This window comes from Salidesulfovibrio brasiliensis JCM 12178 (assembly GCF_001311825.1).
GTDB classification, from domain to species: domain Bacteria; phylum Desulfobacterota; class Desulfovibrionia; order Desulfovibrionales; family Desulfovibrionaceae; genus Pseudodesulfovibrio; species Pseudodesulfovibrio brasiliensis.
Genome location: NZ_BBCB01000020.1, coordinates 1 through 41,536 on the forward strand (window position 1 = coordinate 1; position 41,536 = coordinate 41,536).

Annotated in this window: 42 protein-coding genes, 1 other RNA gene and 3 pseudogenes; 30 read left to right on the forward strand and 16 right to left on the reverse strand. The window is 60.8% G+C overall.

The features are described from left to right. Positions 1-304: 304 nt before the first annotated feature. Positions 305-1,222 (reverse strand): GTPase Era, encoded by a 918-nt coding sequence (gene era, locus JCM12178_RS07195; RefSeq protein ID WP_054650054.1) that lies wholly within the window; start codon positions 1,220-1,222, stop codon positions 305-307. 118 nt (positions 1,223-1,340) lie between these two features. On the opposite strand from era, the gene JCM12178_RS07200 reads away from it, so the two are divergent. Together JCM12178_RS07200 and JCM12178_RS07205 are read left to right on the forward strand one after the other, a co-directional pair. Beyond that, positions 1,341-2,282: a phosphotransferase enzyme family protein gene (locus JCM12178_RS07200; RefSeq protein WP_054650055.1), complete on the forward strand. Its 942-nt coding sequence runs from the start codon at positions 1,341-1,343 to the stop codon at positions 2,280-2,282. A 106-nt stretch (positions 2,283-2,388) separates the two neighbouring features. After that, positions 2,389-3,243 (forward strand): SRPBCC family protein, encoded by an 855-nt coding sequence (locus tag JCM12178_RS07205; RefSeq protein WP_054650057.1) that lies wholly within the window; start codon positions 2,389-2,391, stop codon positions 3,241-3,243. 83 nt (positions 3,244-3,326) lie between these two features. Here the strand turns inward: JCM12178_RS07205 and JCM12178_RS18650 are convergent, their stop codons facing one another. Together JCM12178_RS18650 and JCM12178_RS07210 are read right to left on the reverse strand one after the other, a co-directional pair. Next, entirely contained in the window at positions 3,327-3,488 is a 162-nt protein-coding gene (locus JCM12178_RS18650; protein WP_172677086.1) for a hypothetical protein, read from the reverse strand. A 68-nt stretch (positions 3,489-3,556) separates the two neighbouring features. After that, complete coding sequence (locus tag JCM12178_RS07210; RefSeq protein WP_054650059.1) at positions 3,557-4,390, reverse strand: substrate-binding periplasmic protein; 834 nt, start codon at positions 4,388-4,390, stop codon at positions 3,557-3,559. Between JCM12178_RS07210 and JCM12178_RS07215 the strand changes: the two genes are divergently transcribed. Continuing rightward, positions 4,389-5,024 (forward strand): aminodeoxychorismate/anthranilate synthase component II, encoded by a 636-nt coding sequence (locus JCM12178_RS07215; RefSeq protein WP_369404470.1) that lies wholly within the window; start codon positions 4,389-4,391, stop codon positions 5,022-5,024. The two genes, JCM12178_RS07210 and JCM12178_RS07215, sit on opposite strands and share 2 nt — an antisense overlap. After that, on the forward strand, positions 4,996-6,279 hold the full coding sequence (locus tag JCM12178_RS07220; RefSeq protein ID WP_054650061.1) for an anthranilate synthase component I family protein: 1,284 nt from the start codon (positions 4,996-4,998) through the stop codon (positions 6,277-6,279). The genes JCM12178_RS07215 and JCM12178_RS07220 overlap by 29 nt, the downstream gene beginning before the upstream one ends. Here the strand turns inward: JCM12178_RS07220 and JCM12178_RS07225 are convergent. From JCM12178_RS07225 to mnmL, 4 genes are all read right to left on the reverse strand, one after another. Next, the gene (locus JCM12178_RS07225) at positions 6,260-7,666 is read right to left on the reverse strand and encodes a glycosyltransferase family 9 protein (protein ID WP_054650063.1); all 1,407 of its coding nucleotides are present in this window, start codon (positions 7,664-7,666) and stop codon (positions 6,260-6,262) included. The genes JCM12178_RS07220 and JCM12178_RS07225 overlap by 20 nt on opposite strands. Positions 7,667-7,680: 14 nt before the next feature. Beyond that, entirely contained in the window at positions 7,681-8,895 is a 1,215-nt protein-coding gene (locus JCM12178_RS07230; RefSeq protein ID WP_054650065.1) for a CgeB family protein, read from the reverse strand. A gap of 89 nt (positions 8,896-8,984) precedes the next feature. Then, positions 8,985-9,470: a methylated-DNA--[protein]-cysteine S-methyltransferase gene (locus tag JCM12178_RS07235; protein WP_054650067.1), complete on the reverse strand. Its 486-nt coding sequence runs from the start codon at positions 9,468-9,470 to the stop codon at positions 8,985-8,987. A 1-nt stretch (position 9,471) separates the two neighbouring features. Next, positions 9,472-10,359: a tRNA modification radical SAM protein MnmL/YtqA gene (mnmL, locus tag JCM12178_RS07240; protein WP_369404474.1), complete on the reverse strand. Its 888-nt coding sequence runs from the start codon at positions 10,357-10,359 to the stop codon at positions 9,472-9,474. A 253-nt stretch (positions 10,360-10,612) separates the two neighbouring features. On the opposite strand from mnmL, the pseudogene JCM12178_RS07245 reads away from it, so the two are divergent. The 25 genes and pseudogenes from JCM12178_RS07245 to JCM12178_RS07355 all read left to right on the forward strand — a co-directional run bounded on the left by JCM12178_RS07245 (position 10,613) and on the right by JCM12178_RS07355 (position 32,289). Further along, positions 10,613-11,655 (forward strand): annotated as a pseudogene (locus tag JCM12178_RS07245) (rod shape-determining protein). A gap of 1 nt (position 11,656) precedes the next feature. Continuing rightward, positions 11,657-12,505, forward strand: coding sequence for a rod shape-determining protein MreC (gene mreC / locus JCM12178_RS07250; RefSeq protein WP_054650069.1), 849 nt, complete (start codon positions 11,657-11,659; stop codon positions 12,503-12,505). Next, entirely contained in the window at positions 12,489-12,977 is a 489-nt protein-coding gene (locus JCM12178_RS07255) for a hypothetical protein (protein ID WP_054650071.1), read from the forward strand. Before mreC ends, JCM12178_RS07255 begins: the two co-directional genes overlap by 17 nt. Then, the gene (gene mrdA / locus JCM12178_RS07260; RefSeq protein ID WP_083465797.1) at positions 12,961-14,832 is read left to right on the forward strand and encodes a penicillin-binding protein 2; all 1,872 of its coding nucleotides are present in this window, start codon (positions 12,961-12,963) and stop codon (positions 14,830-14,832) included. The genes JCM12178_RS07255 and mrdA overlap by 17 nt, the downstream gene beginning before the upstream one ends. A gap of 4 nt (positions 14,833-14,836) precedes the next feature. Then, positions 14,837-15,943 (forward strand): rod shape-determining protein RodA, encoded by a 1,107-nt coding sequence (rodA, locus tag JCM12178_RS07265; protein ID WP_054650073.1) that lies wholly within the window; start codon positions 14,837-14,839, stop codon positions 15,941-15,943. A 30-nt stretch (positions 15,944-15,973) separates the two neighbouring features. Further along, positions 15,974-16,336 carry a bactofilin family protein gene (locus JCM12178_RS07270; protein WP_054650075.1) on the forward strand — a complete coding sequence of 121 codons (363 nt, stop codon included), beginning with the start codon at positions 15,974-15,976 and terminating at the stop codon, positions 16,334-16,336. 134 nt (positions 16,337-16,470) lie between these two features. Further along, entirely contained in the window at positions 16,471-16,896 is a 426-nt protein-coding gene (locus JCM12178_RS07275; RefSeq protein WP_054650077.1) for a F0F1 ATP synthase subunit B, read from the forward strand. 25 nt (positions 16,897-16,921) lie between these two features. After that, entirely contained in the window at positions 16,922-17,620 is a 699-nt protein-coding gene (gene atpF / locus JCM12178_RS07280) for a F0F1 ATP synthase subunit B (RefSeq protein ID WP_245628663.1), read from the forward strand. Continuing rightward, positions 17,617-18,168: an ATP synthase F1 subunit delta gene (gene atpH, locus JCM12178_RS07285; RefSeq protein WP_054650079.1), complete on the forward strand. Its 552-nt coding sequence runs from the start codon at positions 17,617-17,619 to the stop codon at positions 18,166-18,168. The genes atpF and atpH overlap by 4 nt, the downstream gene beginning before the upstream one ends. Positions 18,169-18,172: 4 nt before the next feature. After that, on the forward strand, positions 18,173-19,681 hold the full coding sequence (gene atpA, locus JCM12178_RS07290; RefSeq protein ID WP_054650081.1) for a F0F1 ATP synthase subunit alpha: 1,509 nt from the start codon (positions 18,173-18,175) through the stop codon (positions 19,679-19,681). 17 nt (positions 19,682-19,698) lie between these two features. Beyond that, positions 19,699-20,573 (forward strand): annotated as a pseudogene (locus JCM12178_RS07295) (F0F1 ATP synthase subunit gamma). An 18-nt stretch (positions 20,574-20,591) separates the two neighbouring features. Then, positions 20,592-21,989 carry a F0F1 ATP synthase subunit beta gene (gene atpD, locus JCM12178_RS07300; protein WP_054650083.1) on the forward strand — a complete coding sequence of 466 codons (1,398 nt, stop codon included), beginning with the start codon at positions 20,592-20,594 and terminating at the stop codon, positions 21,987-21,989. Between the two features lie 11 nt (positions 21,990-22,000). Beyond that, positions 22,001-22,423, forward strand: a complete 423-nt coding sequence (locus JCM12178_RS07305; protein WP_054650086.1) for a F0F1 ATP synthase subunit epsilon — start codon at positions 22,001-22,003, stop codon at positions 22,421-22,423. A gap of 131 nt (positions 22,424-22,554) precedes the next feature. Further along, a pseudogene (gene glmU, locus JCM12178_RS07310) lies at positions 22,555-23,930 on the forward strand (bifunctional UDP-N-acetylglucosamine diphosphorylase/glucosamine-1-phosphate N-acetyltransferase GlmU). 31 nt (positions 23,931-23,961) lie between these two features. Continuing rightward, on the forward strand, positions 23,962-24,138 hold the full coding sequence (locus JCM12178_RS18655; RefSeq protein WP_172677087.1) for a hypothetical protein: 177 nt from the start codon (positions 23,962-23,964) through the stop codon (positions 24,136-24,138). Between the two features lie 13 nt (positions 24,139-24,151). Next, positions 24,152-24,424 (forward strand): cell division protein ZapA, encoded by a 273-nt coding sequence (locus JCM12178_RS07315; protein WP_054650088.1) that lies wholly within the window; start codon positions 24,152-24,154, stop codon positions 24,422-24,424. Positions 24,425-24,450: 26 nt separating this feature from the next. Beyond that, a non-coding RNA gene (gene ssrS / locus JCM12178_RS17705) (6S RNA) lies at positions 24,451-24,632 on the forward strand. A gap of 194 nt (positions 24,633-24,826) precedes the next feature. Beyond that, on the forward strand, positions 24,827-26,383 hold the full coding sequence (gene rny / locus JCM12178_RS07320; protein WP_054650090.1) for a ribonuclease Y: 1,557 nt from the start codon (positions 24,827-24,829) through the stop codon (positions 26,381-26,383). A 148-nt stretch (positions 26,384-26,531) separates the two neighbouring features. Next, positions 26,532-27,395, forward strand: coding sequence for a CheR family methyltransferase (locus JCM12178_RS07325; protein WP_369404471.1), 864 nt, complete (start codon positions 26,532-26,534; stop codon positions 27,393-27,395). 105 nt (positions 27,396-27,500) lie between these two features. Beyond that, on the forward strand, positions 27,501-28,283 hold the full coding sequence (locus tag JCM12178_RS07330) for a TIGR00282 family metallophosphoesterase (RefSeq protein ID WP_054650092.1): 783 nt from the start codon (positions 27,501-27,503) through the stop codon (positions 28,281-28,283). 10 nt (positions 28,284-28,293) lie between these two features. Beyond that, positions 28,294-29,574: a tyrosine--tRNA ligase gene (tyrS, locus tag JCM12178_RS07335; RefSeq protein ID WP_054650094.1), complete on the forward strand. Its 1,281-nt coding sequence runs from the start codon at positions 28,294-28,296 to the stop codon at positions 29,572-29,574. A 387-nt stretch (positions 29,575-29,961) separates the two neighbouring features. Continuing rightward, on the forward strand, positions 29,962-30,735 hold the full coding sequence (locus JCM12178_RS07340) for a DUF1538 domain-containing protein (protein WP_083465799.1): 774 nt from the start codon (positions 29,962-29,964) through the stop codon (positions 30,733-30,735). Between the two features lie 9 nt (positions 30,736-30,744). Continuing rightward, positions 30,745-31,521, forward strand: a complete 777-nt coding sequence (locus tag JCM12178_RS07345; protein WP_054650096.1) for a DUF1538 domain-containing protein — start codon at positions 30,745-30,747, stop codon at positions 31,519-31,521. A 3-nt stretch (positions 31,522-31,524) separates the two neighbouring features. Continuing rightward, complete coding sequence (locus JCM12178_RS07350; protein WP_054650097.1) at positions 31,525-31,872, forward strand: P-II family nitrogen regulator; 348 nt, start codon at positions 31,525-31,527, stop codon at positions 31,870-31,872. A 21-nt stretch (positions 31,873-31,893) separates the two neighbouring features. Next, entirely contained in the window at positions 31,894-32,289 is a 396-nt protein-coding gene (locus JCM12178_RS07355) for a CBS domain-containing protein (RefSeq protein ID WP_054650099.1), read from the forward strand. 155 nt (positions 32,290-32,444) lie between these two features. Here JCM12178_RS07355 and JCM12178_RS07360 read toward each other — a convergent pair whose 3' ends face one another. From JCM12178_RS07360 to JCM12178_RS07370, 3 genes are all read right to left on the reverse strand, one after another. Continuing rightward, positions 32,445-34,403: an OPT family oligopeptide transporter gene (locus JCM12178_RS07360; protein ID WP_054650101.1), complete on the reverse strand. Its 1,959-nt coding sequence runs from the start codon at positions 34,401-34,403 to the stop codon at positions 32,445-32,447. A 139-nt stretch (positions 34,404-34,542) separates the two neighbouring features. Continuing rightward, on the reverse strand, positions 34,543-34,794 hold the full coding sequence (locus JCM12178_RS07365; RefSeq protein ID WP_054650103.1) for an EF-hand domain-containing protein: 252 nt from the start codon (positions 34,792-34,794) through the stop codon (positions 34,543-34,545). 9 nt (positions 34,795-34,803) lie between these two features. After that, complete coding sequence (locus JCM12178_RS07370; protein ID WP_054650105.1) at positions 34,804-35,118, reverse strand: metal-sensitive transcriptional regulator; 315 nt, start codon at positions 35,116-35,118, stop codon at positions 34,804-34,806. Between the two features lie 257 nt (positions 35,119-35,375). On the opposite strand from JCM12178_RS07370, the gene JCM12178_RS07380 reads away from it, so the two are divergent. Continuing rightward, a complete protein-coding gene (locus tag JCM12178_RS07380) occupies positions 35,376-35,816 on the forward strand; it encodes a TorD/DmsD family molecular chaperone (RefSeq protein WP_054650109.1) in 441 nt (146 codons plus the stop codon). On the opposite strand, the gene JCM12178_RS07385 is transcribed toward JCM12178_RS07380, so the two are convergent. From JCM12178_RS07385 to JCM12178_RS07405, 6 genes are all read right to left on the reverse strand, one after another. After that, positions 35,813-36,778, reverse strand: a complete 966-nt coding sequence (locus JCM12178_RS07385) for a rhodanese-like domain-containing protein (RefSeq protein ID WP_054650111.1) — start codon at positions 36,776-36,778, stop codon at positions 35,813-35,815. The two genes, JCM12178_RS07380 and JCM12178_RS07385, sit on opposite strands and share 4 nt — an antisense overlap. Positions 36,779-36,831: 53 nt before the next feature. Continuing rightward, positions 36,832-37,932, reverse strand: coding sequence for a rhodanese-like domain-containing protein (locus tag JCM12178_RS07390; RefSeq protein WP_054650113.1), 1,101 nt, complete (start codon positions 37,930-37,932; stop codon positions 36,832-36,834). 72 nt (positions 37,933-38,004) lie between these two features. Continuing rightward, positions 38,005-38,730, reverse strand: coding sequence for a formate dehydrogenase subunit gamma (locus tag JCM12178_RS07395; RefSeq protein WP_054650115.1), 726 nt, complete (start codon positions 38,728-38,730; stop codon positions 38,005-38,007). Then, positions 38,723-38,959: a hypothetical protein gene (locus JCM12178_RS20750; protein ID WP_369404472.1), complete on the reverse strand. Its 237-nt coding sequence runs from the start codon at positions 38,957-38,959 to the stop codon at positions 38,723-38,725. Before JCM12178_RS20750 ends, JCM12178_RS07395 begins: the two co-directional genes overlap by 8 nt. After that, entirely contained in the window at positions 38,953-39,465 is a 513-nt protein-coding gene (locus JCM12178_RS07400) for a 4Fe-4S dicluster domain-containing protein (RefSeq protein ID WP_369404473.1), read from the reverse strand. The genes JCM12178_RS20750 and JCM12178_RS07400 overlap by 7 nt, the downstream gene beginning before the upstream one ends. Beyond that, positions 39,465-41,536, reverse strand: a 2,072-nt coding sequence (locus tag JCM12178_RS07405; RefSeq protein ID WP_054650117.1) for a molybdopterin-containing oxidoreductase family protein, incomplete at its 5' end; no start/stop codon positions are given. The genes JCM12178_RS07405 and JCM12178_RS07400, both read right to left, overlap by 1 nt.

Below are 41,536 nucleotides of genomic sequence, written 5' to 3' on the forward strand. Positions count from 1 at the left end.
GAACTCCAAAGCTTTTTGGCTTGCCTTCGGCGAAGCTGTCCGTGCGCGTATGGATTTCTCTTGCTGCAACCGCAGGCTGTCCTTGTATGTAGTGGGCAGGGCTATATCTTCTCCAACAACCTCCGCCGCTCGCCTGTATTGCTGTCCCTTGACAGGATCGAACTACCCTGCCGAAGGCAAGCTATAAGATTTTGGAGATTCTTAAGAACCTTTTGCCAAAAAGGTCCTTAAGCCGCCGGAGGCAACAAAAAACCCCGCCGACTGTCTGTCGGCGGGGTTTATGCCCGTCACTATGCGAGGCTGGCTATTCGCCGAGGCCGAGGCCTCGGAGGAAGCCGCTGTCTTCGGTCCAGTTGTCGCGGACCTTGACCCAGAGTTCGAGGTGAACCTTCATGCCCAGCATCTCTTCGATTTCCTTGCGGGCGCGGGAGCCGATGTCTTTGAGGGTCGCGCCCTGTTTGCCGATGATCATGCCTTTGTGGTTCTTCTTGGCGGTGTAGATGACGGCGTGGATGGTGACCATGCCGCGCTCGGTGTCTTCTTCCCATTGTTCTATTTCGACGGCCGTGCCGTAGGGCAGTTCCTGTCGCAGGGTGAGGAAGAGTTTTTCCCGGATGGTCTCGGCGGCCATGAAGCGCAGGGGCACGGTGGAAACCTGGTCTTCGGGGAACATGGGCGGGCCTTCGGGCAGGTGGTCCATGGTCTTGGCCAGCAGTTCGTCCGTGCCTTGGCCTTTGAGAGCGGAGATCGGGAAGACTTCGGCGGTGGGGAAGAGTTCGGCGATCTTCTGCATGACCGGGAGCAGGGCGGCTTTTTCCTTGACCTTGTCGGCCTTGTTCACGGCGATGAGCACCGGGCGCATGGAGTCCGTGACCGGCTTGACGATGGGCTCGATTTCTTTCTCGATGAGGTGCGGCTTGTTGGCGTAGAGCGCGGCGTCGAGCATGACCACGACGCAGTCGCAGGAGGCCAGCGCGGACCATGCCGAGTCGAGCAGGAAGCGGTTCATGCGGCCGCGCAGGCGGTGGATGCCGGGCGTGTCGAGAAAGACGACCTGCGAGTCGTCCTCGGTCAGGATGCCGCTGATGCGGTTGCGGGTGGTCTGGGGCCGGGGTGAGACAATGGCCACCTTCTGCCCGAGGTACTGGTTCATGAGGGTGCTCTTGCCCGCGTTGGGCGGGCCGATGAGCGCCACCATGCCGAATTTGTGCGTATCGTTCATGCTTCCTCCGAAGCGTTTGGTCGCTGTTTGGGGTCGTACCTATATCCGTATGCGCCGCAGGCATCAACCGCAAGTATATCCCTTTTCCCGGCCGCGCTTTCCTGATACCTGATCCACCATGCACGAACAACTCTCCCTTTGGGACCCGCGCGGCGGTGTTGCCCGGCCGGATTTGCATCTTCCCGGAAGCCCGGAGCGGTGCGTCAAGCGCGCTGCGGTGGAAGACGCGGACGGTGCGGTCTGGATGATCGAGCGACTTTTTCCGAAGCAGCCTGCGCGGCGCGAGCGCATCGGCGGTCTGCTTTGTCATCTTGCGGACGCGGGGCTGCCGGTTCCTGCCTACCGGCGGGTGCCGGAGTCGGGATTTACGGCCAAAAGCGGCGGCTACCACTGGCAGCTGTCGCCGTTTGTGCCCGGTGATCCGCTCCCGCAGCCGGACTATGTGGACGACTCGGAGCGCGGCGTGGAACTCGGGACGTTTCTTGCCGACCTTTCGGATGCGGTTGCCGACTATCCGCCGTTCAGGCCCGACCCGGATTTTTCCCTCGGCGGCTACACCAGCGACCTGCTCGACGCCCTGCGGCCTCGCAATCCGGTGCTTCATGAAGCCTTGCGCGAGCTGCGCAAGGGGATAAAACCGCTTCTTGAGGCGTGGGAAGAGCTGCCCGCCGAGCTGTGTCACGGCGATTTTCATCCTTTGAACGTCATCTGGCAGGGCACGGGCGTGGCCGCTGTGGTGGACTGGGAGTTCTGCGGCCTGCGGCCCAAGCTCTATGACCTCGCCAACTGCCTCGGCTGTGTGGGGATTGAGGACCCGGACGCCCTCGGCAACGGCCTTGCTCCGGCGCTTCTTCGCAGATTGCGTGACCGGGACCGACTGCCGCAGGAGAATCTTGACATGCTGCCCGAGCTGATTCTGGGCCTGCGCTTTGCGTGGATGTCGGAGTGGTTGCGCCGGGCCGACACCGAGATGCAGCAACTTGAGCTTCGCTACATGCGCCTTCTGGCGGAACATCGCGGCGGACTGGCCGCGCTGTTCGGTCGTACCCTGAACAAATAGGCCGTTCGAGCTTTTTTTTCGTCTCGGAAGCGTCATGCGTTTTGTTTTGCAGTGTGCTATACGGCTTTGACGTATAGTATACACGTTGCATTTCGTAGGGGGGATCATGAGAAAGCTCGGCAGGATTATTGTGGTCGCGGCGCTGGTTGTCGGCGTGACGGCGGCCTGCTATCGGCTGTTCATATACGGGGATATGATGCGTTGGGGTGCAAGCGATGGCGAGGTCGTTGCCGCCATGCTCGGGGACGACGCAGCCCCGTTTATCAGTTCCACGCGTGCCGTGAGTATCGACGCCCCGCGCGAGACGGTCTGGAAGTGGCTGGTCCAGCTTGGCGCCGACAGAGGAGGGTTCTACAGTTACACCTTTCTCGAACGGCTGCTCGGCTATGAAAACGGCAATGTCGCGGAGATCGTTCCCGAGTTTCAGAGGATGCGGGTGGGGCGGCTGGTGCCCTCCACTCCCGGAGCAGCGCCGGATGGTAACAAGCCCCGCTGGCCGGTCCTTGCAGTCGATCCGGGGCGGTGCTTCGTGTTCGGGGGCTGGGGAGCCTTTTCCCTGAACGACGACGGGCCGGGCAGGACACGGCTCATCGTGCGCACTCACGGCTGGCCGCTGGACACCGTCGCGACCAAGGCGGGGTATGCCGGGGTCATGCCGCTTCATTTCATCATGGAGCGCCGGATGCTACTGGGCATCAAGGCGCGCGCCGAGGCCGGGCCGGATGTCCGCCTATCTCCCTTGCCGGATTATCTCTGGCTGGCGGGCCTCGCCGTTTCCCTTCTGGGCATCCTGTTCATGATCGTTGCCGGGCGCGGCGTTTCCGGCGTGATTCTGCCAATGCTGTGCGGTCTTGCGTGGCTGTGGGTTTGCCTCGCCTTTGAGCCTGTCCCGATCTATGCGCTGTCTTTGACCGTCGTGGTCGCGGCCTGCTCCGTTTTCGCACGGAAGGGGCGCTACTGAAGCGGCAAGCCTCATCCTTGAAAAGCAAAACCCCGCCTCCGCGCTGCAGCGGATGCGGGGGTGTCCGTTCCCATTGATCCCGGCTAGTCGCCGAGCAGTTCCTTGGCCTTGTTCTTGGCGTCGTCCATGGCCTTGTCGATCTTGCGTCCGGCCTCTTCGGCGGGGCCTTCCTTTTCACAGGCCATCAAGGGCAGGGCCAGAGAGAGTATCATCAGGGCGATGACCAGTCGTTTTGCCAGTTTCATGCGGTTCCTCCGGGTGTGGTTTCAGGCTGCATAGCACGTTCTTGCGAACACGCTCAAGCCATCCACGATTACTGGAGTCCGGGTGTCTCCTGCCCGTGTGAAAGCTCAATGGGCCCGCCGCCTCCAAGATGATGGCTGACGATCTCGTCATACTCGCTGGTGCCGTCGTCGTCGGGTTTTCTTATGGCATCCAGTTCTTCTTGAAAGGCCTCGATGGCTTCCGGCGGTGTTTTGGGGCTGAAGGCCAGATAGAGGTCGAGATTTCTGAGCACGTAGACCATTTCGTAGTCCGAAGGCTCCATGCCCATGGAGCGCATGATTCGGGGCGCGGCGGACGATGACTGGGTGATGAGGTCAACGCGCCCGGCTTCGAGCATCCGGAACTGGAGTTCATTGGAAAGCAGCGGCTTGATGGCGGTGGTGTCGGGGCCGAGCACCTCCTTGAGCAGCGAGACCGGGGCGCTGTTGCGGATGACCCCGATGCGATAGCTGTTGAGGTCCTGTGATGCGTGGACGGCGATTCCGCGGCCTTTGTGCGCCACAAGGCCCAGCCGTAACGTGCCGATGGGGCCGACCCATGCGTAGTGTGGCTCGCGCTCCTCCGTGCGCACCAGCGAGAAAACCACCATACCCGGCGCGCCCGACTGAACGTCCTCCACGGCGCGGGCCCATGCGATGGCCGTGATTGTGTCGAGGGGGTGCCCAGTGCGTTTTGCCAGCAGCTCGAGGATGTCCACGGCGATTCCCTTGTACTTGCCGTCTTCCTTGTAGTTGAACGGATAGAGGTCGCCAGCATAGCCGGAGATGGCAAAGCCTTGGTCGGCGCTGCTTGTCGGGACAAAGACAAGGAAGCCGAAAAAGATACAGGTCAGGGTTGCAGCAAGGGACTTCAGGCGAATCATGCCGAAAGGGTATACCCGCGTTTTCCGCTTTGGCAACCCCTTGAGCCTGATTCGGTTCGCGGTACTTTACCCCGCTTCGCGCCTCGGCTATGTCATGGGGGTGCGCATACTGCTGATGGACAATAACGATTCTTTTACCCGCAATCTGGAACACCTGCTGGCGGCGACCCTGCCGCAGGCCGAGATTGTGGTGGTGCCGCATTCGCGTCTGCATGAGGCGGAGCGCGCGGACCTTCACGTAATCTCCCCGGGGCCCGGAAGGCCGGAGGATTATCCGGGATACGGCGGGATGATCGAGTCGGGCACGCCGCTACTGGGCGTCTGCCTCGGCATGCAGATCATAAACGTCCACTTCGGCGGGCGTGTCGAGCAGCTTGACGGGTGCGTGCACGGCAGAACCGGTGTCATGCAGTGGCGCGGCGCGGAATGGACCGTGGCCCGCTATCACTCTCTCTACTGCGCCGAGGTTGCGCCCCCGCTGGAGGTGGAGGCCGCGCTTTCCTGCGGCGCGCCCATGGTGGTTTCGCACCCGGGCCTGCCGATCATCGGTTTGCAGTTCCATCCGGAATCGTTTCTTACGCTTCAAGGCAAGGAGATACTCGGTCATGCCCTCGATTCGCTCGCAGTCGCTTGATCCGGTTCGGTTCGACGCCTTTGCGCGGCGGCTGGCGCGGGACCTTGAGGCGGATATGCTGATTTCGCCAAGGGGGTGGCCCGGTGAGTCGCGCTCCATTATCGGGGTGGACCCCGCCGATGAACTGGTCATGACTGCCGAAACCCCGGTGGAGGAGGTCAAGCGCTTCGCCTTTGCCGAAGCCGGGCCGGTGCTTGGGTACATCGGGTACGATTACGGCCTTTCATTGCGTGGCAAGTGCCTCCCCAAAGAGCGTTCGGCTCTTCCCGCCGGACACCTCAAACGCTACCGGATGACCGTCGTCTATGACCATGCCTGCGGCACCCTTGTCGTTACCGCCCCCACCGGGGTGGACGCGGAGCGTCTGCTGGCCCTCGCCGAATCGGACATTGACTCGGCCGTGACCGCGCCGGACCTGAACGGCCCGGTTCGGGCCAGCGTGGACCGGGCGGGATATGAAGAGGGAGTTCGCGAGACCCTTGCGCGCATCCGCGAGGGCTGGACCTACCAGTTGAATCTTTCCATCCGCTTTGAGCGCGACTGCCCGGACCTCGATCCGTTGGGCCTGTTTCTTTACATGCAGCAGCGCTACCCCGCCCCGTTTTACGGCTGGTTCCGTTCCGGTCCGTACCGGGTCCTCTCGGCCTCGCCGGAGCGGTTTCTCAAGGTGGATGGGGGGCAGGTGCTCTCCCAGCCCATCAAGGGCACGATGGAGGCGGAGGGACACGACCCCCTTCTGGTCCGCAGGCTGGTGACATCGGCCAAGGAAGACGCAGAGCTCTCCATGATCGTGGATCTTATCCGCAACGACATTTCTGCGGACTGTGAATTCGGCTCTGTGGAGGTGCCGAGGCACAAGTCCGTCTTTCACGTGGACCGGCTGCTGCAGATGTATTCGGACGTGACCGGGACCCTGCGCGGGGACCGCGACTGCCTCGACCTCTTCTTCAACGCATTCCCCGGCGGTTCCATCACCGGATGTCCCAAGCAAAGCTCCATGCGCATCATCGACGAACTGGAGCCGCACTCCCGCGAAGTCTACTGCGGCAGCCTCGTGTGCATCCACGGCCCGCGTGACATGGATTCGTCCATAGCCATCCGCACCGCGCTTTTTGACACGGATACGGGCAGGCTGGACACTTGGGCCGGCAGCGGGATCGTGGTGGATTCCAACCCTGCGTCGGAGTATCTGGAGACCATGGCCAAGGCCGAGAAGTTTTTGAAGGGTGCCGCGGTCAGCGGCAAATATCTATGAGCCGCTCCAGCATGGCCAGCGCCTGACGCCATGCCTGCGGGCGGAAATCCCCGTTTTCAAGCATCATGTGCGAGAGCCCGGTGAAGGGACGGATTTCACGCGGGCTGGTTTCCCAGAAGGAGCACGTCAGCAGCTCGCCCTTTGCCACGCCGTGGCGGAACTGTCTGCCCGTTTCCGGCAAGTGGCCGAGCAGCGATTCCGCCGCTTCCGGGCAGGTCTCCCGAACCGTCTGCCAGTCGCTTCGCGCGCGCTCGTCGCTCCACAGCCCGTGATGGTTGCCGAAAAACGACTGCCAGAACGCGGAGAGCACCCGCTCCTCGTCGGGCGGCGTGTCGTCCAGCCGTTCCAGATGGTACAGCCCGTCCGGGGTGTTGCCGGTGCGATAGAGCGCGAGGTCCGGCAAACGCATCCGGGCCAGCCCTTCGTGACCGGTCCCGGCAGCCATGCGCGAGGCCAGTGCGGCCACCCGCTTGGGGTCGAAGGGGCCGTGGCACTCCAGCCGGTCCCTGTCGCAGTGCCAGCACCCCTTGGCGCAGTCCATGTCGGCACGCAGCACGTAGTGACCCGGCGTGTACGGACCGGTTTCCCACGGGTTGACGTTGCCCATGCTCAGATTGAGGCATTTGAGGCCGGTCCAGGCGGCGAGATGCATCGGCCCGGTGTCCGGGGTTATGAACAGCGCAAGCGTCTGGCCCACGGCGCTCAGTTCGTCGAGGCCGAGTTTGCCACACAGGTTCAGGGCCGGAGCATTGGAGAGCCGTGTGACCTCTTCGCCCAGTTCCACCTCTGCCGGGCCGCCGAAAAGCATGGGACGAAGCCCTCTGCCGAGCAGGTCGCGCACGAGATCTGCCCAGAATTGCGGGGTGGGGCGTTTGGCTGCCTCGCTGGCTCCGAGAAACAGGCCGACCTTGTTCACATTTTTCGGAAGCGTGCGCGGTATGTCGAACCGGGTGTCCGCGATGCGCTTTTGCGGGACGGCGTCCAGTGCGTTGAGGTCCGCCCAGTGAAAGCGGTTGTAGCGGTTGTTTTTTACCAGCGAGGAGCGGTAGAGCTGCCACGTTCCATGCACGAAGCGCGCCCCGTGCTCGTCCATGGACGGGCCGAGCTTGCGTTCTGCGTTGAGATCATGGCAGAGCCGGGCCGCTTTTTCCTGAATGCTCAGGTTGACGATCAGGTGGTAATCACGCTTTTTCAGGACATTGACGCCGTGCCACGGAATGTACGTCACCTTTGGCGACAGCGGCATGAGCGGCTTGTAGAACCCCTCTTCGGCCGCTACCAGGATTTCCCTGTTCGGATAAAGCCGACCCAGCCACAGAAACAACGGGAACGACAGAATCAGGTCGCCCATGCGCTGCATCTGGAGAACAAGGATCGGTTTTTCCATCGATGTGGCCGCCGTTATCCGAAGGTTTTGCGCATGTGCTCCATGAGCGTGACCATGCGGTGTTCGTAGGTGTGCTCGGCCAGAATGCGCTTGCGAGCCGCATTTGCCACGGCCTCGCGTCCTTTCGGGTCGTCGAGGTAACGGGTGATGAGCCCTTCGATCTGGTCCTTATCGTCGTAGCAGATGACCTCGGTTTCCGGTTCGAAAAGGTCCTCGATGCCCTCGCGCCGGTCCGTGACAAGGAACGCGCCGCAGCACGGCACGTCAAAGACCCGCTGGTTCACTGCGCCGCGCATCTGGCGACTGGTACAGTTGAAGTTGACCTCGCTGGCAGGGTAGAAAATCGGAAGGTCGTTGTAATAACTCAGTTCCTTGTGATACCGCCAGCCCGGGAAATTCTTGTAGAGCTCGGTCCAGCCGTTGTCACCCACGATGAGCGGCTCGAACGGCATGGTCCGGACGATGCACTCGCGCCGGTACAGGCAGGTGGCCAACCACGTGATATAGGTCTCGTATGCCAGCCGCTGCGGGGCCGGTACGTCTGCCAGCCGCTCGGCGAGATCCGGGCGCACTCTGGCTATGTATTGGCGTGCCGTGTCATCGTCCGCTTCGGCAAAGCCTTCCGCGAGGTCGAATCCGGCTTCCACCAGCGCAAAGGACGCCTGTGCGGCCACGAAGCGGCGTTCGACCTTGGTTTTCATGGAGTTGCCCACAAAAGATACTCTGGCCCGCCACTCCTCGGGTGCGTCCGTTCGGCCCGGCACGAACCGGGTCGGGTCGCAGCCCAGCGGCAGGTGGGCCACCGTGTCGAACCCCATGGTCGAAAGCAGTTTCACCGTGCTGCTGTCCCAGGTGAATACCGCGGTGCGGCATCCCGTCAGGTTTTGGTAGGTGTCCAGCAGCAGGAACGGGCTGTCCACGAACCACGAGGCCAGCGGCACGTCCGCTTCGTTGAGGATTTGCGCCAGCACGCCCTCATGATCCACTCCGAGGTGGTTGACCGTCAGCACGAAGTCCGGTCTGAAGCCGTTCAGCGCGGCGCGAACCGTGTTCACGAACGTGTCGAGGTCCATTTCCTTGGTGTTGAAGTCCAGCAGTTCGCACGGCACGTTCAGGCGGTCCAGCGCGGCGCGGATTTCTCCGAGCAGGAAGTACTGACTGGTCATCAGCAGGATTCTGGGGAGTTTCTCCGGCAACTTCGGCGGGTTGTATCCTTCAAGATGTGTCATGTCTCGACATGTACCGCTCGGCGGCGGTTATGTCCATATCCTTATGAGATATACGCGGGGGTGTTGCGCGTTTGTCGGTGGCGGGGCCGCTACTTCCGGCAGTGCTGTTTTTCGTGCTGCTGCAACCATCCCTTCATGCCGAGATCGCCGTCAGCGCCGCCGAAGCCGATGAGCTTGCCGTCGGAGCCGTTGATGCGGTGGCAGGGGTAGACCAGCGGCCATGGGTTGTTACGCATGGCCTGACCGGCGGCCCGGAAGGCCTTGGGGCTTCCGGCCATTTCCGCGAGTTGCTTGTAGGTTTTCACGTCGCCGCTGGGGACGTTGTCGCGCAGGGCCTTGAGGGCGGCGCGGTGGAAGGGTGGCAGGGCGTCGATGTCGAGCGGCAGGTCGGGCCAGTCCGGGTTTTGTCCCGCCACGTAGCGTTCAAGGGCGGCGAGCAGTTTCCGGGCCGTGGCCGAAGGGTCCGGGGATGCGGTGGCGTCCTTTGCCCACTTGAGGTGCAGGGCCTTGATGGTTTCGCCGTTCCATTCCAGTTCAAGGGCGAGGGGAGCGGCGACGATGGTTTCCGAGCGCATGTCAAGCCTCCTTGGCGTTGGGGTCCCAAGTGGATGGCGGGCCGGACTGTGCGCCGTTGCGCTTGGCCTGCCAGATTTCGTGGGTTTCCAGATGTGCGCGCACGGCGTTCAGGGTGGCGTTGCGGTCGCCAGCCCAGTCCGGGGCGAGCAGTTCGTCGTGCGCGGGGTCGCCGTGCAGGCGGTGGACCACCATGTCGGGCCGCAAAATCTCCAGCGAACGGCCGAGGCCGTCGAGGTACTCGTCGCGCGACATGGGCTCGTATGTCCCGTCGCGCCACCAGCGGGCCACGGTGGTCCCTTTGCAGACGTAGAGATTGTGAAATTTGATGCCGTGGACGGGCAGGGAGGCCGTGAAGCGGGTCGTGGCCACGAGGTCGTCGGCGGTTTCCCTGCCTTCTGGTGCGGGCAGTCCGCCAACCGCGTGGGCCACCACGTTTAGCCCGGCGTCGGCGGCCATGCGCGCGGCCGTTTCGAAATCCGCAGCGGTGTGGCCCCGGTTGATGTGCCGGAGGGTGTCGTCGCGGCTGGATTGCAGGCCGAGCTCAAGGGTGACGAGGCCGACGCCGTGGCGTTCCCTGAGGTCGGCGAGCAGGTCGATTTTCTGCTGATCGAGGCAGTCGGGCCGGGTGCCGATGCTGATGGCGCAGAGACTCGGCAGGCCGTGGAGTTCGTCAAGGACGGTGCGGATGCGCTCAAGCGGCCCGTACGTGTTGGAGTAGGATTGCAGGTAGGCCATGAACAACCGCACTTTGTAGCGTTTTGCGAGACGTTCGCGCCAGTGGTCCCACTGTTCGGCGAGGGTCATGCTGCCGGAAAGACCGGAGCCGGAGCCGGAGGGATTGCAGAACGCGCAACCGCTTCCCGACAGGTGCCGTCGCGGTTGGGACAGGAGAACCCGGCGTCGAGGGGCACTTTTTGCACCCGTTCACCAAAGGTGCGGCGCAGAAAAACGTTGAGCGAATAATAGCGATGCATCGTGAAGTTGCCGGAAAGCCCGTTTTTTTTGACCCGCGTGGGCTGCGGGCTGTTGCGGGACGTGATTACATCTGGTACCAAACCTTGATTGAACGTGTACGCTAGCGCATTTCCCCGCCCGGGGAAAGATCGCGCAAGACGATAAATCCGACTTAACCGGGGGATAAATGGGTAGTCTGCTCAACAAGATACTCGGCTCCTTTTCCAGTGACCTCGCCATCGACCTTGGCACCGCCAACACGCTTGTCTACGTAAAAGGCCGTGGCGTCATGCTCTCCGAGCCGTCCGTGGTGGCGGTGAAAAAGGACTCGCGCGGCGGCAAGACAGTGCTCGCCGTGGGTGCGGAGGCCAAGAAGATGCTCGGCCGCACGCCGGGCAACATCGTGGCCATCAGGCCCATGAAGGACGGGGTCATTGCCGATTTCGAAGTGACCGAGGCCATGCTTCGCCACTTCATCACCAAAGTGCACAACAGCCGCCGTCTGGTGCGGCCCCGCATCATGATCTGCGTGCCCACGGGCATCACGCAGGTGGAAAAGCGCGCGGTCAAGGAATCGGCGCAGTCCGCCGGTGCGCGCGAGGTGTACCTCATCGAGGAGCCCATGGCCGCGGCCATCGGCGCGAACCTCCCCATCACCGAGCCGACCTCCAACATGGTGGTCGACATCGGCGGCGGCACCACCGAGATCGCCGTCATCTCTCTTTCCGGCATTGTCTACGCCCGCTCGGTCCGCATCGGCGGCGACAAGATGGACGAGGCGATCATGCAGCACGTCAAGCGCAAGTACAACATGCTCATCGGTGAATCCACGGCGGAAATGATCAAGATCACCGTCGGCTCGGCCTATCCCATCGGGACGAAGAGCCCGAGATGGAAGTCAAGGGCCGCGACCTCGTGACGGGCATCCCGCAGAACCGGACCATCACCACAGAGGAGATTCGCGAATCCATCTCCGAACAGGTGGACGGCATCGTGCAGGGCGTGCGCATCGCGCTGGAGCAGACCCCGCCGGAACTCGCGGCGGACATCGTGGACCGGGGCATCGTCCTCACCGGCGGCGGCGCGCTGCTCAAGGGGCTCGACCAGCTCCTGCAGCACGAGACGCAGCTGCCCATCACCGTGGTGGACGACCCGTTGACCGCAGTGGTGCTCGGCTCCGGCAAGGCCCTGGACAATATCGACGTATACAAGGACATCACTACGGACTAGCGTGACCAAGCCCAAAAGAATCGCTCTGCTGGTCGTTCTGTGCCTGTTTGCGTACCTGAGTCTCTACACGTGGAACCTCAGGACCGGGTATCTTGACGATCTTTCCAGCCGCACCGGGCTCGACGTGGCCGGATGGGTCATCCGGCCCGGCCAGTGGGTGGCGGGGCAGGCCGTCGGTTTTTGGGAACGCTACATCCATCTGGTGGGCCTCAAGCAGGAAAACGACCGCCTGAAGGACGAGTTGCACGCCGTGCGGCTCGAAAACCTCAAGATGCGCGAGCGCGTGGCTGCGGCGTCGAGGCTGGAGCGTATGCTCGGCTTTGTGGAGCCGCGGGGCTGGACCGTATCCGGTGCCCGCGTCATCGCCCACAGGCTCGGGCCTGCGGCCGCGCTGGAGACCGTGACCATCGACAAGGGCACCCTGAGCGGCGCAGAGGCGGGCGATCCCGCCGTGTGCCTGCGGGGGGTGGTGGGGCGCGTGCTCAAGACAGGGTTCAGCAACTCGCAGGTTCTCCTGATAACCGACCCCAACAGCCGTGTGGCGGTGCAGGGCGACGTGCACCGCTCGCAGGGCATCCTTGTCGGCAACGGGGCCAACGAGTCGCTCGAAGTCCGGTACATGAATCTCAACGCCGAGATCGAGCCTGACGAACTGCTCGTGACCTCGGGCATGGCGGGTGTTTTTCCCAAGGGGCTTCCCGTGGCCCGCATCACCGATGTCCGACGGTCCGACATCTCCCTTTTCCTGACCATTATCGCAGAACCGCTCGTGGATCCCTCCCAGCTCGAAGAACTGCTCCTGCTCGATCGCGCGCCCGCCGAGGAGGAAGGTCATGCGGCGGGAGAATAACACGACGCTGGCGCTTGTCTGGTGGCTCGGCTACACCGCCGTGGCTGTCTGGGCGCAGAAGCTCCTGCCGGGCGTCGATTTTCTCGCGCCGGGGCTTGTGCTGGCCATGCAGGAGCGACCCGGATTGCGGCCCCTGCTGCTCGGTCTTTTCTGGATTCTCCTGCAGGAGGGCATGGGCGGGCTGTCGTTTGGTTACGGCGTGGCGAGCTACGGATTTCTGGCGCTTGCGTTCGCCATGGGCCGCTGGATGTTCGAAGGCAGAAGCGTACTCTTCATGTGCCTGCTGGGCGTCTTCATGGGAGTGATGCACCCGTTGCTCACGTCCGGGCTGTTGTCGCTGGAGACCATGGAGACGACCATGAGCCGCACGATTGCAGAAGGCGTGGCGCAGGCAGTGGTTTTCCCGGTGGTCTGGTGGCTGGCTTCGCGATTCTTTCCCAAGGGGTTGAAGGCTGATGGCGCACCTCTCTAATCAGAACGAACAGCAGCCGCCTCGTCATGGGCTGCTTCTGCTGCAGGCGCTCATTCTCGGCCTGTTCTGCCTGTTCGCGCTGCGCCTGTGGTATCTGCAAATTCATCGCGGTGAGGTCTTTTCGGTTTTGGCCCGCGAGAATCAGCTCCGGCAGGAAGCGATTTTTGCGCCCCGTGGACTCATCCGCGACCGCAACGGCAAGCTGTTGGCCGTAAACGAGCCCGCCTACGCGCTGGGACTGGTTCGCGAGGACTGCAAGGATGTGGACGCCACGCTGGAGCAGGTGGCCGACTGGACCGGCGAGCCGCTCTCCGCGCTCAAGGAGACCTACAGCAAGAAACGCAGGCTGGTGAAGCCGTTCGAGCCGCTTATTCTTATCCCTGATCTGACGTTTGACCAGATGGCCCTTTTCGAGGCCAACAAGCTGGAATGGCCGGGCCTTGAAATCCGCATCCGGCCGCGCCGCGTGTATACGCATGGCAAGCTTATGGCCCATGTGCTTGGCTACGTGGCCGAAGCCAACGAGGCCGAGATGGAAAAGATCCCCTCACTGGCGCTCGGCGACGACGTGGGCAAGCTCGGGCTTGAACTCATGCTGGAGGAACGGCTGCGCGGCGAGAAGGGACTCATGCAGTACGAGGTGGATGTGAACGGCAGGCGGCTGGAAGGCCGGGTGCTCAAGCAGCCCCGCGCCGGGTATCAGGCGGTGCTGTCCATCGACCTCGGATTGCAGGAACTCATCATGGACTGGCTGCGCGACGAGGCCGGGTCCGTGGTGGTCATGGACGCCGATACGGGCCAACTGTTGGCCATAGTCAGTTCGCCATCCTTTGATTCCAATGCGTTTACCGCCGGACTCAGCCCGGAGCAGTGGGCCAAGCTGCGCGACGACCCCATGCACCCCATGCAGAACCGGCCCATCCAGTCCACCTATCCGCCGGGGTCGGTGTTCAAGCACGTGGTGGCCGGGGCCGGGCTGGCAAACGGCATGCTCGACCCCTCGGAAAAGGTCAACTGCACCGGGGCGACGAGGCTTGGCAGCCACACCTTCCGCTGCTGGCGCTGGCGCTGGGGCGGACACGGTTCCACGGACCTGCTCAAGGCGCTCACCGAATCCTGCGACGTCTATTTTTACAAGCTCGGGCGACGGCTGGGCGTGGACCGCATCAGCGAGTACGCCAAGGCCGCCGGGTTCGGCGCCCGCACAGGCATCCAGCTGCCGCACGAGAAGCCGGGTATCATCCCCACCCGCGAGTGGAAGCTGCGGGCGCGCGGCGAGCGCTGGCAGGGCGGCGACGACCTGAACCTTTCCATCGGGCAGGGCTTCACGCTGGTGACGCCGCTTCAGGTGGCGCGGTTCGTCAGTGCGGTCATCAACGGCGGCAAGCTGCTCAAGCCGGAACTGCTCAAGGACGGCAGGGTCACGGTGCAGGGATTGCTGCCTTCCAGACCCGAACATCTGAAGCGGCTCAAGGACGCCTTCGTCAATACGGTAGACGGTGCGCGCGGCACGGCCCGCAGGCTTCGCACCAAGGATGTGACCGTGGGCGGAAAGACCGGCACCGCGCAGGTTGTGCGGCTCACCGACGAGCTCCGCAAGCTCAAGGATCATGAGATACCCTATAAATATCGGGACCATGCGTGGATGGCGGCTTTTGCCGAGCAGGGCGACCGCCGGTACGCCATTGTGGCCATGATTGAGCACGGCCTGCACGGTTCCAGCGGCGCAGGGCCGGTCATCAAGGCAGTCATTGAGTATCTTTTCCATGACAAGATTCTGAAAAAGAAGCGGAAAAAGCCGATTGTGAAAAAAGTGACCAATACGGCGTCCAATGCCTCGGGCGGGGAGGAGTGAGCCAATGGCCGTTGACAGACGACTCATTCTCCATATCAACTGGCAGCTCATCGGCTTGACGCTGGTCCTCTTTCTTGCCGGGGTGCTGAACCTCTATTCCGCAAGCGGGTTCCGGCTGGAGGACGGCATGAGCGTGGCGCCGTTCTATCAGAAACAGCTCGTCTGGGGGCTGATGGGCATGGTGGGCATGATCGTGTTCATGCTTCCCAACTACCGGCACCTCAAGACCATCGCGTGGCCGCTCTTTTGGTTTACCTGCCTGCTGTTGCTGGCCGTGTTTTTTGCGGGCAAGACAATCTACGGGGCCAAGCGCTGGCTGGATCTCGGGTTCATGAATTTTCAGCCCAGCGAAATGGCCAAGATCTGCATCCTGATCATTGGAGCGCGCATCCTTGCGGACGAGCGCGAACCGCTGGGGTTTGGCAGACTGGCCTATGTCGTTGGGGTGGGGCTTATCCCGGCAGGCATGGTCATTCGCCAGCCCGACCTCGGCTCCGGGCTGTCCATTCTCATGATTCTCGGCGGCATGATTCTCTACCGGGGCGTCACGGGCCGGGTCTTCAAGACCATGATAGTGGCAATCCCGGCATTGGCGCCGCTTTCGTGGTTTTTCCTGCATGATTATCAGAAACAGCGCATCCTGACGTTTCTTGATCCCGCCAAGGATCCGCTCGGTTCGGGATACCATATCATTCAATCGCAAATCGCCATCGGGTCCGGGCGATTCTGGGGCAAGGGGTTTCTGGAGGGCACGCAGTCCCAGCTGCGTTTTCTGCCGGAAAAACATACCGACTTCGCCATTGCGGTTTTCGGTGAGGAATGGGGGTTTGCCGGGACCATGATCCTGCTCACCCTGTTCTGCTATTTTCTGTATCAGATGGTCACAATCGCCAGAGACGCCAAGGACCTCTTCGGCAGTTATCTGGCGGCCGGTGTGTTCTTCTATTTTTTCTGGCAAATCCTAATCAACATGGGTATGGTTCTCGGGCTTATGCCCGTAGTTGGCATACCCTTGCCGTTCGTGAGTTACGGCGGTAGCGCAACGCTTGTGAATTTTTGCCTGATCGGCCTTGTGCTGAATGTGTCAATGCGCCGGTTCCTGTTCAAGTAACCGTGAGCGAAAGGTCTTCTGGAGGCGTTCGTGGCTAGAGATGAGATCAATGCGTTCCTGGGAGCGGGGACGAACTACAGCGGAAAGCTGAACTTTCAGGGTGCTGTCAGAATTGACGGGCATTTTGAGGGAGAAGTTATATCGGACGGCACGCTTGTCGTGGGGCAGGATGCCGTTGTCGAGGGGCAGGTCCATGTGGGCCAGCTCGTCCTTTCTGGAAATATCCGGGGTGAGGTTGTCGCCGCCGAGAAGGTCGTGCTGCACAAGTCGGCCAACCTGATCGGCGACATAAAGACCCCGGTTTTGGTGGTTGAGGAAGGAGCGGTACTCGAAGGGCGGCTGACCATGGGCAGCCTCGAAACCGTTCCGGAGCTTCCGGTTGAAGCCGAATAGGTATCCGGCAACACGGACGAAATAGCGCAAATCGCGGTGTGTCCGGCTGGAAAAAGCCTTTGACACACTCTGGAAAATTGGGTAAACGCCAGTGACTTTGCGCTAAAATTCACAACCTCTTGGGGGCACAAGGTATGATAGATTTTACGCTACAGGGGATTTTGATCCAGCTCGTGAACTTCCTGATCACGCTGGTGGGTCTGAACATCCTTCTTTTCCGCCCGATCCGCGAAATCATCAAGCAGCGCAGAGATTTGATGGCGGGTCAGATGGACAAGATCGAAACGTTCAGTTCCCAGGCGGAGAGCAAACTGAAGGGCTATGAAGAGCAACTTCAGGCTGCTCGCCAGGAAGGAAACGAAGTTCGCAACAAGCTTCGTGATGAGGGCGTGGCTGAAGAGCAGAAGCTGCTTTCCGTTGCCGGAGAGGAAGCTTCGCAGACGCTCAAGGCTGCTCGTACGGAAATCGACGGTCAGGTGAAGACTGCCATGGAAGCGCTCGCCAAGGACATCGAAACCTACGCGAACAAAGCCACGGACAAGATTCTTGGCCAGGCCTAACGGACGCATAGAGGAGGGTTTCATTTTGAAACGGTTGTACATTGTCGCAGCGATTCTCGTCTGTGCGCTGGCGTTCTCCACTGCTGCCGTCGCCAAGACCCAGCAGTCGGTCGCTCCGGTCGTTCAGGTCGCGAGCGCCGAGGTGAGCGAAGGCGAAAAGGTCGCCCATGAGCTGGCCAGCGAAGGCGAGGAAGTCGCCAAGGAAATCGCCGCCGAAGAACACGCCAAGGAAGGCGAACACCACGGTCTTCCCTGGAAGAACTACATGTGGCGCGTGATCAACTTCGTGTTGTTCATCGGCATTCTCGTTTATGCCGCGGGCGGCAAGATCAAGGCGTTTTTCGTCGGTCGTCGCTCCCAGATCAAGGATGACCTCGACAACCTGCAGGCTCGTCAGGCCGAGGCCGAGAAGAAGCTCAAGGGTGTCGAACAGTCCATCGCCAATCTCGAACAGGAGAAGAAGGCGATTCTGGACGAGGCCGAACAGCAGGGGCAGGCACTTCGCGAGGCCATCATCGAGAAGGCCAAGAAGGATGCCGAGGTCCTGAAGGATCAGGCCAAGCGCACCGCAGCCAACGAAGCCAAGGGTGCTCTGGACGACATGCGCGCCGAAGTGGCCGAACTCGTTGTCGCCGCCGCCGAAAAGATCGTCCGTGAAAAGCTTTCCGACGCTGAACACGACAAGCTCGTGGATGAATACTTAAACAAGGTGGTGCTCAATTGACCGGTAACATCGTTTCCCGCAGGTACGCCAAAGCCCTGTTTGTCGTAGGACAGAAGCAGGGTGATGAACAGCTCGCGGCGTACGGTCAGGAACTTCAGGGGCTGGCAGAGGCTTTGCTGGAGGCTCCGGAGGCCATGAGCTTTTTCCGGAACCCCACCTTCAATCCGGGCGAAAAGAAGTCCGTGATGAACCAGATTGTTGAAAAAACCGGCGCCAATGCCATGGTGAAGAACTTCTGCGACCTGCTCGCGGACAAGGACAGACTGTCCGTTCTCCCCGCCATTGCCGCCGATTATAACAAGATGCTCGATGAGTCTCAGGGTATTATCTCCGGTGAGATGGTCACTGCCAAGCCTTTGGCTGATGACCGCAAGGCCGAGCTCAAGAAGCGTCTGGAAGAACAGACCGGCAAAAAGCTGGAGCTTGAGTTTGCAGACAACGCTGAGATTCTCGGCGGTGTTGTCCTCAAGATCGGGGACAAGGTGCTGGACGCCAGCCTGAGGGCTCAGTTGCAGATCTTGAAAGAAAATATCAAAAGGGGTGAGTAGGGCCATGCAGATCAAAGCGGAAGAAATCAGCAAGATCATTGAAGATCAGATTCAGAATTATGAGTCCCGCGTCGAAATGAGCGAGACCGGTACCGTCCTCTACGTTGGTGACGGTATCGCTCGTGTTCACGGCGTGGAAAACGCCATGGCCATGGAGCTGCTGGAATTCCCCGGCGGCGTCAAGGGCATGGTTCTGAACCTTGAAGAAGACAACGTCGGTGTGGCCCTTCTCGGCCCGGACACCGGCATCAAGGAAGGCGACATCGTCAAGCGTACCGGCGAGATCTTCTCCGTGCCCGTCGGCGACGCCGTCATGGGCCGCGTGCTCGACCCGCTGGGTCAGCCCCTCGACGGTCTCGGACCCGTTGACGCCAAGGAAACCCGTCCGGTCGAAATGAAGGCCCCGGGCATCATCCCCCGTAAGTCCGTTCACGAACCCTGCCTGACCGGCCTCAAGGCCGTCGACGCCATGGTTCCGGTGGGACGCGGCCAGCGCGAACTCGTCATCGGTGACCGTCAGGTCGGCAAGACCGCCATCTGCGTTGACGCCATCCTCGCCCAGAAGAACACCGACGTGCACTGCTTCTACGTTGCTATCGGCCAGAAGAAGGCATCCGTTGCCCTCGTCGCCGACATCCTGCGCAAGCACGGCGCTCTGGAATACACCACCATCATCTCCGCCACCGCATCCGAGCCCGCTCCGCTGCAGTTCATCGGCGCCTACACCGGCTGCACCATGGCAGAGTTCTACCGCAACAACGGCAAGCACGCCCTCATCTGCTACGATGACCTTTCCAAGCAGGCCGTCGCGTATCGCCAGATGTCTCTCCTGCTTCGCCGCCCCCCGGGACGTGAAGCATTCCCCGGCGACGTCTTCTACCTCCACTCCAGGCTCCTCGAGCGTGCCGCGAAGATGGACGACAAGTACGGCGCAGGTTCCATGACCGCACTGCCGGTTATCGAAACCCAGGCCGGTGACGTCTCCGCGTTTATTCCGACCAACGTTATCTCCATCACCGACGGCCAGATCTACCTCGAGCCGAACCTGTTCAACGCAGGTGTCCGCCCCGCGATCAACGTCGGTCTCTCCGTCTCCCGCGTTGGTGGCTCCGCACAGATCAAGGCCATGAAGCAGGTCGCCGGTACCCTGCGCCTCGACCTCGCGCAGTACCGCGAACTGGCCGCATTCGCCCAGTTCGGTTCCGACCTCGACAAGGCCACCCAGGCCAAGCTCAACCGCGGTGCCCGCATGGTCGAGCTGCTCAAGCAGCCCCAGTACCAGCCGCTCTCCGTCGAAGAGCAGGTCTCGGTTCTGTACGCCGGTACCCGCGGCTACATGGACGACATCGAAGTCGAGTCCGTCCAGAAGTTCGAAGCCGAATTCCTTGAGTTCATGCGCAACGCCAAGTCCGACATCCTGAAGGACATCGTGGAAAAGCAGCAGATCGACGACGACATCGAAGGCCGTCTGAAGTCCGCTATCGACGAATTCAAGAAGGGCTTCAGCGCCTAAAACCCGAGGGGTAACGAATGGCTTCTTTGAGAGACGTCCAGAACAAGATCACTGGCGTCAAGAAAACCAAGCAAATCACCAAGGCCATGAACATGGTGGCCTCGGCGAAGCTGCGCAACGCGGAGGAACGCATCGAGCGGTTCCGCCCCTACGCCAGCAAGTTCTATGATATGCTTGGTGATCTGGCAGCCGGTGCAGATGGCTCGGCCCATCCGCTGCTGGAAGTCCGCGAAGAGATCAAAAGTGTCGGCATCATCGTTGTCACTTCCGACCGCGGACTCTGTGGCGCATTCAACACGAAAATCATAAGCACCGCCAGCAAGCTGGCAAACGCCAAGCGCCGAAGGCCTCGCCGTGAAGGTGTACTGCATGGGCAAGAAGGCTCCGACTTCTTCCGCAAGACCGATTACGAGGTCAAGCGCGAAGACCGCGACGCCATGAACACTTATGACTTCTCCCTGGCCGCAGGCTTGGTGAGGAAGTCATCCGCGACTACCTCGCGGGCGAGCTTGACGAAGTGCACGTTTGCTACGGCGAGTTCGAGAGCATTGCCAGGCAGAACCCCGTATCGCTCAGCCTTCTTCCCATCTCCAAGGAAGAAGAGGGCGAGGCCGCCGAAGCAGGCGGAGCCGGGGATTACATCTACGAACCGTCCGTTGAAGGACTCCTGGCGGAACTGCTGCCTCGGTTCATCAAGGTTCAGGTCTACCGCGCGCTGCTCGACACCTCGTGCTCCGAGCACGCTGCGCGCATGGCCGCCATGGACAACGCGTCCCGGGCATGCGACGACTTGACCGAGTCTTTGACTCTTCTGTTCAACAAGACCAGGCAGGCCGCCATTACAGGCGATCTCATGGACATTGTCGGCGGCGCTGAAGCGCTGAAAGGATAATTAAGGGGGCTTAATACTATGTCTAACGTAGGTAAAATCGCGCAGGTTATCGGCGCCGTTGTCGACGTCGAATTCCCTGAAGGCAACCTGCCGAACATCATGTCGGCAGTTCAGATCAATAACCCGAACAACACCGACGCTCCGGACCTGATCTGCGAAGTTGCGCAGCATCTGGGCGACAACATTGTTCGCACCATCGCCATGGACGCTACCGAAGGTCTCGTCCGCGGCATGGACGTCACCGCACTGGGCGCTCCCATCACCGTTCCTGTCGGCGCCGCTTCCCTGGGCCGCATCATGAACGTTGTCGGCCGTCCCGTTGACGAAATGGGCGAAATCAAGGCTGAAAAGTCCCTGCCCATTCACCGTGAGGCTCCGCTCTTCACCGAGCAGAACACCAACGTTGAAGTGCTCGAAACCGGCATCAAGGTCGTTGACCTGCTCATCCCGTTCCCCAAGGGCGGCAAGATGGGCCTGTTCGGCGGCGCAGGTGTCGGCAAGACCGTTATCCTCATGGAAATGATCAACAACATCGCAAAGCAGCACGGCGGTATCTCCGTGTTCGCAGGTGTTGGTGAGCGTACCCGTGAAGGGAACGACCTCTACCACGAAATGAAGGAAGCCGGCGTTCTCGAGAAAGCCGCGCTTATCTACGGCCAGATGAACGAACCCCCGGGAGCACGTGCTCGCGTCGCACTGACCGCACTGACCTGCGCGGAATACTTCCGTGACGAAGAAGGTCAGGACGTGCTGCTCTTCGTCGACAACATCTTCCGCTTCACCCAGGCCGGTTCCGAGGTGTCCGCACTTCTCGGCCGCATGCCCTCCGCAGTTGGTTACCAGCCCACGCTCGGTACTGACCTCGGTGGCCTGCAGGAGCGCATTACCTCCACCACCAAGGGTTCCATCACCTCGGTTCAGGCGGTTTACGTCCCTGCGGACGACCTTACCGACCCCGCACCGGCTACCACCTTCTCGCACCTTGACGGTACCCTCGTTCTGTCCCGTCAGATCGCCGAGCTCGGTATCTACCCTGCAGTTGACCCGCTTGACTCCACCTCCCGTATTCTCGACCCCAACGTTCTGGGTGAAGAGCACTACGGCACCGCCCGTGAAGTCCAGATGGTTCTGCAGAAGTACAAGGACCTCCAGGACATCATCGCCATTCTCGGTATGGACGAACTGTCCGACGAAGATAAGCTCACCGTTGGCCGCGCCCGCCGCATCCAGCGTTTCCTGTCCCAGCCGTTCCACGTTGCGGAAGTCTTCACCGGCGTCCCGGGCGTGTACGTCAAGCTGGAAGACACCATCAAGGGCTTCCGCCGCATCCTCGAAGGCGAACTGGACGATCTTCCGGAACAGTCCTTCTACATGTGCGGTGACATTGAAGAAGCCATCGAGAAGGCTAAAAAGTAGGGGGATAACCCATGGCTAGCACCCTGAAGCTTGAGATCGTCACTCCTGACCGGAAAGTGCTTTCCGAGGACGTGGAATACGTGGGCTGCCCCGGCGTTGAGGGCGAGTTCGGCATCCTTGCCAACCACGTTCCGTTCCTTTCCGCGCTCGGGATCGGCAATCTCTACTACAAGCAGGGCGGCAAGAACTACTATGTCTTCGTCGCCGGTGGTTTCGCTGAAGTCAGCGACAACAAAGTAACCATCCTGGCCGAAGTTGCCGAAAAGGCGTCCGAAATCGACGTCGATCGTGCAGAAAAGGCCCGCGCTCGTGCCGAGCAGCGTGCCCAGCAGGCCAAGGACAACGTGGAATTCGCCCGCAATCAGGCAGCCCTGAAGCGCGCCATCATGCGCGCCAGCTGCACCGCCTCTGGAAAGAGCGCCGGTACCTGCTAGGCGAGACCAGCAAGACCCTTCAAAGGGCGGGCCGGATTTCCGGTCCGCCCTTTTTGCTTTTCATGCACTTGTGATATCCCTGATGAGAAGGTATTTGATGAAAGCTTTTTCGAAATCATCGGAGGATATTCATGACCGTCGATAATATAGTCCCCGTCATTCTGGCCGCAGGCAAGGGCACCCGCATGCACTCGGACAAGCCGAAGGTCCTGCAGGCCGTGCTGCGCCGCCCCATGCTCGCCTATGTGTATGACGCGCTCGATGCCGTGTTCGGTGCCGCGCCCCTGACCGTGGTCGGCTTCGGAGCCGATCAGGTTCGTGACGCCTTCCCTGACCGCACTGGCGGATTCGTTCTTCAGGAGGAGCAGCTCGGGACCGGGCATGCCCTGCAGATGGCATGGGATGCCGCCGTCAAGTCGGGCTGCGAATACTGCGCGGTCATCAATGGAGACACGCCGCTCGTTACGCCCGAGTCCCTCGGCAACCTTGCTGCTGCCGCAGGGGATTTCGACATTGCCTTCATGACCATCACGCCGAATGACCCGGCTTCCTTCGGTCGCGTGGTGCGCAACGAAGACGGAAAGGTCATGTCCATCGTCGAGGCCAAGGACTACGACTTCTCCATCCATGGTCCAGTCACCGGCGAGGTTAATGCGGGCATCTATCTCTTTCGGCTTGATACGGTTGCGCCGCTCCTTGACCAGCTCCGCAACGACAACATGGGCGGTGAGTACTACATTACCGACCTCATCGGCCTCGGCGTAGGCGGCGGCCTGAAAGTGCAGGGCGTCCAGTGCGGCAATGACACCAACCTCATGGGCATCAACTCCCCGCTGGAGCTGGTGCACGCCGAGCAGACCCTTCGGCGGGCGATCGTCAATACGCTTTTGGAAGGCGGTGTGCTTATCCACAACCCGGAAACAGTCATCATCGGTCCTGATGTGAAGGTGGAACCGGGAGCGGAAATTTACGGCCATTGCGAGATTTACGGCAAGAGCGTTGTAGAAAAGGGCTGCGTGCTCGGTTCGTATACGACCGTCATCGACTCGGTGTTTCGCAGTGGAGCCACTTTGCGCGAGTACAGTCATATCGAACAGGCCGACGTCGGCCCCGACTGCATCGTGGGACCGTTTGCCCGGCTTCGGCCCGGCGCGAAGTTGCACCGGCAGGCTCGGGTGGGCAACTTTGTGGAAGTGAAGAAGGCCGTTCTCGGCGAGGGTGCCAAGGCCAATCACCTTACGTATCTCGCGACGCCGAAGTTGGCGGAGGGTGTAACATCGGCGCAGGGACGATCACCTGCAATTACGATGGGAAGAACAAGTTCGTGACCAGCATTGGCGAGGGCGCGTTCATCGGCAGCAACACCGCTATCGTCGCGCCCTGCACCATCGGTCGGGATGCATTGATCGGCGCGGGGTCCACCATCACCAAGGATGTCCCGGACGGCGAGACGGCCATTGCGCGCGGCAAGCAGACCAATCTGCGTCGCCGACTGAAGAAGTCTTGATTTCATAAAGAGCAAAGGGTAGACAAGGGCTATGGAACTGGTCACTCGACTTGAGGAGCGCTTTGAGCAGCTCATCAATAAAATCAATGAATTGAAGAGCGAGAACGAGCGCCTGAAGCAGGAGCTCGCAACCGAGCGGGCCAACCGGGAAGAAGCACGAACGCGAATCGAGGCTCTGATAGACAGAATTCAGGGCGAGATCGAGTGACGGAGTGTCGGCCATGCCGCGCTACAGTCTATCCCTGGTTGGTCTTGAAATATCGTTCCGGACCGATGCCGATGCCGAGAGAATCGAGGCTGCACAGGCATTGGTGGAGGAGCGGTTTGCGGACCTTAGCAAGAGCGGGAGCGACATAAGCAAAGAAAAGTTGCTCACCTTTCTGGCCTTGAGCCTTGCCGATGATTATCTTGTATTGCAGGAACGGCAGGCTCAGTTGGAAAAGAAGATAACTGAACTACTCGAAATGGGAGCTGAATCGGTTCAGGCCGATTAGAGGAAGAACCGAGAGCTTTGTTAAGTATTTCCCTGGGGTGCACGTGATTGCCCGAGCGTTTTTTGAACCAATACTATCAAAAAGGGCGAGTTGTTCCAGCACACCGGTGTGCAGGCCCGCAGGACGGGAAGCCTAATGGGGTGCGAACCGAGCCCACCTGGGAAACCAGGTTCAAAACACACGGCAACACGGCCCTCCCGGGGTGACTTGAACCCCAGTCGGTAAAAGGCCGACAGGGTCCAGATATATCGAGATATGCGCCTTAGGCGCACCTACCTTCAGTCCTTCCCCAGACAGCTTGCAGGTCCGGCAGGAACGCGCACGCGTTCTGGCTGATGCTGCCGTTCATGGCGCCAACAGGCCGCCTACAGCCTGTCAACATAAACTGAAGGAGTCAGTACCATGCTGGCGGAATTTCTTATTTTCGGAGGCGGGATCGGAGCAGGTCTCGCGTCCGGATATTTTCTCCATAGATACATATCCGAAAAAGAAGTCGGCGATGCGAGAACCCTTGCGGACCGCATCGTTGAAGAGGCGCGGCGCGAAGCCGACGCCCTGAAGAAGGAAGTCCGGGTTCAGGCGCAGGACGAGATATTTGCGCAGAAAAAGGAACTCGAAGACGAGATCAAGAATCAGGAAAAGGAAGTCAAGCGGCAGGAGGCGCGCCTTCAGGAGAAGGAAGAGCGTCTCGAGCGCAAGCTCGAAAAGGTCGCGGACAAGGAATCCGAGGTCGTGGAACTGGAAAAGCGGCTCTTCAAGCAGGAGCAGCGTCTGACCGAGTTCGAGGAGGAGCTTGATCAGAAGGCCAACGAACACGAGCACAAGCTTCAGGAAATCTCGGGCCTGACCGTCGAGGAAGCCCGCGAAAAACTGATGACCGAGATCGAGTCCCGCACTCGCCACGAGGCAGCCAAGATGGTGCGCACCATCGAGATGGAAGCCAAGGAAACCTCTTCCAAGAAAGCCAAGGAAATTCTTTCCCTTGCCCTGCAGCGGTATTCCGGCGATTACGCCGGGGAACAGACAGTCACAGCCGTGACCCTGCCCAGCGAAGACATGAAGGGCCGCATCATTGGCCGCGAGGGTCGCAACATCCGCGCCCTTGAAGCCGCCACCGGCGTTGACCTGATCATTGACGACACCCCGGAAACCGTGGTGCTCTCCGCGTTCAGCCCGTTGCGGCGCGAAGTGGCCCGTCAGGCGCTCGAGCGCCTCATTCATGACGGCCGCATCCACCCCGCACGCATCGAAGACATCGTGCAGAAAGTGGAAAAGGAAATGGACGTCAAGCTGCGCGAGATCGGCGAACAGGCCACTTTCGACGTGGGCGTCCACGGCATCCACCCCGAAGTGGTCAAGCTGCTCGGCCAGCTCCACTACCGCACCAGCTTCTCCCAGAACGTGCTGCAGCACAGCATGGAAGTGGCCTTCCTCTGTGGCATCATGGCTGCCGAGCTGGGCCTTGACGAGAAGGAAGCCAAGCGCGCCGGCCTGCTCCACGATATCGGCAAGGCCGTGGACCACGAGATCGAAGGCCCGCACGCCATCATCGGCGCGGACCTCGCCAAGAAGCACGGCGAACACAAGGGCATCGTGCATGCCATTGCCGCGCACCACGAGGACACCCCGCCCCAGAGCATTCTCGCCAACCTCGTGCAGGCTGCGGACAGCCTCTCCGGCGCACGTCCCGGAGCCCGCAAGGAGCTTCTCGAAAACTACGTGAAGCGTCTTGAAGAGCTGGAAGGCCTCGCCACCGGTTTCAGCGGCGTCAGCAAAGCCTACGCAATTCAGGCGGGTCGTGAGATTCGCGTGATGGTCGACTCCGAAAAGGTCGGCGACGAACAGACCTACCTGCTCTGTAAGGACATCGCCGGAAAGATCGAGACGAACATGACCTACCCCGGTCAGATACGCGTCACGGTCATCCGCGAAAAACGAGCGGTTGGTTACGCCAAATAACAGTCCCAAGGGCCGGTCATTACGATCGGCCCTTTTTTTAGCCCATTCGGCAGATTATACTTGCCCCCGCATTCGATATTCCACAAACTGTGGTCAGGCTGTCCATGTTGTTCTCTGTGATCCGAACCCTGTTCAGGCGAGTCGTCCAGTGAGTGAGAACATGTCGAAAAACATGAATCTGGTGCGTGCGGAGATGGGAGACGCCGAGTTCCGGCGTTTCAGCGACATGATCCAGCGCGAGCTCGGCATCAAGATGCCGCCCACCAAAAAGGTTCTGCTGCAATCGCGCTTTCAGAAGCGGCTGCGGGCTCTTGGCATGTCCACCTACAAGGAATACTGCGACTACGTCTTCAGCGATGCGGGCCGCGAGGCAGAACGGCAGCACATGGTGGACGTGGTCACCACCAACACCACCCACTTTTTCCGGGAACCAAAACACTTCGACATCCTGACCAACAAGGTCCTGCCGGAGTTTTGGCGTACCATCGGCTCATCGCGGGAAATCCGTATCTGGAGCGCGGGGTGCTCCAGCGGCGAGGAGCCCTACACCCTCGGGATGGTCCTCTCCGACTTTGCCGAGAAGCACAACGGTTTCAAGTTCTCCATCACCGCCACGGACATCTCCTTCCAGATTCTCCAGCGGGCCAGAAACGCGGTCTATCCCTTGGAGAAGGCCGATGAGATTCCCCAGCAGTACAAGAAGAAGTACCTGCTCAAGAGCAAGGACCCCAAAAAGCCACTGATGAAGATCGACAAAAAGGTGCGCGACAGGGTCTCCTTCAAGCAGATCAATTTCATGGACGACTTCCGCATGGACCAGAAGATGGACATCATCTTCTGCCGCAACGTGGTCATCTACTTCGACCGCCCCACGCAGGAAGTGCTCTTCGACAAGTTCTGCAACTTCATCCGCACCGACGGCTACCTGTTCATCGGTCACTCCGAGAGCCTCTCCGGCATGCGGTTGCCCATCAAGCAGATGGCTCCCACCGTGTTCAAGCGGCTGCCCTGAGCCCGCGCACGCCGCCTCGCATCAATCGTAATTCTTTTCTTGCATCCGAACGGAAAATCGGCTTCGATGGGAAGCCTTTCGCGCGGGCGAAGATGAGTGAGAATCATGAAGATACTGATGCTTGGTGACATAGTCGGGCGACCGGGACGCCGTGCCGTAACTGGCTGCCTGAAAGAGGTGCGCGAAGAGACCGGAGCGGACTTCGTCATCGCCAATGGCGAGAACGCCTCGGGCGGCATCGGCCTCTCCGCCAAGAACGCCCGCGAACTCCTGAACGCAGGCGTCGACGTCATCACCACCGGAAACCACATCTGGAAATTCCGGGACATGCACGCCCTGCTGCGCAAGGATTCCCGTATCGTCCGTCCCGCCAACTATCCGGCCGAGGCGCCGGGTAAAGGATTGACATACATAGAAAAGGAAGGGCTGCCGCGCGTGGCGGTCATGAACCTGCAAGGCCGAACCTTCATGCATCCAGTGGACTGCCCCTTCAAGGCTGCGGAACGCGAGCTTGAAGCGCTTCCAGAAGACGTGGTCGCGGTTTGCGACTTCCATGCCGAGGCAACCGGCGAAAAGCAGGCCCTTGCATGGCATCTCGACGGCAAACTCGCGGCACTGGCCGGGACGCACACCCACGTGCAGACCGCCGATGCGAGAGTGCTTCCCGAAGGGACCGGGTACATAACCGATCTCGGCCTCTGCGGCCCCTGGAACTCCTGCCTCGGCATGGAGCCGGGACCGGTCATCACCCGGTTCACCAGCGGGCTGCCCCAGCGCTTTGTCCCGGCAGGCGGTCCTGTGATCCTGCAAGGGGCACTGTTTACGATAGATCAAAGCTCCGGAAAGGCGACAAGCGCCTCCGTCTGGAGCAAGGAAATACGACAATAAAGAGGAACACATGAACATTTTCGACGAATTCAAGTGGCGCGGGCTGATCAATCAGGTCTCTGACGAAGAGAAGGTACGGCAGTATCTCTCCGAAGCGGGCAAGGCCATGTATTGCGGCTTCGACCCCACCGCCGAAAGCCTGCATGTCGGTAACCTCGTGCCTCTGCTCAGTCTGGCCCGCCTCAAGCGCGCCGGACATAATCCCATCGTCCTCATGGGCGGCGCCACCGGCTTCATCGGCGACCCCAGCGGCAAGGACAAGGAACGCGAACTGCAAACCGCAGAAGACATCGAGGAGCGCACCGCGAAGATCGTCAATCAGGTCCGCCGCTTCTTCGAACGCGTCTGCGGCGAGCGGCCCGAGGTGGTCAACAACTACGAATGGACCAAGACCATGAGCGCCATCGACCTGCTGCGCGATGTGGGCAAATTCTTCACCATCAACTGGATGATGCAGAAGGAATCGGTCAAAGGCCGCCTCTCGCGTGACGAGGTCGGCATCTCCTACACCGAGTTCTCCTACATGATTCTGCAGGGTAACGACTTCTACCACCTCTACAAGACCAAAGGCTGTCAGCTTCAGCTCGGTGGCGGGGATCAGTGGGGCAACATCACCGCGGGTTGTGAACTCATCCGCCGCAAAACCGCGGCCAGCAACGAGCCCGCAGAAGGCTACGCCCTGACCTTCCCGCTCATCACCACCGCCTCCGGCAAGAAATTCGGCAAGAGCGAAAAGGGTGCGATCTACCTCAACCCGGAGATTACCTCCCCCTACGCCTTCTACCAGTTCTGGGTGAACACCGATGATCGCGACGTCATCAAGTTCCTCAAGTACTTCACCTTCCTTACACAGGAAGAGATCGCCGAACTGGAAAAGTCCCTTGAGGAAGCACCGCACCTGCGCGAAGCACAGCGTCGTCTCGCCGAAGAAGCGACCACCATGATTCACGGCAAGCGCGAACTCGAACGCGTTCAGGCTGCCACCGCCGCACTCTTCGGCAAAGGCAACCTCAAGGAAGTGGACCCCGCCACCCTGCGAAGCGCACTCGAGTCCGCACCCCAGCGCGCCTACGCACCCGGCGATGTTCCGGATATCCCCCAGATTCTCACGGACCTCGGCCTGACCAAGTCCAAAGGCGAGGCCCGCAAAGCACTCAAGGCCGGCGGCGTCTACATCAACGGAGAACGCGCAGCCGAAGACCACGAAGTCGGGGACACCGACTTCCTCGGCGGCGACCTCATGATCGTCCGCAAAGGCAAAAAGAACTACGGCATGGTCATCCGAAGCTAGCCGGGATTGATACCAAACAATAATAAAAGGCCCCGCCGGATTTCGGCGGGGCCTTTTATTGTGCCTCCGGCGGGCAGGGCGCTGCCCTGCACCCGGCAAAGGGGATAATCCCCTTTGCAATCCCTGACTTGAAGGCGTCGACAAGGAGTGAAAGTCTGATGTGACCGGACAATCCCGCCGAAGGCAAGCCAAGACGTTTTGGGATTCTTAAACCCTTTTGGAAAAGGGTTTAAGCCCCCGGAGGGCCGCCGGAGGCTGTGCCATTTCTGGTTCTGGGAACTTTTGACCGGTTTTAATTGAACTAAGCGCGCCTGTTGGGTAAGCAATAGGGTAGTTTGGATTCTATCACCCAGTGACGGCTCTCATTAAGGACCACCGGAAGGCACAATGGAAACGAGTTCCGCTGCAAGGCGCATAAAGACCATTCTGAGATTGGCGGGGAAGCAGTTCTTCTCTTCTTTCAAGGACTTGTTGCCGATCATATTGGTAATTGCCTTTTTTCAGGGGGTGGTGCTTCGCCAGCCGCTGCCTGATATCCTTGGTGTGCTTGAAGGTTCTGTCCTTGTCGTTGCCGGGCTGGCCCTGTTTATTCAGGGATTGGAGATGGGGCTTTTCCCAATCGGTGAAGAGATGGCCCATGCGCTGGCTCGAAAAGGAAGCCTGTTTTGGCTGCTGACGTTTTCCTTTGCGCTTGGTTTTTCCACCACCGTGGCGGAGCCTGCATTGATTGCCGTGGCGGATGAGGCCGCTGACGTTGCCTCGCAGGGCGGGTTGCTCAGTCCCGGTGAAGGGGCAATGAGCAGCTATGCCATGGGGTTGCGGCTTTCAGTGGCCGTGTCCGTTGGGGTGTCCATTCTGCTTGGCGTATTGCGAATTCTGAAAGGGTGGCCGGTGCATTATATGATCATCGGCGGCTATGTGCTGGTCATGGTCATGACCATCTTCGCGCCGGATGAGATCGTCGGCATCGCGTATGACGCCGGTGGGGTGACGACCTCCACGGTGACTGTGCCGCTGGTGGCTGCGCTGGGTGTGGGGCTTGCATCGATAATCAAGGGGCGCGACCCGCTGATCGACGGTTTCGGGCTTATTGCCTTTGCCTCGTTGCTGCCGATGATCGCGGTTATAGGGTACGGCCTCGTCATATTCGGGGTTCAGTAGGGGAGAGCCATGGTTTTTCTTGTTGAATTTTCGCAATCATTCATCTCCACCTGTCGTGATGTGCTTCCGATCGTCGCCTTGCTGGTCGGGTTTCAGCTGTTTGTGCTGCGGCAGCCGGTCCCGCATCCCAAGCGGTTGCTGGTGGGTGGTCTGTATGTGGTCATAGGGCTGTCGCTCTTCCTGCTCGGACTGGAGAAGGCGCTGTTCCCGCTCGGCAAGATGATGGCCACGCAGCTCTCGGCGCCGGAGTTCCTTGCCGGTGGCATTGAAGCGGCCTCAAGCTGGACCGCGTACGGCTGGATTTATCTTTTTGCGGCCATGATCGGGTTTTCCACCACCATTGCCGAACCTTCGCTGCTGGCGGTGGCCATCAAGGCCAAGGAAGTTTCCGGTGGCGGCATCAGCCAGTGGGGGCTTCGCATTACCGTGGCGCTGGGCGTTGCGGTGGGCATCTCCCTCGGCACGTTCCGCATCGTGACAGGTACTCCATTGTACTTGTACATTCTTTGCGGCTATATTGTCGTCGTGATTCAGACGATTTTTGCGCCAAGGAAGATCATCGCCCTTGCTTACGACTCCGGCGGGGTCACGACCTCGACCGTCACTGTGCCGCTGGTGGCGGCCTTAGGGCTGGGGCTTTCCGAGGCCGTTCCCGGGAGCAATCCGGCGCTTGACGGCTTCGGTCTGATCGCCTTTGCAAGCCTGTTCCCCATCATAGCCGTCATGGGATACGCGCAAGTTACTCAGTGGATTACCCATCGCAAAACAAAGGTCAAAAAGGAATAGCCAATGAAGTTTAAGCTGATTTTTGCCACGGTCAAAACCAACAAGACCGACCCGATTGTCGATGCTGCAAAGGCTGCCGGAGCAACCGGGGCCACGATCATTTCCGGGCGCGGAACGGGTATGCGTGAGGCAAAGACCTTCTTCGGGCTCACCCTTGAGGATCAAACCGATATCGTCATGTTCCTGCTTGAGGAGCATCTGGTGAAGACGGTGCTCAAAGCCATTGGCGAGGCCGGGGAGTTCAAGAAACCGGGCACGGGTATTGCGCTGGTTCTGCCGGTTGAGCATGTGATAGGCATGGAGAGCCAGATTGAGAAGTTTAAAGATGAAATTCGAGACAAGTATCTGTAATAAATAATTTTTGGAGGGGCTATGTCTGGGTCCATTGTGCGTGTGCGTGATGTGATGAAAAAGGAAATCCTGAGCATCGACGGAATGGCTTCGGTGACGAAAGCGGCTCAGATGATGCGCGAGGCGCGGGTTTCCGAGTTGCTGGTCACCCGGCGTCATGACGACGATGCCTGGGGGATGATCACGGTGACTGACCTGGTGAAACAGGTGATCGTTCCCGGTCTGGAAGGTGAAGAGGTCAGCGTCTATGAGATCATGACCAAGCCGATCATCACGGTTCCGGCGAATATGGACATCCGGTACGCGGTCCGCCTGATGAACCGGACCAAGATTCGCAGCGCTCCCGTAGAGGACATGGGCGAGGTCGTGGGCGTAGTGACGCTCTCCTCGCTGGTTCTGGACAACAATCTGCTTTAGGGCTGTTCGTTTCCCGGTTCCGGGTTGCTCCGCAGTCTTGCGTAAGATTGCTGCGGCTCGGAAATCATGGATGAGGCAGCTGTATACTCCATCAACAAGGCCCCTGACATCGTTCGATGTCAGGGGCCTTGTTGATGGTAATGAAGTCAGGAGGGTCAGTAGGCCAGTCGGCCGAGGGACTTGAGGATGAGGGTAAAGCCCATGGCGGCCATCCCGGCCAGCCCCATGCCGCAGGAAAAGCCCGCGAGGAGCACCGGGGCGTAGTGCCGCCATTGTTGGCCGTATTTCTTAAGAAAATAGTAGCGCCCGAGGAGTGCGCCTGCCACTTCGAGCAGGATGCCGTGTGGCGTGGATTGGCCGAGGCCGCGCACAAGTCCGTAGACGAGCAGCACCGGCAGGCCGAGCATGTTGAGCGTTCCGTACAGCACCACCCCGATGCCGAGTCCCGAGAGCAGGATGGGCAGGCTCAAGGCCTCGAAGAAGAGGGAGTTGCCTTCAAGGGTGGAGGTCTGCATCAGCAGGGTGTTCAGAGCCTGCAGGTGCCAGAGTTCCTGCGCAAAGGGGTACTGCGGTGACGGGATGGGGGCCAGCTGCCAGAGGAATTGCGAGAAGAGCAGGGAGGCGATCATGACCACTGGGAAGACGACCATTTCTGCCTTGATGACGCCGCGCAGGCTGGTGCCGGTGAGTTCGATCTGCCGGAACTGGACGGTGGCTTCCCCGTAGTTGTGGATGGGGATGGGCGCGTACCAGATCTCTATGCCGTTGTATCCGAAGAACTTGGCTCCGGCGATGAAGCTGAATTCGCGCACCATTGGCAGGCTGACGAACTGGCCTGCGATGCCTTCCATTCGGGCTGTAATGTATGAAATAACGGGTGTGTATACGAATCCGTAAAGCACGAAGAAAATCCACGGGAAGCTCGGCACCAGCAGCAGGCACATGCCGATGTAGGCCAGTGTGGAGAAGACGTAAATGGCGATGGAGACCCAGAAGTTGATGTCCCCTCGTTCCTTGTGCTTCTTGAACAGGATGGAGAAGTCGAGCTCTCCGCCCCCGGCCTGTTTGAGGGACTTGATCACGTAGTAGATGCCGATGGCGGCGATGGCCAGCCCGAGGCCGATGCCGAAACTCATGTAGAAGTCGAAATTGTTGGCAAAGACGGTTTCCACGGTGGCCATTCCGGGGTGCCAGCGGTGCAGGATGCCGTGTTCGTAGAGCACCGGGTTGGCGATGACGGTGATGATAAGGCCGCCGAGCCCGCCGATGACTGCCCAGAAGGGCAGGACCATGCCGATGAAGACCAGCCCGAGGTCGAACTGCATGCCGGTGGCAACGGCCGGGAGTGCCCCTTCCGTGTACTGGGTCAGCTCGATCCACGGTATGGGGATGAGCCGGATGGGTTGCTCGAAGACGAGGCCTGATATGGCAGGCAGGAGGACATAGAAGAAGCCGAAGACGAGGCCTATGACCCCGCCTATGGAGAAGACCCGCCACTTCCAGCCGGTCTTGCGGTCCTCGGTGGATTCAGCCAGCGCCATGGTGCCGAGCGCGCCCACGGGGGCCATGGGGAAGGGCAGCTTTTCCACGTCCGAGGTGACGCGGTACAGGCTGTAGCCGAGGCCGAAGTGGTCGATGCGCTGCACGAGTTGCGCGCCCACGAGCAGGAGGATCGGCACGAGCCAGTCACGGTGCAGGAAGGTTCGTTCAAGGAACGAGTCCGAGCCGGGGCCGGGCGCGATCCAGCTGGGGATGAACTCGGTGAGGCCGAGCATCCGCGCGGCGTCCGATTGTATGAGGTACTGGTTCCAGAGCAGCCCCTGAAACGGCGAGGCCAGCGCCGCGCCCGCCATGTAGTAGAGCAGGAAGACTTCCTGCTGCTTGAGGTGCGAGTAGGAGCGCTTGGCGATTTCCGCGAACAGGATGATGGTCACCCAGCGGGCGGCCGGGCCGATGCCCTGCCCGATGACCAGTTGCAGGTACATGGAGCCGGGCATCATGAGGAAGCCGATGAAGATGGCGCCGACAACGGTTTTCCAGTCGAAGCCTTCCTCAAACCGCTCCGGCGGTTTCATCAGGTCTCTATATTCCTGTAATTCGCGATCGTCGTGCATGAGGTTCCCGGCGTTACTGTTCGCTATAGGGGCATATTCTCATGAGAAATACAGGGAAACGCGCGTCAAGGCAACGGGTGGATTGTTTTGACGCGCGTTCGTTACGGGCCACAGGCCGCAGAAATGGCTGGTACGCGGATCAATGATCTTCCACAATCCCCAGTCCTGCCTTGTAATTTTCCCATTCGTCATGGGAAAGATCGCCGCCCTTGTCTGTGTCGGCTTTTTCCAGAATTTCTTCGCTCTTTCCGGGGTAGGCTTTTTCCAGTTCGGCGCTCGTCACCGTGTCGTCGCCGTTTGCGTCCATGGAATAGAAGCAGCGGTCAAAGATGGTTGCCCAGGCCGGTGCGGCAAAAAGCATCAGCGAGATTGACAGAATCAGTGTTCTCATTGAATCCTCCTAGCCGTCGATGAAACTGGTCATGACGTTGATGGCCTTTTCGAGCGCCTCGTACTGGGCGTTTTCGTCGCCGTCCTGCAGGGCCTCGGCGTGGCATTTGATGACGTATCGGCGAAGAATCTGCCCGGTGGCGGACTGCAGGGCGGAGCGCACGGCCCGGACCTGCACGAGGATGTCCTTGCATTCCTTGCCTTCCTCGATCATGCGCTGGATACCGCGCACCTGCCCTTCGATGCGCTTCATGCGGGAGAGCACGTTCTTCTTGATTTTTTCCTGTTCTTCGTCTCGCCGTGCTCGGGCTTGCTCAGTGGTCATGCCTGTTCCTCCGAATGGTGAATGCCGTTGTTTCCCGGGTGGAAATATCGTACCTTCCCCAACTGGAGGAGCATGATGCAGAACAGTTGGAATACGGAAGGTGAAAAGGTCTTTCTGCTTCGTTGCCTCGAGCTGCTGGCCGCCGTTTTCAGGGGCCCGGATGCCGGGACCTGCGCCGGAATGCTCTCGCAGGGGATACCCTCGCTCGTGGCGGGCTGTCCCGAGGCGGCCCGCAGCATACTGGAACCCTTACGGGTATGCAAGCCATGCTTCCGGAAGATCACGAATCTTTTTGTGACGATCTCTCGGTTCAGCATGTGCGGCTGTTCGTTACCGCCCAAGGCGGTGTGCCCGTTCCGCTTTACGAGTCCTGTCACGTCGGTGCGTCCCGGCAGGTCATGGGGCCAGAGGCGAGGGCCATGGCCGAACGGTTCCGCCTCGCCGGGGTGGAGCCTGCCGGAAGCGAGCCGCCGGACCATCTGCCGCTTGAGATCGAATATCTCTACATGCTTCTGGCCCGTGGCTGGGACGGGGCCGACGCCGCAGCGCTTCAAGAGGCTGCCTTGTTTGCGGGCGAGGTCATGCTGCCGTGGTGTGCCTCGGTGGAGTCTGCCATTGCCGAACACGCGCCCGGTGGTTTCTTCCACAAAAGCGCAACGCTTCTGAACGCCGTGCTCGCGGCTGTTTCAAAGATCTAGAAATCCGTCTTCACGCTGGAGCGCATGTCCCGGTAGAACCGGCTCGCGCCGCCCAGTCCGTCCTTGACCATCACCACCTGCCAACGGCCCTTTGCCGACTTGCGCAGCAGGAACGTCACCGGCAGGGAGCTGTATCCCGTCTGTTCGTGCAGCGAGCCGTTGGGATCCGTGAACACCGGGAAGGGGATGCTGTGGCGTTTTGCAAAGGCCTCGGCGTCCGTGGGGCAGTCGTGGGAGGCAATGCCCACAAAACGCAGCCGCTCGGCCATGACCGGGTCGTTCTGCACCCTGTTCCAGTACTGCTTGACCGTCTCAAGCCCCTTGACGCAGGCCGGGCATTCCGAATTGAAAATCTGGACCAGCAGAAATTCCGAACCGATGGCCTGCAGGATGCTCTTTTTCCCTTCCCCGAGGCCGAGGTATTCGCGAAGCTCCGGGTTGAGCGGTGTGATGGGGAAGCTGGGGAACGGGTCGCCGGGGCCGAGTTCCGCGCGCGACTTGGGTTTCAGTTCGGGGTGGGTGTCCAGCCAGCCAAACCATCCCTTTGCGTAGCGGAGCACGTTGTCGTAGCCCATGGCGGCAACGGAGCGGGCGGCGATGGCGCTCCTCAGGCATTGCAGGCTGCGGCAGTAGATGACGATGGGACGGGATGTGTCGGCTCCGGCCAGCCGCCGGATGCGGTCCAGCTTCACCGGGGCCGCGCCGTGCTCGTCGCCAAGGTCGAACTCCACGTTCACGGCTCCGGGAATGTGTCCGTCGCGGTATTCGTAGTCGGGCCTGACGTCGAGGATGAGCAGGCTTTTGTCGGCGGCCATCATCCGGTTCAGCTCCGGAGTGTCCACGAGCCGGTAGCCGCCTACCTCGGCCTCGTGCCGAATCTGTTCGGGCCAGTCTGCGGCGTGTGCCGCAACGGAAACCGTCAGCAGTACGGTGAGCAGGGCGAGGAGGGCGCGAACGGGCATGGGACCTCCGAAACGATACGGGGCCGGGCCATGGCCCGGCCCCGTGGTCGTGGTTACTTGTTGGCCTTCACTTCGTAGGAGTTGTCCTTTTCAAAGTGGTTGGTCGCTTCAAGGTAGTAGACGTCCTTCACGTCGGGCCGTGCGTCCATGAACATGTAGAACGCCTCGCCAGCCCGTGCGCCCGAGGCGCAGGAGAAGACGATGGGCTTGTCCGTGGGCAGGTCGGCAGCCTTCTTCTCAAGCTCGTCCACCGGGATGTTGATGGCGGTGGGGAAGTGGCCCGCGGCGTATTCTTCCGGGGTGCGCACGTCAACGATGGTGATGCTTTCGGGGTTGTTCTTCAGGATGGTCAGGAACTGCTCGGTCTCGATGGAGCCTTCCATGGCACCGCCGGAGACCTCCACCGCGCCGCCAGCGCCGTAAAGTTCCTTCCAGCCGGGGTACCCGGCTTCGGCGGTCAGGACGTTTTCATAGCCCAGCGCCTTGGCCTTGATGGCGGACTTGTGGGAGAGCGGGCAGTGGAAGCCGCCGCAGTAGTAGATGAGCTTGGTGCTCTTGTCCGCGGGCAGCACGCCCTTGAACTTGTCGAATTGGGAGTCCGGGTAGTTCACGGACGAGGGGATGGCGCCCTTGAGGAACTTCATGTGCGGACGGGCGTCGATGAGCATGTACGGCTCGCCCTTTTCCATCATGGCCTTCACGGATTCGACGCCGATGGAGTAGTAATCCGCGTTCTTCTTCCAGTCGGGGAAGCCTGCGGCGTAGACCTTGACGTTGGTGTACCCGAGCTCTTCAGCCTTGTAGGCGGCCTTGTGGGAAAGCGGGCAGTGGAAGCCGCCGCAGTAGAAGATCAGGAGGGTGTCCTTGTCTTCGGGCAGCTCGCCGACCATCTTGTCGAACTGGGACGTGGGGATGCTCTTGGCCGTGGGAATGAATCCGGCCACGTACTTGGGCTTGTAGGGACGCGAGTCGATGATCATCGCGCCTTCCGGCTGGGGCATCTTCGCGTACTTTGCCACGAAATCGTAGTCAACGATGTCCGTGTATTCCTTGAACGTCTTTGCGTCCGCCGTGGTGTTCTTGGCTGCGGTACAGCCGGACACCAGCGCGAGGGCCATGAGCATGACCAGCGCATACGAGAACTTCTTCAACATGATAAATCCCTTCCTCTCAAAGTGTTGTCGGGCGACCGGCCACATTCGGCCGCCCGAATGGTATTCCTGCCGCTACCCCTCGCTTTTGGGAGCGGTCTTGACCTTTTCGTACCAAAGCCCGTGATGGTGCCTGGCGTAGTCTTCGGGCACGTGGCCCGTGAACATGGAGCGGAACCCGGGGCGTTCCTCGGGGCTGATGGCTGCCATGTAGATGTGCACCAACAGTCCCGCGAACACGACGCCCACGGCGATGAAGTGCAGGGTCACGGCCCAGCTGACAATGCCAACGGCCTCCTGACCGAAGGTCTTGTCGGACAGGAACATGATCACGCCGGTGACGGCGATGACCACGCCGCCCGCAACGCTGGCCTGCGCAAAGGCCTTCTGGCCCATGTTGTAGAAGCCCTGCGGGGGCAGCTCGGGGCTGACGCCCATCATCTTCAGCGGCTTGGGGCCGAGGGTCATGAGCACCATCTTCTTCATCATCCAGGCCATGTCCCGCGTTGGGGAGACGATGAATATCTCCTTGAGGAAGAAGAGGCTTCCCCGCGCGTTGACGGCCAGATACCAGATGAAGCCGAGCATCCAGACGAAGCCGATGACCTCGTGGATGACCAGCAGATTTCCGCCGCCGCCGACCATGGCGCGCAGGGCTGCGGGGTAGCCCGAGCCGAACGGGTCGATGGCCGGGTTGCTGATGAGCCCGATGCCGGTGACCAGCAGGAGCAGCCAGCAGGCGGCGTTGAACCAGTGAATGAATATGTCAGAGCGGTCGTGGCGCTTGAACTGTCTAGCCATGACGGTCCTCCTCTTCGTGCTTGTCCGTGCTTCCGGCAAAGAGCTGGCGGCCGAGCATGGCCAGCACGCCGAGGCCGGTGAGGCCCACGAGGCCCTTGACCAGCGGCGCGGCCTCCTTCATGGCCGTCATGCTGGCGGGCACCACGGCGGGGCGTGTCCACCGGGTGTTGCCGGGCGAGCCGATGTAGTACATGTTCGGCTTGGTGTCGGTCTTTTCATTGATCACCACCTGAACACGGTCCTTGTTGGCCTTGTAGACCTTGGACGCTTCGGAGTCCGGGTCGTTGAGGTCGCCGAACACCCGCGCTTGGTGGGACAGGTGTCCACGCAGGCGGGCAGCAGCCCGGCGGCGCGGCGTTCCGGACAGTAGTTGCACTTGTCGGCCTTCTTGGTCTCGGGGTTGCGGTAGCGCGCATCGTACGGGCAGGCCGGGATGCAGTTGCCGCAGCCGATGCACAGGGCGGCGTCGATGACCACCTCCCCGGTGTCGGCGTCCTTGTAGGTCGCCCCGGTGGGGCAGGCCGAAACGCAGGTCGGCTTTTCACAGTGCATGCAGCCGCCAGGCTGGAAACGCACCGAGGGCCGCCTGCCGGGGCCGAATTCCGGTTCGGTGGGCTTGATCCAGTTGCGCCACTTGTCCTGCGGCACACCGTTGGCCACCTTGCAGGACACCATGCATCCCTTGCAGTCGATGCACTTGGAGGCGTCGATCACCATTGCGAGTCGCTTGGCCATCAGCTCACCTTCCTTGTTACGGTCACGAAGGTGGTGTGCATGGCGGCGTTGCCGGAGACTTCGTCATAGTCGTCCTCCAGCAGGTTGTTGATGCTCGCGCCGTTGTCGTGCGTGAGCGAGAGCGACGTGGAGAGGGTTCCGAAGCCGCTGAGCATGTACACCGTGTCTTCTCGAATTTCATGGGTTACGCGGGCCTTGAGCTCGCCGCGTCCCACGGAGCTGGACACTTCCACCATTTCGCCGTCGGCTATGCCAAGGCGGGCGGCCGCGTCCGGATTGATCCAGAGCGTGTTGGTGGGCGTCAGTTCGTGCAGCAGCGCGTTGTTGCCGGAAGAACCCTGCGTGTAAACGGCGCTTCGGCCGATGACCATGCGGAAGGCGTTCTTGGGTGCCTTCTTCGGCGGGGCATAGACCGGCATGGGATCAAGGCCCATCTGTTCGTAGCGTCCGTTGTGAAGGTCGACCTTGTGGCTGCTGGTCTTGTAGATCTTGCCGTCGTAAATGCCGTAGACCTTGCTGGGGTTGTAGTAGACCCCGTCGCGGTCCAGCGCGGCCATGGCGTCCGGCAGCTCGCGAAGCTGCTTCTCGCGATATTCTTCCATGGTGAAGTCGAAGTGCTCGCCGAGCTCCAGCTTGTTCGCCACGGACTTGAGCACGTCGAACACGGGTCTTGTTTCGTAGAGGGGCTTGACCACGGGGTCGCGCTTGACCACGCAGGCGCAGGCCACGGAGCCCTGCAATCCGGCGCACGGATCGGTGCGTTCCAGATAGCTGGGCGCGGGCAGCACGAGGTCGGCCAGCCATGCGGTGTCGCTCATGGCGATGTCCACCACGGCCATGAAGTCCATGGTCTTGGCCATCTCGATGGTCTTGGCCCGGTTGGGCGCGGTGGTCATGGGGTTGGTCTTGTACACGAACCAGCCCTTGACCGGATACGGTTCGCCCTTGAGCACCTTGTCGCGGGTGATGACAAAGGAGCCTTCGTGCTCGAAGAGGCCGGGAACGGCGTGGGCGTCCACGCGGTCCTCGGGGTTCTCGTCGTACCACGGGGCGAAGTAGGGCACGCCCTTGAGGCCCACCTGCCGGGCGGCGAGCAGGCCGCCGGGGGTGTCCCAGTTGCCGAGCAGACCGTTGACCAGCGCAAAGCTGCGCCGAATCTGGGTGGAGTCCTTGTAGTCCGAGCTGCGGCGTCCGGGGTAGACCATGGAGGCCGGGGCGGCCTCGGCCAGTTCCCGGGCGATGCGCACGATGTCTTCGCGGGGGATGCCGCATTCATCGGCGGCGTACTGCGGGGTGTACTGCTGCACGTGCGCGGCCAGCTCGTCGATACCGTGGGTCTTTTCCGCGATCCACTGCGGGTCGTAAAGCTTTTCGTTGATGATGACGTGCATCACCGCCAGCATGAAGGCCATATCCGTGCCGGGCCGGATGGGGTGCCATTCGTGGGCCAGCGCGGCGGTCTTGGTGAAGCGCGGGTCGAGGACCACGAGCTTGCAGCCGTTTTGCATGGCGGTCATCATGTCCATGGAGTCGGGTGTTACCAGCGCCTCGAAGCGGTTGGCCCCGGCCATGATCACGTACTTGGAGTTGAGAACGTCGGCAAAGGGGACTTCCCCGAAGGTATCGAGGAAGGCGCGGTTGCCGCTCAGGAGGCACAGCGACTCGTGGGAGGTGACGTTGTATGAGCCGTACACTTCGGCAAAGCGGCTGACGAACTGGCTCTGCAGGTCGGACCCTGCGCTGAAGAGGTACCCGCAAGGGGTATACTTCTTCCTGATTTCACTCATCTTCTCCGCCAGCAGGTCGATGGCCTCGTCCCATGGGATGCGCTGCCACTTGCCTTCGCCGCGCTCGCCCTTGCGGATGAGGGGGTACTTGAGCCGGTCCGGATCGTAGAGCTGGGCCACGCCCGCGTTGCCGCGAGCGCAGAGCATTCCTCTGGACTTGAGGAACTTGGGGTTGGGGTCGAGCTTCGTGACCACGCCGTCTTCCACGCGCGCGATCAGTCCGCACTTGTTGAAACACATGTCGCAGGCCGAGAAGTGCGACTGCCAGTTGGGCGCGGGCGTGG

Excerpts from the sequence above, each read along its gene's own strand:
- era (WP_054650054.1), bottom strand. The coding sequence starts at position 1,222 with ATGAACGATACGCACAAATTCGGCATGGTGGCGCTCATCGGCCCGCCC.
- JCM12178_RS07200 (WP_054650055.1), top strand. The coding sequence starts at position 1,341 with ATGCACGAACAACTCTCCCTTTGGGACCCGCGCGGCGGTGTTGCCCGG.
- JCM12178_RS07205 (WP_054650057.1), top strand. The coding sequence starts at position 2,389 with ATGAGAAAGCTCGGCAGGATTATTGTGGTCGCGGCGCTGGTTGTCGGC.
- JCM12178_RS18650 (WP_172677086.1), bottom strand. The coding sequence starts at position 3,488 with ATGAAACTGGCAAAACGACTGGTCATCGCCCTGATGATACTCTCTCTG.
- JCM12178_RS07215 (WP_369404470.1), top strand. The coding sequence starts at position 4,389 with ATGCCGAAAGGGTATACCCGCGTTTTCCGCTTTGGCAACCCCTTGAGC.
- JCM12178_RS07210 (WP_054650059.1), bottom strand. The coding sequence starts at position 4,390 with ATGATTCGCCTGAAGTCCCTTGCTGCAACCCTGACCTGTATCTTTTTC.
- JCM12178_RS07220 (WP_054650061.1), top strand. The coding sequence starts at position 4,996 with ATGCCCTCGATTCGCTCGCAGTCGCTTGATCCGGTTCGGTTCGACGCC.
- JCM12178_RS07225 (WP_054650063.1), bottom strand. The coding sequence starts at position 7,666 with ATGGAAAAACCGATCCTTGTTCTCCAGATGCAGCGCATGGGCGACCTG.
- JCM12178_RS07230 (WP_054650065.1), bottom strand. The coding sequence starts at position 8,895 with ATGACACATCTTGAAGGATACAACCCGCCGAAGTTGCCGGAGAAACTC.
- JCM12178_RS07235 (WP_054650067.1), bottom strand. The coding sequence starts at position 9,470 with ATGCGCTCGGAAACCATCGTCGCCGCTCCCCTCGCCCTTGAACTGGAA.
- JCM12178_RS07255 (WP_054650071.1), top strand. The coding sequence starts at position 12,489 with ATGCGGCGGGAGAATAACACGACGCTGGCGCTTGTCTGGTGGCTCGGC.
- mrdA (WP_083465797.1), top strand. The coding sequence starts at position 12,961 with ATGGCGCACCTCTCTAATCAGAACGAACAGCAGCCGCCTCGTCATGGG.
- rodA (WP_054650073.1), top strand. The coding sequence starts at position 14,837 with ATGGCCGTTGACAGACGACTCATTCTCCATATCAACTGGCAGCTCATC.
- JCM12178_RS07275 (WP_054650077.1), top strand. The coding sequence starts at position 16,471 with ATGATAGATTTTACGCTACAGGGGATTTTGATCCAGCTCGTGAACTTC.
- atpA (WP_054650081.1), top strand. The coding sequence starts at position 18,173 with ATGCAGATCAAAGCGGAAGAAATCAGCAAGATCATTGAAGATCAGATT.
- atpD (WP_054650083.1), top strand. The coding sequence starts at position 20,592 with ATGTCTAACGTAGGTAAAATCGCGCAGGTTATCGGCGCCGTTGTCGAC.
- JCM12178_RS07305 (WP_054650086.1), top strand. The coding sequence starts at position 22,001 with ATGGCTAGCACCCTGAAGCTTGAGATCGTCACTCCTGACCGGAAAGTG.
- JCM12178_RS18655 (WP_172677087.1), top strand. The coding sequence starts at position 23,962 with ATGGAACTGGTCACTCGACTTGAGGAGCGCTTTGAGCAGCTCATCAAT.
- JCM12178_RS07315 (WP_054650088.1), top strand. The coding sequence starts at position 24,152 with ATGCCGCGCTACAGTCTATCCCTGGTTGGTCTTGAAATATCGTTCCGG.
- rny (WP_054650090.1), top strand. The coding sequence starts at position 24,827 with ATGCTGGCGGAATTTCTTATTTTCGGAGGCGGGATCGGAGCAGGTCTC.
- JCM12178_RS07330 (WP_054650092.1), top strand. The coding sequence starts at position 27,501 with ATGAAGATACTGATGCTTGGTGACATAGTCGGGCGACCGGGACGCCGT.
- tyrS (WP_054650094.1), top strand. The coding sequence starts at position 28,294 with ATGAACATTTTCGACGAATTCAAGTGGCGCGGGCTGATCAATCAGGTC.
- JCM12178_RS07340 (WP_083465799.1), top strand. The coding sequence starts at position 29,962 with ATGGAAACGAGTTCCGCTGCAAGGCGCATAAAGACCATTCTGAGATTG.
- JCM12178_RS07345 (WP_054650096.1), top strand. The coding sequence starts at position 30,745 with ATGGTTTTTCTTGTTGAATTTTCGCAATCATTCATCTCCACCTGTCGT.
- JCM12178_RS07350 (WP_054650097.1), top strand. The coding sequence starts at position 31,525 with ATGAAGTTTAAGCTGATTTTTGCCACGGTCAAAACCAACAAGACCGAC.
- JCM12178_RS07355 (WP_054650099.1), top strand. The coding sequence starts at position 31,894 with ATGTCTGGGTCCATTGTGCGTGTGCGTGATGTGATGAAAAAGGAAATC.
- JCM12178_RS07360 (WP_054650101.1), bottom strand. The coding sequence starts at position 34,403 with ATGCACGACGATCGCGAATTACAGGAATATAGAGACCTGATGAAACCG.
- JCM12178_RS07365 (WP_054650103.1), bottom strand. The coding sequence starts at position 34,794 with ATGAGAACACTGATTCTGTCAATCTCGCTGATGCTTTTTGCCGCACCG.
- JCM12178_RS07370 (WP_054650105.1), bottom strand. The coding sequence starts at position 35,118 with ATGACCACTGAGCAAGCCCGAGCACGGCGAGACGAAGAACAGGAAAAA.
- JCM12178_RS07380 (WP_054650109.1), top strand. The coding sequence starts at position 35,376 with ATGCAAGCCATGCTTCCGGAAGATCACGAATCTTTTTGTGACGATCTC.
- JCM12178_RS07385 (WP_054650111.1), bottom strand. The coding sequence starts at position 36,778 with ATGCCCGTTCGCGCCCTCCTCGCCCTGCTCACCGTACTGCTGACGGTT.
- JCM12178_RS07390 (WP_054650113.1), bottom strand. The coding sequence starts at position 37,932 with ATGTTGAAGAAGTTCTCGTATGCGCTGGTCATGCTCATGGCCCTCGCG.
- JCM12178_RS07395 (WP_054650115.1), bottom strand. The coding sequence starts at position 38,730 with ATGGCTAGACAGTTCAAGCGCCACGACCGCTCTGACATATTCATTCAC.
- JCM12178_RS07400 (WP_369404473.1), bottom strand. The coding sequence starts at position 39,465 with ATGGCCAAGCGACTCGCAATGGTGATCGACGCCTCCAAGTGCATCGAC.